Consider the following 51,472-nt stretch of genomic DNA (forward strand, 5'->3'; position numbering starts at 1 on the left):
CAACAAGGCCAACAAGGCCAGGATTCTCAGGCCAAGCAAGCATCAGGTAAAGCGCCCGGTTCAGAAAACAGCCAAAACGCTGCCGGACAGCCATCTGCTGAAGAGGAAAACGGCCAGCAACAAGGATCGCAATCTGCCCGTTCTGCGCAGCAGCAGGGTTCACCGAATCAAGGGGATGATCCTCAGCAAGCATCGCAGCCGAATTCGTCACCGTCCGCAACGGAGCAGCAGTCCAATATCGGGGCTAAACCTATCAGTTCTAAACCTGACACATCGCCTGAGTCTGAGTCTGAACAGCAAGCAAGCACAGTTCAGACTGGCAATGAAGCAAAGGGCGAAAGTGATCAAAATCCAGATGACCAGTTTACTATCGACGATCAAAACAATGCCAAGGGTGATGAAGCCGGCGGCCTGACAGCCAGCAACCCAACCTTAAAAAAATTAGAGCAAATACCAGACAGCACCAGCGAATTAATCCAGGCGCAGATCATGCTACAGGCCAGAGAAAAAGAGACGCCTGATGCACCGGAGAACCGCTGGTAATGCGTCAACAGCAGCAAGGACACACTATGAACGCCAAGCATTTCACCTTTATTTCTCAACTCGTCCAGAACCGGGTCTGGGCAGGCGTAATCCTACTCATCGCAAGCTTGCTCTCCTACTCAGCCAACGCTGCGCAGGTTGTGGCGACCGTTTCATCCAATCAGGTAGGTCTCAATGAAATCTTTGAACTGAAAGTCAGTATCGATGACAGTGTCAGTAATAATGCGTTAGACCTGTCCCCATTACAGCAAGACTTCACTGTCGGCACACCCAGTACCAGCTCTTTCAGTCGCTTTGTGAATGGCTCAGTGACTCGACGGACCGAATGGCGTGTGGCGCTGGCCGCAAAATCTACCGGAAAACTGACGATTCCGGCTTTTCGGATCGGCGCAACCCGCTCTGAACCAATCATCATCACCGTCAGTGATCAGCCAGGTCAAAACAACCCTGCGACCGATCTTGCAATTGAAGTGACCGGACGCATGGACAAGGACACTTTGTACGTCGGTGAGAGCCAGATTTATCAGGTTCAGATCAAAATTGGTGATCAACTTGAGCAGGCCAGTCTCGCTGCCCCCCAAGGCGATGGTATTGATGTCGTCCAGGTGGGCAAAGATCATCAGGCGGACACGGTCATTAATGGACGGCAATATACAATCATCAACCGCAAATACCGAATCACTGCCACCAAATCCGGCACCATGACGCTGCAAGGGGCTAAACTGACAGGAACCGCCTTCAAAAGTGGCAGAGGCCGCGGCTTCGGACTGCGCATTCCCGTCAATATTCAGGCTGAACCAAAACCTTTAACCGTGACAGGAAAACCAGACAGCTATCAGGGGCTCTGGTTGCCTACCGCGGATCTGCAACTGACACAGCAATGGCAGAACGACAGTGCAGAACTGAAAGTCGGCGAGCCCATTACCCGTGTCCTCACATTAAAAATGAAAGGGACACCTCAAAGCCAGTTGCCTGATCTTTCTCTGACTTATCCGGATGCCGTTCGTGTTTACAGCGAAAAGCCGGTCTACAGTCAGGAAAGTGACTATAGCGTCATGACCTTGAAGCAAGTGATCATTCCGCGCCAGAGTGGTGCCATCACCCTGCCCGCACTGAAAGTAAACTGGTGGAATACAAAAGATGGGAAACAGCAGCAAAGTCTGGCCGACGGCAAAACGCTTCAGGTTCAACCAGACAGCCCAGCCAGCTCCCAAACACCGGCAGCCGGCAGCCATGACAATGAGCAATCCCTGCAAAATCGCTCCCAGCCTCCTCTGGATAAGCTTTCAGGCAGTGCCGTTCAACAGCAGAGCGCTTCCCCTTTCTGGCCATGGGCAACCTTGATTGTCACTTTACTCTGGCTCATCACGCTCGTCCTCTGGCTTCGCGCACGCAGATTACTCGCCAAAGCACCTAGGGTGATAACGCCAACTGGCACCTCAGACCAATCAGCGAAAAACCAACTGATTGCTGCGGTACAGTCACAGGACCCGATACAAATCCAGACTTGTTATCAACGCTGGGATAAATCTCATCTGACGCAAAGCTACCAACAGGATTTGGAGACTGAAATTACCAAGATGATGCATGCTTATTACAGTAAATCTCCAACAGCCTGGGATCACAAACCGCTCCTGGCTTTGTTGAAGCAGGAGATCAGAGCCAAGCACAATACCGGGCAGCCAGAAGCGCTGGCACCACTCGTCCCAGATTTACCGCCAGTGAGAAGTAAAGGATGATACGCTGTTCATAGTCCGATTTATTTGATCTCTAAAGGATTATGCAGCTTGTTTGTTACATCAATTGCATTCTTATCCTGCCTTCATGGCAGGATTTTTTTTAACATTTAACATTCGGCGTTTTGCGAAGCATTCCACACACCATACTGTCAAAGGCCGGAAAACAGGCGGATTGCTCTAAAAGCAGCAATTTATTATTGATAAGTCGCTCACAAAACCAAGTCTCGGGCAAGGTTAATGATGTGTAATCTAAAAGTTTATAAAAAGAAGTGTGGAAATCCATCGATTATCCTGTTACAAAACCACCCGCAAACAACATAAAACGCTTCCGAACCAACTCAAAACATTCAGGATGTAGTATGAGTCAACCACAACCATTCCTCGCAAAAATTGCTAATGGCAGTCTGGTTATCCAGATTCTTATTGGTATCGTGGCCGGTATCGCCCTTGCTGGTGTGCATACAGAAACCGCATTAAAAGTCGGTTTCCTGGGCGGCCTGTTCGTCAGTGCCCTAAAAGCTGTTGCCCCTGTGCTAGTATTCATTCTGGTTGCATCTTCAATTGCAAATCAGAAGAAAGGTGCAAACACGAATATGAAACCCATCATCATGCTGTACCTGTTCGGTACACTGATGGCCGCGCTCACTGCAGTAACCCTGAGTTTCCTTTTCCCGACAACTCTGACTCTGGATGCAGGCACAGCGAATCAGGCAGCACCGGAAGGGATCGCTGAAGTTCTGAACACACTGCTGTTCAAAGTGGTCGATAACCCGATCAATGCCCTGATGACTGGCAATTACATCGGCATCCTGGCCTGGGCTGCTGGTTTAGGTTTCGCCCTGCATTCAGCTTCAGATGCAACAAAGCAAGTTTTCCATGACATGTCTAACGGCGTTACGCTGATCGTCCGTTTTGTCATTCGTCTGGCACCAATTGGTATCTTCGGTCTGGTGGCAGATACTTTTGCAAAAACCGGCTTTAGCGAGCTTGGTAACTACGCTCAGCTACTGGGTATACTACTGGGTTCCATGGCAATCATCGCCTTCGTTGTCAACCCAGCGATTGTTCTCTTCAAAACCAAGCAAAACCCATACCCTCTGGTTCTGAAGTGTGTGCGTGAAAGTGGTATCACCGCTTTCTTCACGCGGAGTTCAGCTGCGAACATCCCAGTGAACATGCAACTGTGTAAAGAGCTGGATCTGCATGAAGACACTTATTCTGTCTCAATCCCACTGGGTGCAACCATCAACATGGCGGGTGCAGCAATCACGATTACCGTACTGACGCTGGCTGCCGTCAATACACTGGGTATTCAGGTTGATCTGTTCACTGCCCTGCTGCTGAGCGTTGTGGCTGCTGTTTCAGCTTGTGGTGCTTCCGGCGTTGCAGGTGGTTCTCTGCTGCTGATTCCACTGGCATGCAGCCTGTTCGGTATTTCGAACGAAGTTGCGATGCAGGTTGTTGCTGTTGGCTTTATCATCGGTGTGATTCAAGACTCTGCTGAAACTGCACTCAACAGCTCAACCGACGTTATCTTCACAGCGGCAGCATGCCGTGCTGCTGAAGCTCAGGGTGCCGCGCAAACCGCGAAAGCCTAACCCTTCAGCTTACTATCTGAGACAGCAGATAGCTTAAACAAACGGCGACCCAAGGGTCGCCGTTTTGACATCTGTACCTGCCCATCAATGAGCAATGCGATTAATTTTGCAGAGATTCCAACTGCTTGTTCAGCGCATCTGTCGCATCGGCTGCCTGATCACCCATATCTTCCAGCAAATCATGTGCTTCTTCCATCGGACGCGAGTCAAGCATATCTTCGATCTGATCTTTATACGCCACACCGATATAAATCCCCAGACCCACCAGAGCAATCGCAATATATTTCAACATGTTTTATCTCGCTGTAATAAAGGGCCTACAACCCCTGAAAATGTTCAGAAACATTATAACGATATCACAAATAAGAAACGTGGAAGCTTGCTTCCAGAATCGAGTTCCCACAGAGGAGCCTGACCACCTGAATCCACAGTTTCTGCCCAGATCTCAATTCACGGAACAGGCCTGCCACCATGATCGCTACAGGCAATTATTGGGACAGGCACCCTTTCCGAGCTAGCAACACAGGGGAAGTTAACGGGACAGACACCTCTTCCGAGCCTGTAACACAGGGGAAATTCACGGGACAGGCACCCTTTCCGAGCCTGCAACGCAGGGAAAAATCACGGGACAGACACCCTTCCCAAGCTAGCAACACAGGCGAAGTTGACGGGACAGACACGCTTTAGAAATGAGACCCAAAGGCTACCTGAACGTTTGGCAAGAATGACTGCATCACCTGAGAAACAACGACAAAGCCCACGCGAACGTGGGCTTTGATAGAAATGGCTTGAATAGAAGCCTGTGACAGATTGTTCAGCAATACGCTGTAATAATTATTTTGTTTTTAAAAATGGAGACAACGCATCAAACAGCTGGTCGATTTCTTCTTGGGTGTTGTAATGCATAAAACCAATACGAATCACACCACCGCTTTCAAGGATACCCAACTGCCGACAAAGGCCTAATGCATAAAAATGACCGTTCCAAACGCACATGTTCTGCTGACCGAGGCGGGATGCTATATCCGATGGAGGAACATCTTCAACCCGAATCGCGAAAGTCGGGGTACGTTCTGCGAGTCGCGTCTCATCCTCTATCCCATACATTGTGATATTGCTGAATTTTTTGACCCAATTCAGAAAATGCTCACTCAAGGCTTCTTCATGCCTTTGATACTGCGCATAGCTGGATTCCAGTCGCTGACGCAGACTCTGTTCAGGTGCACCCCACTGGGCAAGGTAGTCGATGGCTGCAATCACACCGGCCAACCCTTCAAAGTTCTGTGTACCGGTTTCAAAACGTCCGGGACCAATATCGGTCGCGGGTTCCACTTTGTAGGGTTTCAGCGTTTGCAGCCACTGAGGGGCCACATAAGCAATCCCGACATGGGGGCCAAAAAATTTATAGGCCGAGCATGCCAGGAAGTCACAACCTAACGCCTGAACATCCACCAGTTTATGTGGCGCATAATGAACCGCATCCACATACACCTTCGCCCCGACACGATGCGCGGCTTCAACAATCCGCGCAACATCCACCAGCGAACCGGTTGTATTCGAGGCATAAGTCACGGCAACCAGGCGCGTTTTCTCACTCAGTAACGACTCAAAATGTGCATAATCCAGCGTACAGTCATCTTCATGGACACGAACCTGATGCACCAGCACGCCTTTGTCGTCCGCAGCCTGCTGCCAGCTAGACACATTGGAATAGTGATCCAAAGAAGTCACAATCACTTCATCTCCCTGCTGCCAGTCACGCGAGATCGCACGGCTGAGCTGGAAGGTCAGCGAAGTCATGTTTGCGCCAAAGATAATATTGTCTGGCGATGACGCATTTAACAGCGCCTGCGCCGCCTGACGGGCAGACGCCATCAGTGACACCGTCACTTCACTGGAGAAAAAAGCGCCGCCCAGATTTGAGTTGTAACGGCCCAGATAATCTGTCATCGCCTGAAGCACCGTGGAAGGCACCTGCGATCCCCCCGGACCATCAAAGAAATATACAGGCTCGCCATTCACCTGCTGATTCAATGCCGGAAACTGCTGGCGTACCTTCGCCACCTCAAAGTGCATAGTTTGTCTCCCGAGCCGTCAGGACAAACAGGTCCATGTAACCTTGCTGATCTTGCTTCACCGCTTTGATCGGACGCGCGTTATGCCAGAGCTGATTATCCGCCAGAATGGCCACCTCACCCTGCTCCAGTTCCATACTCAGAATCGGCAAATCATCTTTCGTCTTGTACACCATGAACTCACCCCCTTCGATGTTTTCACGGCCAAAACCAATCACGGCAATATGATCGAAGCCATCCTGATGGACCCCTTCCGGCGCAACCTGAGTTTCTCCGTCCAGTGCAGCAATGCGAATCTGATGAATTTCAATTTCCTGATCGTCAGACAAGGCATTGGCACGCTTGAACACTTCACACATCTCACGCATACCTGCACTGTAAATGATGCTGTCTTCCAGTGGTTCAAACGTACGGGCCACATTGCCCTGAAAGTGATTGATATCGTCCGACTGCATAAATGATCTTTGCGGCAGATGCTCAATACCATTCGTGGTCGTTCTCACAATCGAATAACGACGCAGACGATACTCACCGTCAGCATGGCCTGTTTTTGGTAGGTGATTAAACGAAGGGGAAAGGTCGCTAATGGCCTGTCCACTGAGTTGGGTAAGTTGAAGGGTACGATCCACTGAAACACTCATTGCATCTGCTCCTCTTAGCAAGCGCCACATCCTTAGCACACCCTGAATCTTTCAGAGCGTCCGTCTCAGCCTGCACGACAATGCAAACATCGATTAACAATTTCTTTACACGAGAGGATAAAGAAAAATTCGATTTTGCCAACCTCTTGCAGATGTAAACTTCATCAATTTGATTAAATTTAGTTAATAAGTCTAACCAAGTGAAAAACACTGGCCTAAAAAACCAGATACCTCAATCACACCCTTGAAAAACCAGAGTTCTTTGCTATACAGGAAATTAAGTTATTGATATTTAATGACTTCCGAAATTGATTCACCTCATGAAAGCTATCTCAGATCACATCAAATACCAGTTCATTATGCTGAATGTGATAAAAATCCCATTCAAAATATTGTTATGACGTTGAATCCTGATGTGATATTCGAATGAAGAAAGCCCCTGCCGTGAACCCGGATGGCTCACGGCGGAAGGCAAACATTGGAGGACTTCAAGGAGAATGGAGGATTGTGTTATGGACGTTGCGAGCTGTAAACGTACTTGTCACCGGATTGCTTGTAAAAAGCATTGTCGATAATGGCGTAGGTTATTCCGGATATCACTGCAAAAGTCACCAGTTCAGGCAAGTTCGATCTGTGATATTCTCGGCGCGGACGTTCATGAACCACAACAACATCGTGATGGTGATAATGGTGATGACGTCTCGGCTTATGATAGTAATGTTTATGTCTGTGTTTATGTCTGTGCTTATCGTACTTTCGATGTTCATAACCATGCCCATGATCTCTGCCACCATGAGCCCAACTGATTGCTGGCATGACCAAAGACAGGCACAGCGCACCAATCCATAGATTTTTCATTGAATGCCACCTGTTTTATTGTCTATTGCATTTATGTACAGCGTACATATCGCTTGGTAAACCAGTGTCAATATCAGGTAAAGCTTAAGTAAAATCACGCAACATTCGTTCAACACTCTGCATATCACATAGAATCGACACAGATGCCTGAAAATAACGACAAGATCACCGAAGAACCTGTATTAGTTCGCCATCACCAGATTGGATTGGGTTGCCCCGACTTCACTTTCGCAGCCTATATCGAAAACCGTCCGGATATGCCAGGCATGGCAACACTCGATCAATTGCAACCCGCGATACCGGGAGAAATTCACAGTATTGGTCAGGCCTGCGGCAACGGCTGGCGAAAAGTGTTTAATGTGTATGCAAAACTCATGTTCGCACTGGATAACCGGCAATTTTCCTACACGGCACACATGCCAAGCTGGCAGCACTACCGAGACCACTTTTTACTTCAATCCTCCAGCCAGACGGCACTGCTTTTCAGCCCGCCCAATCTGATAGCAGTGCCTGACGAGGCTTGCAGCCCCAAATATCACATCATCATGGGACGGACGTACGCCAAAAAGTTGATCAGCACTGGCCAACTGACCGCTCCCCTGATCTGGCTGGACCACGAATTTGCCATCAATCGCGAGCATCGGCTGGTGGTCTGTCCATATTTCGATTACCGGCAACTTTCCAACATCAAGATCGAACGCTTAGCAGCAATACTCGCAGAGTTTGGGAACTGAGAAAAAAGCGAAACAACCCAAAAATTAAAAACATCTATGCTTTTAAATCTATGCTTTTAAAGTGTCTGTCCTGATTCTGGCGGTCTGGGGGCTGTATGCTGAACGAGCTGCAAACCATGATTTTCGAACTCGGGATCATTGTGGTCAGTTCAGCTTTATTGGGCACTCTGTTCTTATACGCCCGCCAGCCGATCATTCTCGCGTATATTGCTGCGGGCATCCTTCTTGGGCCAAGTGGTTTCGGACTGCTGAACGATAATGACCGAATCATCCAGTTTGGACAGTTCGGTGTGATTCTGCTGCTGTTCCTGCTGGGGCTCAATCTGCAACCCTTTAAACTTATCAGCCTGTTTCAGGAATCTGCCTTAATCACACTGGGTACCTGCTGTTTGTTTTTTCTGGTGACATTAGGGTTTGGCTGGACGATCGGGTTGTCTCTCGGTGATGCACTGGTCGCTGCCGCTGCACTGATGTTTTCCAGCACAGTCATCGGGCTGAAGCTGATTCCAACCACAACCCTGCACCATCAGCGTCTGGGGGAAGTGATGACAAGCGTCTTACTGATTCAGGATATGCTGGCAATTATTGTGATTCTGTTTCTGAACGTCCGCACTCCGGATGCAATGGTCAGCGCTTTCGTGCTCATTCTGCTGAAACTGGCTCTGCTATGTTTGCTGGCTTATCTGGGCGTACGCTATTTGGTCCTGCCTTTGTTCCGGCGCTTTGATGTCATTCAGGAGTATACATTCGTCGCTGCGCTGGCCTGGTGCCTGCTCTGGGCAGAAACCGCACATCTGGCTGGCCTGTCTTATGAGATCGGCGCATTTGTCGCTGGGCTTTCCATTGCTATCAGCCGCGTGTCTCAAGCCATCTCTCTGCACCTGAAACCTTTAAGAGAGTTTTTCCTGATTCTGTTTTTCTTCGCCGTTGGGGCAAAAATGGAATTCACACGCGGAGATGTTGTTCTGCTGTGGGGATGCTTGTTCGGCGTGATTCTGATTTTGGTGAAAGCACTCGGTTTCGCATTTGCCTTGAAACTCGCTCAAGAAAAGGCCACCTGGGAGTTATCGGCCCGCCTGAGTCAGGCCAGCGAGTTTTCACTCTTACTGGCCTATACCGCTTTAACGGCCGGACTGGTTTCCGATCAGGGTATGCTGTTTATTCAGGCGGCCACGCTGACCACCTTCATTTTATCGACATACTGGGTTGTGAGCCGATTCCCTACCCCGATCTCCAGTGCGAAGAACCTGCGTAGAGATTAAGCCGTACGACGCTGGCATTGCATAGAGAAATGATCCGCTGGGGTGATGTGATACCACATTTCAAACTTCGCGGTGTTTTTCCCTTTCATCACAGGCTGCAGGAAAATACGGTAGCCCATTAAATCACGCTGGGCATCATAGCCGAACGGGTCTGCCTTATACGGATCCACCAGAATTTCCCGTTTCATTGAGACAGGTTTCAGTCGGTATTGACCTTCATGCGCTTCCAGCAGATAGTCGACAAAGAGATTAAATTCCAGCTCAGTTTTTCCCTGCTCCTGATAACGAATCCACTCTTTTGAAACCACTTTACCATCGCGGTGAATCTCGTAATTCACCCAGCTCTCTTCCTTTTCTGATGCTTTCTTATCGGGCAAACATTGCCATTTTCCGACCAGCTCTGACATTGAAGCGAAATGTGTCACCTCCGGTTTCGCTGCCAATGCAGGTGTGGCCAGCAACATCATTGCCAGGCATCCGCCCTGCGTCCATGACCTCATCCATTTACCCTCTTTATATTGATTGCAAAACCTAAGATAGCCGACTTCACCACATGGCTCCACCCGGTTTTCCCAAAAATCAGACATAAAAAAAGGAGCCAAGGCTCCTTCTTTTCAGTTCATTCAGAACAGGTTCAATTCAGGACGGTTTCACCTGAAGCTGTCCAAGACCATCATCAGTCGTCTGCGAAGAAGCGGATGCCGTCTTGTCACTCCGCTTCTCAGCCAGATAAGCCAGTAAAGTGCTTACCGACACGATCGGCCCCATCATGTTGACCCGCATTGGCGAGCCGACAGCACCCAGGTGCAGCTCCGATACATCCGATGCGGAGTAATTGTATTTGTAGTTGAACTTGTCCGTTGCCAGATGGAGCAAATCAAACTCCTTCCGGTGGCAAGAGATATACGCACGCCAGTACATCGCATCCAGCACTTCTTCAGGACGATAGGCCCGAAGAATAAAGCGCCAGCTGCCATCCTCACCGTAAAAATCCAGCGGGAATATCTGTTTTATTTTTCTTTTGCTTAACAAGGTAAATCTATCCACTTAGTCAGCGAGACCCTCGAATTATCCAAGGATTGGGACAGATTGGAAGAAAAAAAAGCAAAAAAATGACAATTTTGACAATTCGTTTCAGAATTCTCAGGAGGAATAATTGGGATGCAATCTTCGGGAGGATACCACAAAAAAAATGCACATTTCAGTCTTGTGGAAAAATTTTCTCCACCTATAATGCTGAAAACCGGAGCGTCTGCCAACGCTCCGGTTTTTTTGTGCCTGCTCTTCAGCCCATGACACTATCTGCCAATAGTTCATACACTGAGAGCAATATCCGATAGCAACACTGAAGACAGATAAGGAAACTTCAATGCGTATCGAACAAGACCTGAAATTGGGATTCAAAGATGTTCTGTTTCGTCCGAAACGATCAACGCTGAAAAGCCGTTCTCAAGTTGAATTAACCCGCGATTTTACATTCAAGCATAGTGGTCGTCAATGGTCTGGTGTCCCGATTATTGCCGCAAACATGGATTCTGTCGGCAGCTTCGACATGGCTGCTGCACTGGCGAAACACCATGTGATGACCGCCATTCACAAGCATTACTCTGTCGATGACTGGGCTGGCTTTGTGCACAACCACAGTGCAGAGGTGCTGAAGCATGTCATGGTTTCGACTGGAACTTCAGAAGCCGATTTCCAGAAAACCAAAGACATCATGGCCCTGTCTGACGATCTGCTGTTTATCTGCATCGACATCGCGAACGGTTATTCTGAACATCTGGTTGAGTACGTCGAAAAAGTCCGCACAGCTTTCCCGGATAAAGTCATCAGCGCCGGTAACGTAGTCACGGGCGACATGGTCGAAGAACTGATTCTGGCCGGTGCCGATATTGTCAAAGTCGGGATTGGCCCTGGCTCTGTATGCACCACCCGCGTGAAAACCGGTGTCGGCTACCCGCAACTGTCTGCCATCATCGAATGTGCCGACGCTGCACACGGTCTGGGCGGTCAGATCATCGGCGACGGCGGCTGTACCTGTGCCGGTGACGTCTCGAAAGCCTTCGGTGGCGGCGCCGATTTCGTCATGCTCGGCGGCATGCTGGCCGGCCATGAAGAAAGCAACGGTGAAATCGTTGAAAAAGACGGCAAAACTTACATGAAGTTCTATGGGATGTCATCCCAGAGCGCGATGGACAAGCATTCCGGCGGTGTTGCCAACTATCGTGCCGCTGAAGGAAAAACCGTACTATTGCCATACCGTGGCCCGGTGGAAAACACCATTCAAGATATCATGGGCGGCGTGCGCTCAACCTGCACCTACGTTGGCGCGGCGAAGCTCAAAGAGCTGACCAAACGCACCACCTTCATCCGTGTACAAGAGCAAGAAAACAACGTGTACGGAAGAGAATAACTCGGTTTTTCCGAGGTATTTGAGGCCGCTTTTAGCGGCCTTTTTTGTGCCCCAAAACGCCAAGTGTCTACAAAGTGTCTACACCTGAGAAATTTTTCTCACAGAAACCATGATTTCTTCAGCTCCTTTTCTCCCCCTAAGCGACTCAATATCTGATGAAAGATTTTGAAATCTAAGGTTCAACAAAACCATTATAACTATATGTTTTAAAAGGAATAATTTAGCCCATGAAAATTCCCCTTTGATCCTTAGATCAATCTAACTCCTGACGGAAATCATCGAAACCCATAAATTTCAATAGCTTACGATAGACCGAAGATCAAATCTCGATCATATCTTTTTCAATTTACTGAAAGTTTTTTCAATTTTTGAAATTCCTATTTTTCTACAGACCCCAGCAAACTAGCACCTTCGGGGTACAATTTTCATTAATCCAAAACTGAAAAAAATCTACCTCGAAAACCTCGCAGGCGGGGAGGAGGAGTGCGGATTTCGTCACGCGATCACTCCATTCCATGACCGTTAGAGTGAGATTGCCAGCAGACAACAAAAAAGCGCCCATGCTGGGCGCTTATTGGTTTGGGGCTATCTCTGTCGCATCAGTTTAATTTTGTCGCATAAGTTCTAACGCTAATATTTTTCCACCCATTGTCCTTTATCAGTTTCTCAGCCAGTTCATTGGCTGCATCTTGTGTCTCACCTTTTACCGAGATTACAAAAAAGTTTTCGATTCCATCTCTTCGAACAGTATTCGCCCATTCGTTATAGTTTTTCCCAACCTCACCCCCCTCATCAATTTTTTGAAAAATGGCTCTACGAATTGATTCAGGGCTTGTGCTCATACTGCCTAATAATTTTAGGTAGCCTTGATTGCCCGTTGGGTAAGCTTCCCAAGTGTTTAAATTAAGGCAAATGACTTTTTGGAACGTTGTTTCGACCATATGATAATCCTTTAGAAATAACTAAGTCAGTCAATACCAATCAACTTGCACATACTAAGTTATAGAATATAGCCCTTTTGAGATTCCGCTACTGACGTTTACCTTGGCATTCTGCGTGATTTCCTCCACCACAGCTGCCGCGATCGCTTCGGCCATATCCCCAGCGGCAGCATGCTCCCCTTCAGTCACAAAGCCCTTGGCTTTCAGGTTGGTGATGATCTTCTGCTTCAATGAGTCTTTGTTGAGTGCCATGGTTACTTCCCTGCGAATACGGTGGCTGAGACATCCACATGCGGCTTGCCTGTGAACGGGCAGATGGTCGCGCCGGTGCAGACGCCTTTGCCGCCGTTGAGTTTGATGGTGTCGGCATCCTCGGTGATGTTCTTTGCCTGAATGATGAGGTCTTTGCTGACGGTTAGCTTTGCCTGGCCTTCGATGGTTTCGATTCGGTCTTTGAGCACGGTGATTTCCTCATTCTGCTTGATGAGGACTTTCCGCAGCTGCTCAATGACTGCCATGTAGTTGGTCGCGTTCACATTGCGGTCGATACAGTTCAGGGTGGCATTTTGGTCGGTGGTGCTCTCAAAGTTACCCGCCTGATCAACCAGATGGTAAACCCCTTGGCGCTGCTGGTAACGGGATTCCCCTTCTAAAATACCCGGCAGCCGAAATCCCAGCGGCAACACGCAGCGGATAAACGGCTTATCCGCCTGGCCGAACATCCAGCCGATTTCAACAATGCTCCCTTTCGCGGGCGGCTCCAGTCGTCCGGCCATCTCGCCCACGCCGGGCACCGGCAGCGGGACCGCCTGTAATGGTGGTCGGTCTTTCAGGTCATTCCCCTGCTCATCCAGCAACTGCACATCAACCGCATAACGGGGATAAAAACGCTCGGACAGGTCGCCTTCCTTTGGGAGTTCAGGCAAGGCAACCACTTTTCCCCAGCGGGGCAAATGTGCTTTTGCGGTCAACTCCGGGAAGAGGCGGTATATCATCCGTCGGAGGGTGTTTAAGTCCATGTCAGTTTCACCTCTGTGCCCGTGAATTCCACCGCCTTGAGGCGAATGCCATTGACCAGGGCACCGGGCTTGAGTTTGGGGATACAGGGGATCATGGCGCTTTTGTTGGCCGTGTGGCCCGTCATCAGTTCATTGGGTATTGTGACGGGTTTATCCGCCCAGTAACTGTCTTGCCAGCTACCGACAAAAATCTGGCCATTGCCTTGCTGCTGCCAGAAGAAATCCGGCACGCTGAAGGTGGCGGCCAGCTCATCAATAACGCGGTAACCATTGCCGTCACTGTAAAAACAGGGCGCTGCTGTTTTGCTGTAGGCCCGCTCAGGCACCACGAACTGCAGCCCGGTTTTGTCACTGACATGGCTGAGCAACTGCATCATGGTCGGGTGACGCATGATGACCGGCAGCGGCCGATAGAGCACTGCAGCCAGCTCCCGGCAAAAAATATTCGACCAGCCTTTCTGGGTAGGCTGAACCCGTTCCACATACCCCAGAAACACCCGGCTGAGGTTCTCCCCCCATCCCAGATCAACGGCGACAATGCTGTTCACCTCCGGTGTGCCTTCAATGACCAGTTGAGCCCGGCCCGGCGCCGTATCATCAAAGGTCAGCCGGTGTGAGCTGACCTTGGTTTTCTGGCAGCCAATATAGACCTGCGCGGTAAAGTGTGGATTGTTCATGCCAGCTGGTTATCCAAATATTTCAGGAATCGCATGAAACCAGACATTTCAACTTCTGTCCCCGGTGGTACTTCAGCAGAAGCAATGACTTCAATTGCTGCCGTGGTAACACCCTGCGCTTTTTGTTGCACTGCTGATTTTTCTCCCTGGCGTTGTTCAGCCCGCTCAGGCACCGACATGTGTTCAACCAGCTCAAAACTCACCGCCCACTGACGCAGGGATTCCTGCTCATCCGCCCGGATGTTGCCCTGAAACTTCACTTCACGGATTTTCAAGGCTTGTGCCGTCTGGTTGCTGATGCGGTATACCTGGCGGGCATTGTTGTCTTTGGCCCCGGCCAGTTCGAACAGCTTGCTGAGATGTTGCTGGCGTTCAAAGGGAATGGTGCCACTCACAGACAGCACCTTGGCTTTGTCCCCGGTTTCTGCCTGGTCGGTGGCGGCTGTCTGGCCGGACATATCCTGTCCGGCAAGTTGCTGGCGTGCACTGACGCGCAGGGATTTAAGGGGGAGCTGGGTGCCGGAGAGGGTCAGCATCAGAGCACCACCAAATCCAGCGCCTGGATTTCGTTGTCGCTCAGCGTCTGAATCACATCATCACAATAGTGCCGGACATCAAACGAGAGCCGGTTCCCTTTCGCCAGATTGACCGTGGTGTTCTGGCTCATCGTGCCCCCGAGCCCTGTGCCCATCATGGTGATGGGTCCCACTGCATGGCGGGATTGATTCGCTGCAGTATTATTCAGCAACACCATGCCAGTACCGTTTGGAGCGCTTTGATTTGCTACCCAAATACAATAGAGATTCAGGGACAACTGAATATTTTTCTTCGCTTCAATGTAGTAATCACTGTGTACTTTAAAAAAGTCATTCTCGTAGTCTGGCAACAGCAGTTTAGTATCAACCCCCTGATTAGGCAGGGTTTGCGCAGGCAGTTTCAGCTTGACCCGGCGGGTTTTCAGCTCAAAGTTATCTGCACGGGATCGGCCCAGTTCACTGCCATCCCGGCCGACTTTCAAGCGGGGCTTTTCAACCACAACTTCAGCATTCTCCGGCAAACGCAGATAAGGCCGGATTTCTGCGGCCTCTGCCGGGATCAACGCATTAGTTGCATACCGGCGTTCTTTTCCGGAGTCGATAAGCATCTCGCCTGTTTCAACACTTTTTCCGGGGATCAATGTGCCGTTCAAATCATAGAAATGCACCCCCAGTTTAATGGATACATCACTGGCAGTAATTTTTGCTGAGAAGGTTACGGGCTGGTTTTCAATCAGGTAATCCTGCTCCGGCAATATCCGCCAAATGACCGAATCCACCGCTGTCGTACTGATTGCAATCGTCTCCGGGTCTGACTGACTGACGGTCGTGTTGTTCCCGTTGGAGGCCATCCAGCCATTCACACCGGATTCGATGACATCGCCAATTTGCATAAACTGCTGATTCGAGGTGCCAACCACCATCCTGACCTGCTGCGCCGTGGTCATCACTGAAAGCTGGCCGGCATCAACCTGTGCGCGGCAATACGCCAGCATGTCATTCAGCTTTGCCGGTGTCAGCTCATGAATATCCGTCACCTTGTGCCCGTAAATACACACATGCTCTTTATTTTTAATCACCCGGTCGATCAGGGCTTTAAAATCATTGAGCGCAATCTTATCAATATTGAACCGGCTTAATTTCATCGGGTCCGTACGAACATCAATGCGCCCGTTCAAAGGACCATATTGAGTACAGGCATAGGCATGTCGCTCAGAGAGCAGATACTGGTAATCCCCATGTGCGACGGAATACGGCGTCACCCAGCCAAATACCGGTATCCCCAATGCATTGAGAGTATCGCAGCAGGTATCCACCTCTGCCCGGACGACCGTTGGCTCATGCACAAATTGACTAATGTCTTTATGGGTTGCACCATGGTTAATAATTTCATGCCCGCTGTCATACAGCTTTTTCAGCTGATATCGCGATAATCGCCCGGTCCGTTCAATAAATTGCGGGGCGTTCACTGCAAAACCGGCCCTGAAGCCATGAGCTTCAAACTGGCTGGCAACATTGAGATGATCAGACGTACCGTCATCAAATATAAATGAAATCGACGGCGTATCGACCAGACGACTGGTCACGAAGTCATTCACGGCCTGGCGGGGGCGGCAGTCTTCCACTGACCCATCGGCCAGAACCCTGGCAATTTTACAGACATTGTGATTCGTTTCCGGTGTCGTAGCCGGATCTTTCCAGTCATCCAGTTCAGCGGCATCCACCACAAAGTTGAACTTTGTTTCCCATGCCCCGGTCGGCGTCCCTTCCCGCCATGTATCCAGATAAATGAATGCGGGCTTATCCGTGACCTGCAGGTTACGATCAAACGCCATCTCAACCCGGTTCCCGGAAACATAGCCGCATCCCGCTTTGATGTTGTATGCCGACGATTGCGGCGTGACCAGAAAACCGTCGTCGATAAACCAGTCCTTGCCGTTCATGTCCATAATTGCCAGGGCGCGGTCTTCATCCATGCGTTTCAGCCGTTTGGCTGAATCATATTGCCAGGTCGAGGCATCAACGGTGATGTTGGTCATTTCCGCTATGTCTTTGTATTCCAGTACCACAGAGCGCACCAGGGTGTTACCTGCAACCCCGGGTTCGTCTGCCGTTTTCGGAGTCAGTTTGTGGTGATCTATGGTCACCAGCACCCCATATTCAGTGCTGTATGCCCCGGTCCAGTTGAATTCAAACGGCCCTTCATCGCTTTTCAGGGTCGTCGAGTAGATCACCGCATCTGCGCTGAGTCGCCCCCGCTGCTCCACGGCCTTTTCAAACACCACATACTCAGCCGGAACATCATCTTCCGGCTGTGGAAATCCGGACAGATTCGGGATATTTGCAAAAATCAGTTTGTCTATCGTTAACGGGGTTTCTTCTGCATTCACCTGTGCCAGCAGCGCTTTACCGGCAGCGGTGAGAATTTTTGTTTCCGTGTTATTTGTCATTCGGCTCAGCCTTTTATCGTTGCTGTGTAATATTCACATTCCATGCTCAGCACCTTGGGGGACATAGGAATATTGATTCGTGATTTGATGTGGGCTGCCTCTAAACTGGCGTCAACAGACAGGCTTTTTACGACCACGGGCAGCTGGATATAACTGGTGTACTGGTATCGCCGACAGGTGCGGCCATACTGACGAATGACGGTGTCGAGCAACCGGGGGACTTCGGTTAAATCACCGTCTCTGATTTCCAGACTGACCACATCCCAATCAACGTTTTGCAGCCGTTCATCCTGGGTGATGTGGGGATAGCCCAACTTGTCGAACATCTCTTCCCAGCCTGCCTTGCTGCCGCCTTCGCTGGCAAAGCTGTAGGCATGGGCGACCCGGATGCGATAGATGTCTTCCGGCTCTTCACCCAGCCGGGTGACGTCCCGCTGCCATGCCATCAAATCGACAATGCCCAGCGGGGCCGTCAGCGGGTCGTGTTGTTGAAGCGGCATTTTCAGAGCGGCTTCTACATGACCCCAGTACTTGTGCAGCGCGCGGGCGAACTTCGCCAGCTCGCCTCGGCCCATCCAGTACTTGAACTTAATCTCAGGCAACTTCAAGGGTCACCTCCAGCGAGTTCAGGCGCGGAATCGTCAGGTCGTTGATGATATCCGCCTGTCCAAACTCCAGTGATGCGATGCCGGGGAACTGAGCGTGCAGCTCCTGCCCCAATTTTGAGAAACTGAACCGGGCAACCGGATTGGTGCGGGTTGGCCTGTAATCCAGATTTTCGCGGAACGCCGCACGGATAAAGTGCTCCACATTCGCTTTCAGCTGCGTCCGCTCTTCCTGCGTCAGCGACAGCTGTGGCCATAGCTTCATGGTCACGTCGTGGTCAACATCCGGCATCGCCATCACCAGCAGGTCATCACCGTGGCCGTGCTGGCCGTTGTCGCGGATGTGAGCATTCAGCATGTCGATCATTTCAACCGAAGGCTCACCAGTATCGAGCAGGATCAGGGCGTTCGCGGTGCCCGGCCCACGCGGGGCGTTATGCTGGAAATAGATGTTGTCATCCTGAATGCCGGCTTTCTGCATCAGCAGGCTGCGGTAGGCTGCATCGATATGCCATTTCGCCACCGCACTCCACTGGTTCCGCACCCGAAGTCGCAGCTCGTCGTCACTTTCTTCATTGGCCCCGGCTTCATCCAGCCAGTCATCAGCGTTGATGGCCGCCGCAATGCCGGAAATGGCCTGCGGCAGAATATGGTAGTAACCCCCGCCCAGGTTGAAGGCAGCTCCGGCTTCTTCCGCTTCAACCGGTGCCTGAACCGTGGTTTCATTCTCCGGCATGGTGGTGTCTTCGGTGACACGCACTCGATAAATCTTGCCGTTGACGGGTTCGGTCTGAATCCAGGTGCCTTTCGGGATGATCAGCGCCGGGCCTTGTACGGCAGCGCGCTGGAAAGCAATTTTTCCTTTTGCCTCAGAGGCGGGCTTCGGGGTGATGCGAACCGCCCAGGCCATCAGGCGCAGCCATTCACCGCCGGCTGTCGCCAGAAACATGTTCGGTAGGATGTAACCGACTAACAAAGTGGTGACCATCCAAATGGTGCAGGTGATCACCGCTGACTCCACCATGCGCCAGAAGGGCGAAAACAGGCTGTCGTTGTTAATCACGGAGCCTTCTTTTGCCATCTCCGCTTTCAGTACCTTGCGCCAGCTTTCCTTGTCCGTCGGGATCCCGGCATCTTTCACAATCTGCTCATAGTCAGGTTTTGGGATGTCAGCCACGGTTCTTCTCCACATCGACGGTCAGGTTCAGTTCGCCAAAATCAATGGTTTTGGCGAACACGTAAATCACGCCTTCTTTGGGCTCTTCGAGCCGGACGGTCCCCGGAACCAGGCGCATATCTTCTTCAACCAGCAATTCAATCTGGGTGCTGATATCACGGCGCTTGCTGCGGCTGCGCTCTGCAATCAGGGCAACGGCCAGACCGGATTCAATAATCGCGTGCTTGATGTCCTGCGCAATCACGGCCCTGTCCTGAATCAGCACCGGGTTTCGCCCGGCATCGAGCACGACATCGCCGTTCTCGATCAAAATGTCCTGATAGGTCATCCGGCATACATCTCCATTTCGTTCGCGAAGTCCTGCGGGTTGTTCATCTGCTGGGCATAGATACTGACGCCACCGAAATGGGTCGAGCTGCTCTGATAGCTCGCCAGCGCTTTGGCTGCACCCCCTTGCGGCACCTGTGCCACGGGCCTTGCGGCCTGAACTGCCTGAATGCTGGCGGTCTCATCATCACCGCCAAAGCCGGGCAGCCAGTCGAGCATGCCTTTCATGGCAGTACCAATCTGATCCCACATGCTTTTCAGCCACTCAAACACCCCGCCGAAGATGTTGTAGATTTCCCCGGCCATCTGGCCGATGAATTCAAATCCACTGGTATCAGAAAAGCCGGACAGTACCCATTGCCAACCGGCACGAACCAGTGCAAAGGCAGCACGGAATGGCAAAGTGAACAGTGAGATGGCGTTTTCGAGGATTTGGAACCAGGTGGTATCACCAAAACGGGCTTTCAAATCGTCCCAGTAGTAAATCAAAGCTCCTACCGCAGCGACTGCCGCAACTACAGCACCAACAACTAACACAATGGGGTTTGCCGCCATCACTAGGTTTGCTGCGAAAACGGCACCACGCAGGAAAGTCATTCCACGCCCTAGAAGAAAAGTGACCCCAGCAAACAATTTCATGGTCAGCATATACGTCGCCATCGCCTGTTTACCTATACCAGCCATCAGAGTCAGCACACCGCCTGCGGCAGCGAGTCCAAGAACAGCGATCACCCCATAACCAACGACCCGAGTCAGGTTTGGAAATAGCTGCGTCCAGGTAACAACTTCCTGTGCACCATCAGATAAGTACTGAACCACAGGCAATAGAGAAGGAAGCAATGCAGATCCAAACGCAGCCCGAATCGCAAAAATACCTTGCTCCAAACGTTGCCATTGATCAGCCATGGTGGATGCCATTTCCGTTGCGGGGCCTAATCCCTGAACTCGACCGATTGCCTCGTAACCGGATTTAAATGACTCCATGTTTTTGACCATATTGATCAACATGAGCGAGCCATCACCCAAACCCGCATCATCCAGCAGCTTTCTGGCATTCGCGCCGGATAAGTCATCTATCAGAGGCTTCACATTCTTCAGAATTTGCTGCATGGGCAAGAGTTGCCCATTGGTATCGGTGAAAGCAACATTGAGATTTTTCTGAGCCTCTAACGCGCCTTCAAGGAAATTCGTCAGTTGTGTATTGGCATCTCCTTCAGACATTTGCTGGCTAAGAAAACCAAACGTCGATAGCTGATCCTGAAAGCTCATCCCCATTGTGGATGCCAATGAATGCTGGCCATCAATCATGCCTTCAATCGCATCCATCTCTACACCATACAACCGCTTCACTTCAGCCGTCATACCAGCAATCTGTGCTACCCAGGCATCTTTGCCCATTGCATCAGCCTGCTGCTGGTAATTTCCGTACAAGTTTTTTAGGTACCGTGAAACTGTCTGAGCGTCAGATTTCATTGCCATTGCTAACGTTGCAGAGCTTTGTGTCGCGCTTGCCATCACGGCAGGGGGCATATCCCCAATAGCATTTTTGATGCCTTCAGAATGTCGAATCACTTCAACGGCTGATTGTCCATACTCTGCGGAGAAGTTCAGTGCCGTTTTAGTAATGGCTTTCAGATGATCATCAGTGACACCTAAGGCTTTCACTTCACCAAGTGCCCGGTCCATTTCAATGGCAGGCATCAGCGCTTGCTGCAGGGCAATCCCCGCACCAGCTACACCCGCAGCGCCAGCAACCATGGTATGGGTGCCGTCACGATAAGAACTGGTCATATCGTTAAACTGACGCTGAATATTCCCCAGCGGTTTAGAGATTTGGTCAATCAGTCCAACTGTAAAACGGAGCGGTTCGGGTAATGCCATGGTTTATCCAATTATTCCCTTGCTAACACTTGAGGCCATCACAGCAGCCATGTTTTTCCAATAACTTTTCTCCAGCCATGTGGCCTGAGCAAGGCTGGTTTCATCATCCGGTTCACCCGGCAGCCACTTACGGCGAAATGCCAGCATCTGGGCAAGGTCACTGTTATCCAGAGCAGTGACCTTGCTGTTTATTTTTTTACGGTGATGGCAATTTTCGGCGCGTATTCCTGCATCAGTACCCCAGCCAGTTGCATGGCCGCACCTGGGTTTTTGTCGGTCAGTCCACGCAGGCTCTCTTTGCTGTCATCGCTGGCTGACTGCATGATGAAGTTATGGGCGCCATCAGCAATATTGCCCTGTGCCACCTGGCCCATGTATTCGGCATACAGGTCCGGGGTGGGTTGAAAGATGACGTCCGTACCTGCAACGGTCAGGGTGATTGTTTTGCTCATGCGATTTCCCGCTCCTTGTCTAGTTTCGATTCCAGACGGTCGAACCGTCCATTGATTGAGTCTTTTAAATCGTCCACGGCTTCCCGTAGCTCATGCTTCGTGGCGTACTTTTCCGCGACATCACCGCGTAACCGCTCGGTTGCCAGCTCATTTGCATGGATACGGCGGTCATGGTCGCGGGCCGTCGCCTGGCCTTTGTCTGTTCGTCCGAATATCAAGGCAATCAGGCTGAACACCACGGCCAGCAAAGCCACACCTGCCGATACCCAAGCTGGTTCCATCTAGCCCCCTGAGGTTTTCAGGTGTTTGGTTTTATCAACACTGCCTTTGCTGCTCCCCAGCCAGTAGGCAATAGCCGTTGAAAATGCGGTCAGCACAGAACCCACAATGATCATCAGCACGCTGTCATAGCGTTCCGGCATCGGCGGGCCGAACATCATCGCGGTAAACATCAGGGCCACCATGCCGACCATGGCAATTGCCAGAGCGCTCGGCATCCAGTGGTCTCTATGCTGCTCGCGGGCGTGCTGGGTATCTGCCATTGCAATTCGGGCGGATTCCATCGCCAGCCGCCCTTCTTCCAGCGAGAGGCGTTTCAGCTCCTGTGCGTGTTCCATCTCAAGCTGTTTGAGTTTAAGGAATGCCTCAGGGTCGTTTTTAATCGCGTGTTCAATGGCTTCCGGGGTGTTATCAACACCCAGCGCACTGGCGACCAGTCCGCCAACTGCGCCACCTGCCGGGCCACCAATCAAAGTGCCGACCATTGGCGCTGCGGTGCCGATTAGCTGTTTCACTTTATCCCACATGCCGTTCAATCCTTTTGAATGGTCAGAACAGCAGGCGCTCCGGCCAACTCATCCATCAGATTGCGAAACGCTGCCGTTGAGTTCAAAACCGCCCACTCATTGCCGACAAATCCAAAATCAACACCGGGAGCCAGGCAGCCTTGCAACTGCGAGGGAGAGTTAGCCTTGTGGATCAGAATATGAGTCCGCTGGCTCGGCCCGTACCGGGTCACTCCCAGGCTTTCGGCTTCCAGTGCGTAGCAGTTGCCGAACTTCGGGCTTTGATGCGGATAAAGGGTATAGGTGCCTTCCGGCACACAGGATTCCCCTTTTTTGTTGTTCAGAAACGGGCGCTCAACCATGCAGCAAACTTTGCTGCCATCCTCACGATGAAGCGTTCCATAGGTGCCGTGTTCAAAGTAACGGCGTTTCAGAATGAAATTCGTCACAACTTCCCCCTGTCGGCGAGTTCCTGGCATGGGGTGCAGTACTGGCACCCCGGTATGTGTTGGCGGCGTTTTTCCGGGATTGGGTCACCGCATTCCGTGCACTCTGTCGCGCTGGTCTGGTTGCCCGCCTGACGGGACGCGGCATCCAGCTGTCGGGCCAGCGCCATTTGGTTGAATTTGGCTTCAATCGCACTGGCATGATCTAATACGTCCGGCATTCGCTATCCTCAGGAAACCAGGTCATCTGTTTCATCAGCACGCAAGTAAGGAACGCCGTTGATGTGAATAAAATCCGGGCTGGTAATATCGAACGGTATTTTGTGCACCAGGGCGCTGCCGCCGTTACTGTCGACATCGAGCAGGTCTGAAATCTTGATGCGAACGCCGAACATCTCCACCTTCAGCTCGTCCTTATCAATCTTGCCGTACCCCATAGCATCGAATGACGGCAGTGCGCGCCAGGCACCGGCATTGGCTGCGGCCTTGTTCAGCAGGTTGAACTGCGAGGTGGTCAGCTCCATTTCTCCCGACGCTTCTACATCGCCGTCCACGTAGCCATCGGGCACGCCATTGGTTTTGGACACCGCGCTGTTATCGGTAATCGACAGGGTGAACTTCTGTGCGCTCAATCGGATATCCCCCAGATTGAAGCGCATGTTTTTTCCGGAAATTCTCATCAGGCCTCCGTGTCTGCTGGGTTAGTCAGATCCAGTGCGATATTCACTGCGATATGTTTCGGGCAGTTATGCGGGCGAACCATCAGACCAATGATCACCTTGGTTTTGGTCTGCCACTGAATCGTCACATCCGTGTCTCGCGGCTTCATAATTTCACCGGGGAAAGTTAGGCCGCCAATCTCGGTGGTCTTCGACATCTGCCGCATATCAACACTGAAATACTGGCGATTCAGCTCAATGGAAACCGGGGTAGAATTCAGGATTTTGTCACCTATCCGGCGGATCGCTTTCACCCGAATCCGGCGGTTCAGCTTGTGCACCGGGCGCACGTATTCCAGCACCTGATAATCGCCGCCAGCGGCTTCCAGTGTGGTGGCATCGCCCCAGTAAATCCCCTGATAGTCCGGATACCACTGGGGCACGGAATAACGGGCAGTCGCCAGTGCGATGATGGTTGCCATATCCAGTTCTTTACCATTGCTATCAGTCGGGTGTTCACCCAATCCCAATACATTGCCGGTTGCCACCCGCATGGGCGTATCGGCGACGGTGACACTGCGGTCACACAGTCGGCCCGCCAGCACCCCGATGTTGTTGCCATGCAGCTGGGGTACTGGCACCACCATGTTGGCTGCTACGTCTTTGGCCAGCGTCACCATTGCGGCGGTATAGTCCGACCATGTTTGCGCCGCTTTATCAATGCCCGACACAGCAGCCAGAAAGAACACCCAGCGCCCCAGCTTGCTCACCAGTTCAGTGTGCTTGGCCTGCATGTCGTTAAACCCGGCTTTGTCTGTGGTTTCATCCACAATCACAACGCCTTCGAAAGAGCCGGTCAGGTTCGCCTCATCGACTGCTTCTTCCCAGGTCTGGCCCTCTGCCAGCGCATAGATGGCTGCGGTCCAGTTCTGTTTGCCGTTGAGCTGTGCAGCGATCACATTGCGGCCCAGGGCATCATCTGCCACCACATCATCTAAGTTGGTTGCTGCAGACACATGGGTCAGCTTGCCCTTCAGCTCAGTTTTTGACGTACTGCCGATAAAGAGCAAATGACGCTCGATTTCCGGCACGTCGCCTTGCCCTAAGTTGAGGTTGTTGACATCAACGGTTCCGATTGCCATTTACTCTATCCTTTGCTTGTCGTTATCTGCGCTGCCTGGCTTTTTCAATGTTCTGTACCAGTCGCGCACGCACACGTTCTTTTGATGTTCCTAAAAACTCACGTTGTGGGTTTTCTATCGTCCAGCTCTGCTTACCTTTTCTAGACCCCGTCCGCATCATGCGAATAATTACGCCCGCCTGGCCTATCGTCATTCGCCTGGCAATATTTCTCTTGCTCAGCCGGTTATAACCGCCACCTTTGCGTTTCAGCTTGTAGCCCAACCGCCTTAAGGCAATTGCCTGCTCATCTGTGGCAGGGGCGTCGTAATCTGGTTCACCGCGCTTATTCATTTTTTTGATATGCCCGGCAGCAGTCATGTGTTCTATATGTCCAAGGTGGTTTGCTGCGGCTTTTTGGCCTTTTGCTTTACTTTTCCAGGTCAGGTTCAGCATTAACCGGTCTTGAACATAGGGCTCCATGCCGTGAGTGAAGCTGGGTAAAACTGGCTCTTCGCCTCGCTTACGCTTTTCAAATGGCTTGCCGTTCACATCCTTTTGCCTGCGAATCCGGCTTTTGGTCTGGCGAATCTCCCAGCGGCCCAAATCTTTCAGTAGCCAAAATCGCTTCTTCGGAGAGAGCGCTAACGCTTCTAGCGCCTTCCTTGCCGAAACCGCATCGCTGGCATTAAGCGTGATTACCGGCTTCATTCGTTAACTCACTTTCTTCAGCCACCCAGATATCAACCGGATTGACTTTGTAGCGGTTCTGGTTCCATACAATCAGGCCGTTTTCGTCCGGGACAATTTCAATCGGTTCAGCAAACGCAATCCGAATCAATACATCAGCCGTCGCTTCGTTGTTTTCTTCAACTTCAATTTCAGGATCACGCAGGTCGTCCAGTACATCCCGATCACTGTCGTATTCATCCAACCAGCAGGCCAGCAGCGCAAACAGGTTTTTGGGGTCAAGCTTCAGGTGCGGGAACCCTTCAATGAGCAACCCCGCATCGTACTGCCAGTAGGCAACTCTAAAGCCGTCGTTCCCTCGGTCTTCACCGTCAACGATGACCTGGCCGCCTGCCTGTGTTGCGTGTATCTTGCCCTCGTGCACCAGCCCATTGAGGCTGTCAACCAGATAACCGTGTAAGTGCTGCAGTTTGGTTTCCATCAAATCAGCTCCACACCATTGGGGCTGCGTCCCAGCAACAAACAGATGTCTCTCGTTGATTGGGCACGAAAGCGGGCGTCCTGTTCGGGCGCATCTTCCGCCGCATTTTCAGCCACTTCCCGACGGTCCTGAGTCGCGAACTCCGGTAACAAATCGGCATGTGCTCTACTGTAAACGGCACGCCTGTACACCGATGGCGCTGAAAGCTCGGGCGGCTCACCACCTTCCAGCAAATCACTCAACTGCCCCTGCACATAAAGCGCGGCTGCTTCCAGCGCCATCACAATTGAGAGTTCATCGAATACAGATGGAATACGACGAACTTTGCGAAACTCTTCGGTACTTAAGTCCGGCCAGCCATTCCCAGATACCGGTGTATTGATGTCTGTATTCTGTCGTCCGCCAAAGCTCATCACATTCCCTATCAATTAGTGCGCCTCTAGCCACTGAGTCGACGGTTTCGGGTTAGCCTGTTGGCTGCCCTATCCTCGTCAGCCGAGGCGCGGCGGCTTGGGAGTCTTACAAATTCTTCCCGGTCTTCAGCGCACTGATACGCTGGTCAATTTTGGTCAGCATGGTGCCGACGCCGATTTTGTCGTATTGCTTGTTCGCTTCGACGAGCAATGCTTTGGCTGTTTCAAGTGTTTCAATATCACCGACAGCGGCCGCACGTGGCTGGCCTTCGCCGTCTCGCAGCAACAACAAGCCTGCGAACTTGAACCACTTGGCATTCACTTGTTCGTTCAAACGCCACTCATGCCGAACCTTTTCAAATACCTGGCTGAAATAAGGCTCAATCGAGTGTCCGCGTTCGGACTCACGCTCGGCCCATTCCAGCACCTGATCTGCGCAGAACGTCGGCCAGTCACGCTTGATGTAATCCGGTGTAGGCAACTCACGTTCAATCGCTTTGAAGCACCAATCCAATGCTGTTTCCATGGCTTCCACATCGAATAGCCAAAGCACCAGGCTGGTGAATACTGGGTTTTGATACCGCTCCCCGCTTTCCAGGTAGCGCTCAGCCAGAGCGCGGTATTTCGGAATCAAAACATCTCGTTTATGTGCAATCCGATCGGCACGAGCATTAAAACGGCGACGCATATCCTGGCGGTCTTCTTCCAACTCAATCAGCTTGATATGCAGGCTATCCGTCGTGGCCTCACTCACTTCTGAAGCCACTTTCTGCGAACTGCTTTTTGCTAACAGCGCATTGCGTTGTTTTTGTAATGGGCTAGCCATGGTCAGTCCTTACACCTATGCCGGTTCAATGACGTCCACGGCTTCAATGGCCGCGAACTTGTTGAAGTCGCCCACCGCATACCCTTCCATTCGCAGGTATGAGTTTTCGAACTGCTTGCGGTCTTCTTCATTACGCGCTTTTCGCCATTGCGTACCTTTCTGCGTCAGGATCTGAAGGTTTTTCAGAGACGTGACCCAAACCTGTTTTGCTGGGAAAAATGGCGGTGTGAAGGCTTTCTTACCTGCAATAGTTTTTGCCAGGCTTTGTGCCGCTTTGTGTTCTGTCGGCACAGTGGCAGATTCCAGCAAGCGATGCTGTTCGGCAGACACCAGATCACGTCCAACCAACACCACCAAATCCGGGCTTTCGCGATAGACTTCGTGAATCGTGGTGTTGATCAAATCATTCACCAGAGAGTCCAGATTTTTGTATGCATCGGCTGTCGCGCCAGTTGCATCCAGCTTGGCTGAAGCCAGCACCTGTTCGGCTTTCTTTTCTTTGACGATGGTCAGCCAGCCTTTGTTAACGTCCTGGCCCAGCGGGTAAGTCGTCGGGTTCGTTGTTTCAGCAATGTGAGTACCGTGGAAACCAACGCGAATCATATCCAGCGCAAAGTTGCGGGTACTGGCCTGATTCATCAGTTTGATGAACTCACCCGGCCCGCCGGAGTTCGCCCAGATCGTCATGGTTTCCCAAGCAATACATGCACAGGAATCTGTTTCAACCAGTTGATAAGTGTTGCCATCAAAACCCAGCTTGGCGCGGAACCGACCATCTTTAACGCGGCCAGTCAGTAAACCGCCAGAGCCGACATCAACAACCTGGCCCGCAATCTGATCAACCGGGTTGTGCGTAATCATGTTCAGAAAAGCATCAGATTCTAAAATGGCCTGACGCAACTTGGTTTCAATCACCGGCGTAATAGCGAACTGCTTCGACGGATCAGTCGTGCCATACGTTTTTGAAACTGAATCGCTGTACTTCGCCAGATATTCAGATGAAAGTGCGTTCAGCATTAAATCGCCTCCACCGTTTCGCCAGCACCTTCACCCGCAGGACGCTGCCCCGGTGTTTCCTGCGCTAACGCGTTAAACTTATTTTCCAGGCCATCCAGCTTGTCTGTCATCGGCTTTAGCTGCTTTTGCAACTCGGCGGAAAACAGTTCGCTGAAATTCGGCGCCGCAGGTTGATTGCTTTCAGTTTTAGATGGCAATCCTTCACTACCCTCGGCTTCAGGCTGCTCTCTTTCTGGCGGCTGCCCCGTATCAGCAAACTTCTGCTCCAGAGCATCCAGTTTGTTACTGAAAGGCTGAAGCTGCTCTGCCAGCAAGGCTTTCAATTGTTCTTCATTCACGTCGTATTCCTCGTCGTGTGTGTCCGTTGAGAGTTCTGGCAAAGTGCCACCTTTAGAGAACCAATTGCCGATGGTCTTAAAGGCCTGAGCAATGGAACTACGGGAATCATCAGTCGAGATAAAATCGGTTGGATTGAGTTCTTCCAGTTGGCTGTATTCATGTTCATGCGTCTGTTCGCCAATCGAGAACTTCAAGCGAGTAGTGCCAGAGCTGGCCGGTGAATCAGTCACAGCCAGCCCCATCAGATAACAGCGGCCCTCCCCCTTGTAATCCGGGTTCGCTTCAATGGAAGTAAACAGCTTTTGGCCTTGCTTGTTGGATTCAAGCAGGAAGTCATTCGCGGTCAGCTTCGCGAACAGTCGCAACTTGTTTTTGAACTTGGCAGCTTTTACCTCATCTACCGTGCCCCAGTTTCGACCATCAAATGGTGCCCAGGATGAACGGAAGTGCTCGGGCCAAATCAATGCCGTGTACTCTTCTGTCGAATACTGTTCAGCCATGTCTTTTATCCAGTTGGCTGTAATGGTGCGCCCGTCTACGGTTGCCCCTTCAGTTGCCACAATTACCCAACCAGTCTGCTTGCTCATGAATCCCGATTCCGTCAGTGAAAATGTCATTTTGCGTATCAGTCACAGCAAAGCGTACGCCTTTGAGTAACCAGATTCATGCAATTGATTTCTAAGGAATTCGGATAGAAGTTGGTTCCGAAGCCAGCAGAATTTAAGTGCCTCAATTGAGTCATTCCGCCGCGTATGATTGCGGCATGGCATATTCTCCTGAACTACGACAAGCCGCCCGAGCCCTCTACCTGAAGGCATGGACGCCAAAAGATATCGCTGCCGAACTTGGCCTCAGTAATGAACGCATCATTTACTACTGGGCTGATAAATATGGCTGGCGGGATATGTTGCGCGAGCACACGGTTGATGAAGCCATTGCATCCCGCATCCAGGCATTACTGGAAATCCCTGATCCCACCCGTAACCAACTGGACATGCTCGACCGGCTGATTAACCACCACACCAAGCTGAAAAAGATGCGTGTGGCAGACAAACAGCAAGCGCAACAATCGGATTCCGGCAGCACTAAAGCGGATACACCGCGCATTCAACGCTCAGCCAACGCCACCGAAAAAAGTAATAAGAAGAAAGGCAAACAGGCCAAAAACAATGTCGACGACGTGAGCGAAGCCAACTTTGCAGACTGGCATCAATCGTTATTCAAATACCAGCTGACGATGCGTGACAACCTTCATCAGCGTATTCGAAATATTCTGAAATCGCGTCAGATTGGGGCAACCTACTATTTCAGTGGTGAGGCGCTGGAAAACGCCATTTTGACAGGCGACAATCAGATTTTCCTTTCTGCTTCCCGCGCACAGGCCGAAGTTTTTCGCAGCTACATCATAGCCATTGCCAAAGAGTTTCTGGATATTGAGCTGAGCGGTAACCCAATCGTGCTGTCGAATGGCGCAGAATTGCGGTTTTTATCGACCAATAGCAAAACCGCGCAGAGTTATCACGGCCACGTGTATGTGGACGAATATTTCTGGATCCCTAAGTTCGATGAGCTGAACAAGCTTGCGTCAGCCATGGCGACTCACAAGAAGTGGCGGAAAACTTACTTTTCGACCCCATCCGCCAAAACTCATCAGGCTTATCCCTTCTGGACCGGTGACAGCTGGAAAAGCGGCAAAGCGAGTCGCGAAAAGCTGGATTTCCCCACGTTCGAGGAATACCGCGACGGTGGCCGGTTATGTCCGGACAGGCAATGGCGTTACGTCGTCACAATTGAAGATGCTGCAAACGGCGGTTGTGGCCTGTTCGATATCGACGAGCTCCGCGACGAATACAGCGAAGATGATTTCAATAACCTCTTCATGTGTATCTTTGTTGATGGTTCTCAAAGCGTATTCAAGTTTAACCACCTTGAACGCTGCATGGTCGACAGTGCGCACTGGCAAGACTTTAAACGTGATAACCCAAGGCCATTCGACAACCGTGAAGTCTGGCTGGGCTACGACCCCAGCCGAACCCGTGACAATGCTTGCCTCGTCGTTATCGCGCCGCCTATCGTCGCGCCAGAGAATTTCCGAGTGCTGGAAAAGTATTACTGGCGCGGCTTGAACTTCCAGCACCATGTCGCAGAAATTGAGAAAGTGTTTGAGCGATTCAATGTCACTTACATCGGCGTCGATACCACCGGGATCGGCGGCGGTGTATGGGACCTGATCAGCCAGAAACACCCGCGTGAAGCGGTTGCAATTCACTACAGCACCGAGAATAAAACCCGCCTGGTCATGAAGATGATTGATGTCATTGAGTCCAATCGTCTGCAGTTTGATGCCGAGCATAAAGACATCGCCATGGCATTCATGGCTATTAAACGCGTGACCACAAGCAGCGGTAATGCCATGACATTCAAAGCTGAACGAAGCGAAATCACCGGACATGCTGACGCTTTCTGGGCCATTGCGCATGCGCTGATCAATGAACCGCTGAACCATTCCAATAAACGTAAATCAACCTGGGCGACCGCAGCATGACACAGGCACTCACCACCAAAACAACAACCCCAAATTCTGCATACCATATCGACAGCTCACCTGAGCCGGTCGACTCAAGCCGATGGCTCACTGAATACAATGAACTTTTCTATAACGATACAGACAATTTCTGGGAGCCGCCTGTTTCGCGTCAAGGTCTGGCCCAAATTGCCAATGCAAATGCCTATCACGGTAGCCTACTCATTGCCCGCGCCAACTATGTGGCTGGCCGCTTTAAAAGCGGTGGCAGCCTTCGCCGGCGTTTTGTTCAGGCGTTCTGCCGTGACTACTTCATGTTTGGGGATGCGGCATTGCTGAAACTACGCAATGCATTCGGCCAAGTCGTCGGTTTACACCCACTACCTTCCATGTACTTGCGACGCCGCAAAAACGGCGATTTCGTCATCCTTGAACGTGACGAGAAACAGCGCGTTTACAAAGAGAAAGACGTGATTTTTCTGCCCCAGTACGAACCCCAACAGCAAATCTATGGCTTACCGGATTACCTGGGCAGTATTCAAAGCAGCCTGCTCAACAAAGACGCCACACTCTTCCGCCGGCGCTATTACATGAACGGTGCCCACATGGGATTCATCTTCTACGCGACTGACCCGAACCTGAGTGCTGAAGACGAAGAAATGCTCAAAGAGAAGATCGCCAGCAGCAAAGGCGTGGGTAACTTCCGCAGTATGTTTGTGAACATCCCGAACGGGAAAGAAAAAGGCATTCAACTGATTCCGGTTGGCGATATCGCTACTAAAGACGAGTTTGAGCGGATCAAAAACATCACCGCGCAAGACATTCTGGTCGGCCACCGATTCCCCAGCGCGAAAGGTGGCTTAGTGCCTCAACCCGGTTCAAACCTGGGCGACCCGGTCAAGGTCGGTACCGAGTACGCAAAAGATGAAGTGATTCCCGTGTGTGAACTGATTATGGATGAAGTGAACTCTGATCCTGAGATAGGCAAAAGTTTACAGCTCCAGTTCAACATACAAGTTGAATCATCGTCTTCCTAATCAACACACCAAAATATGTGCATTGCGTAACTATATAGGTAAATAATTAACTAATGCACATCTTCCCAAAGCTAATCAAGACTTCAGTGTCGACTTCTCTCTTGTAATATTGAGCCAATGCAAGATCATCAGATAAAATGATGGATAAAAAACCACAACAGACATCCCCATCATCAAGCTTTTCCAATCATACGAGGCAACTTGTGCAATCAAAGTGACAATGAAAGAGTTATAAATAATCATGAACGCCAGAACCAATCTATTCACAAACCTTGGTTTACGATAGACATATGCTTGGGTACCCAATACTGCAAAGAAAGCCCCCAAATAACCAAGCAGCATGTTCCATGCTGAACATATCATCTATTCCGTAATCAACAATTAAAGGGGGTAAAAAAATAAAGAAATAATATAAAACCACAAAATACAAAACTCTGAGATATAATTTTGATTTCACATGCGAGCTTGTTTTTTCCACTTTCATTCATCACCAGCCAATAAGTATTACTTTCTATGCTGCCTTCGAAATGCGACCGACCTTCCCTATTCATTGAATAAAATGAAGTAAGTGTAGAAACACAAACAACCACTGTACAAAAACACAGTCATTTCTTACTATGACTCTATCAGTCAGCCAGTTAGGAAAACCATGCGTATCTATTGCCAATGCGGTGAGCGCGCGATTATCAGCAGGAGTAAAGCGGTTGATGATGGTGCAGAGCTTTCCTGTTCCTGCAGGGATCCCTATTGCGGGCATACATTTGTTAGCATTGCGAGTTACAAACACACGTTGAAGCAATCAAAAGTAACAACGACTACCCCATTTATCCGAGGTAGCCGCATTTTTTGTGGGTGTGGTGAACGGGCCATTATAAAAAAAACCAACCGCCTCACAATTGATTGTGCCGATATGTACTGCCAGTGCAAAAATCCAGAGTGTGGGCACAGCTTTGTCATGTCGCAGGGCTTTTCACATACCCTAAGCCCATCGTCTAAATCGACGGGCCAGTTAGTCCATGCCATTGTGCGCTCACTTTCTCCAGAGCAAACCCAACAAGTTTACCAGCAACTTTCACTTATTTAGGCCCGGAACGGGCCGTTTAGCATTCGTTCCGAATATCCGAAGCCTCCGCCAATAACCTTTTCACCATCTCTGCCTGCTCTGGTTCCATTGGCTTTTTTCTATCCTTCATCACCAATCCAACCAAATAAATGCCTACCTTGGTTCGATCGTCACCATATGTGTTGGCCGCCAGTGCCTCGACAATGAAGTCGATCGCCTGCCAGCTTATAGAACGTGTCATGTAAACAGTACTCCTAGCCCTAAAGCACTGTATAAAAATACAGTGGTTTTACTTGGTATGCAGCTGTTTAAACAAAAAACTTCTACAAGCAACTGATTTTTATGAGTCAGATGCGCACTTTGCCACCGTTTTTTCTGATAGCGTTTTCAATGCCAGGGCATTAAAACACATTCCCTATCCTCGCTCAGGCAGCTTTACGCACACACAACAAGTCATCCTGGTGTTGCAGGCTCAACATCAAATCCCGGTCTTCTGGCGGCTCACTGAGCTCATAGCGGTTCAAAAATGACGACCAATAATCCAAACTCGTGCGCTTGGCAGGCAAGGTATCGGCGAAATTACGCCAATAGCTTCGTTGCTGACGTAAAGTATTCGCCATCTGAAGCCGCATCATGCGCTTATAGTCGATATCCTGATTCACTTCCCTCAACGCAAAATGCAGAACGCGCAGCCGCTCAATCTGGTTATCATCCAGATTTAGATCATCCTGAAGCTCGGCATACTCCTTTTGCATGCTGGCAATCAAAGCTGCTTTCTCTTGCTCTAATTCCTCTTTCAACTGTTCATTTCGTGCATTCGCTTGCCATTGCCGGTTATTTACCGCCCAGCCGAGAAAGCGGTCGAATTTCTCCGAAGCGTTTTCACCCGTAAAAGTGATCTGATAATGGCCCGAAGCGATTACACCAGTAGCATGTTTATCTGCCTTTGCTGCTGCAATTTCCTGATCTTGCTGCAACATCATGGCTTTTAGTTTCTCCAGCCGAGCGGCTCGCCTTTCTTCACTCAGCTGTTTACTGTTCTTGGTGATTTGATATTGGCGTTTCGATTCCTTGAGCTTAAAGAACGCTCGCTTTTCCCGTTCCTCATGGTGGACTTTACGTCGATACAACTTCTCTTCTAATTCGGCAATAATCGCTGCCATATTATCGGCCTGAAAACTCGCCAACTCATGCCAACCCGGCGCCCTGGCACAAGCGCTAATGCCATAACGATTACCACGAATTAAGCCCTGATTGCCGTCTCGCCCTTTGGCCGCATACCCCACCGCTTTCACTAAATACCCTGCACCAGCTTTGGCATGTTTGATTTTCTCGATCTTTGCAAAACCATTCCCCCACAACCCTTCAAGCCGCCCGGCCCAGGCATGAAAATAGGATTTCGGTACCCGCCAACGGAACAACACATGCACATGCGGGTTTGGTTCACCGTGCTCGTTCGCCGGCATTTCCGCTACCCAGCAATAATCCAGCGGTACCGCGACTTTTTGTAATCCCTTGCCTGGTTTTTCTTTCCACCTTGGGTTCTGACCCAGCTTGTCTTGCTGATCGCCTTTTCGAATGGGTGTGAACGGGCCATCTGCGATCACCTCACCACACTTCACGCCAGCAGGCTGGACGATCGATTTGCCTCGTTTCTTCCTCGCCGGCCGAAATGCGGGAATCCAACCGCGTTGATACATTTTCTGCGCACCATCAAGAAAACGACTGACCTCATTACCGATCGAAGAATCCGGTGCGTACTCACGAATCTTTGTCCACGGACCTGATGCACGAACACTCGGCGTTCCGATGTCTTTGATTTCATGGCCATGCACATCGAGCCGGCCAGTGCCCTTGATGGGTGCCATGTTGATCACCGCCAGTTCGCCAGCTTTGCCCATATCGTCCAGCCAGGTGAATGCGCCTTCTGCTTTCACGCGATACGGTTCTCGGCCATGTGGACTCATCACGACAATGGAACCATATTGCCCCGGCTTTGTGCGGTTCTTAGACTGCGGCCGACGGGTAAGCACACGCTCGCGCTGCTCTGGCGTGAATGTCAGTGTGATGAAGGTTGAATACCCATCGCGAGTTGATTGAACAAACGCGCCAGATTCAAAAATTTTACGCACTGCACCGCTCGTAACCTCCTCGGTAAACCGATCACCACCTTGAGCAGGCGGTGCTTCCGATGGCCGTGCCTGCGATTCCAACCGAATGCGGTACTCACCCGACCAATCGCGATGCAGAAATCTCGCCATTACAGGCGCATTCTCAACAAAGCCAAAATGCTTCAGGTGCTCCAGCGGGCGATCTTTCCAATCCAATTCGATTGGCTTCACCCGAGATGGCACGAACGGCGTGACATACTGAACGTTCCCATCTCGGAATAAATCTTTCCATTTTACAAGACGTTGCTTGCTCTTTTTCAGCTCCTTCTGCGCGCTTTCTTTCGCCAAGTCCTCCCTTGTCGGACTTTTGCGCCGCTGGACTAGCCTACTATTCCCCGCCCGTTCCGGGCGGCCCTGCGGGGCCAGTTCAGGTGGAAGTTTCGGACCGCGATAACTGAGAAATCGTTTCAACGCCTCATCATCTGAATGGCCTTCCAAGAAAAAACTGGCTTTTGAAATTTGTTCAGGTATCACGCCCGTAAATAGTCGAACTTCTTTAGGCGTAAAAAAACCGAGATTATTCTCGGTACAATTCATTATCTGATAACTCACGTTGAAACCTCCCAGCCGAATACCACGCAAATTGAAAAACTTTTTGCACTATTTTTCTAATCAATAGAAATTCGCCTGAACCCTAAATATTGCTCAATAATGTTCAATGTTGTTCAGGAAAGGCCAACTCTATATTTATTGAATTAGTTCCCCGTATCGTGGGGATGACGGCCCATTGTCGTCGCTGGCACACGTCGCTAAGCTTCTGTTCGACCAAAACAAATTTTCTTAGCGAGGAGACAGAACATGTCAGAAATCAGAGCTTATTTATTTCACAACGATTCAGACAAATTCCATCACAGACGTGAATCACTACCACCACCCAAACCAGATGGAGATAATTTGAATTAATATGAACGACACCAATACAGAATTTGATATTCGTTATTCCATTCGCATAGAACAATTGAATGCGATGTTCTTTAACCGGGTTGATACCTTGATGGCCATCACTCAAATATTCTTGGGTTCCGCCATTTTTGCCGGAGTTGGTTTTTCCGGAATGGCTGGCGCACTGGTTTCTTTGTTGTCCGTGATTACTTTCACGGTAAAACCAACGCTGAAGGCTGTGCAGTCGGATAACCAGGCAAAACGCTACATTGCATTGCTGACTCCGGATCTCGATGTAAAAGAACGACGCGATCAATACTTTCGGATTCAAGAATTGGATAACCACGTACTGCTTTCTTTCAGCAACATCGCCTTCATTCGGGCCGGCATGGAAATGGGGTTGGATGTATCCAACAAAACTCTTTCCCGCTTCGAAGTCTTCATGGCTCGATTTGTTGGCGAACGATTGAAACGAACCGGAAACGAGTGAATGAACCCACGCCCCTTTTGGGGCGTTGTTTTTATAGCTAGCCGGATACACTCCACGACTCATATCGTCACCAACTCCTGTGCATCCACCACTAACAAACCGCCGGCGTTGCTGTTACGACGCAACACACCATTCCTCACATGACGGCATTCGAACATGTGGCAAGCCTGATCAATCGCCTCGTTTCGGCTGCTGCACTCGCCCACTTCCATGTTCATGACTTCACCGGTTTGCTCATTTCGAACAATGCCGCCATCGGCACAAATCACCACTGCAAAGAAACGCATCATGATTACACCTCGTTCAAACTTGGGTTATGGTGAATGTCGGCCGTTTGTTCCCACCAGGTTTGAATTGCTGCCGGCAGCGTAACCTGACGGTACTGGCCCGCCATGAAGAACAAACCACGAATCGCACCCATGGCCTGAAACTCTTCCATGCTACCGTGTTCCGCGCTGTTGAAAACGCACATCCAGAACGCGAACCAGCCCGTGAAAACATCATCAAGCGTCAGCAATGCCATATCGTGTGCCAAGTGGAACGACTGCGCTTTTACCGCATCCAATGCAAACCACTCGCCTGTGGCATCTTCCACGTATTCGAAAATCGTAACGAAGGCATCAACCGCCGAACCGGGAAAGCCCACATCAACAAAGGCTTCCTTCAACTCATCGGCAGCAACCATCATGTGGCCCTTGTTCATGCTGGCACCTCTTTTTTGCTGGCAGCCAGAAAAACATCAGCCTCACTCACGAAATAACGCGCATTTTCAATCATTCGAATCATGTCGGCAGCACAAAGCCCATTACGGCGGATATTCTCAATATCGGCAGACATACAATCAGCCGACTCTTTCAACCGATCGCGAAGTAACTCAATCAGTTCAATGGCTGTAAACTGGCTCATGCTGCCACCTCTTGCTTGTCTTTTGCTTCTGCAATGAGTTCCAACAACTTGTCTTCAATAGCCAGTAACGCCTTCAGCGCACTGTCACTCTTCCCATTGCAATCAACTAATTTGACCGAGTTTTCATAAAGCTTATGTTGTGAGGCACTAGCGTACGATTCAGTTTTCGGAAGCACCGTAATGTCAAAGTCATTCACATGCGGGTAATAAGACGGAAAGATATGAATGACTTCTCGGTTTAACATCGCCAATCGCAAGATCTCTAAAACAACTTCTTCACAGTCACTCAAAGGCTTAAGCGACTTCGCGAAAGCTTCGCATTTGTTTGCCAGTTCTTCTGCTCTGATAACCAGTTCGCTTTTTCGTTGCGTTGTTTTCATGTTGCCCTCCCAAGCTGGCCTTGTGGCCTACTGAAAATCTCGGAACGCCTTGTGCGCGAACGGCTTAAGCGCATCGGCAAGTGTATTGATCGACCGGTGCAGCTCTACCCGCTCCAGGTCTGTCATTTCGTGTAACTTCATGTCAACGTGGCGTTGCTTCAACCCGGCGGAAAAGCACAAGGTGCGTTTTACGTCTTCAGCCAAATTGTCGTAACTCAGCCCCAGCGAACTCTTGCAGCCGAACAACTCGTGGCAATAGGCAATTGAATCTTTGGCTGGGCGCGAGTGATTGAGTTTCTCTGCGGTGTTTCCCATCACGGCCTCCTTAACTGAGCCCAGGCATTGGCATCGAACCCAGTGCATCGACAGCACAGGAAAGCACGGGGACGGCGTGAAACTTGACCTCGACTTCGTTCATCAGCATCACCAATTCGCGAACAGCCTGCTGCGCGCGTTTGACCACTTGGTCTTTGGTGCGTTGGTTGATGCGTTGTGTGGCATTCATTGCCAGCGTATGCGAACAAATTTCACCGGTGGCCGCGGAAATGGTGAGCAAGCGCTCGTTCATCGACTTCTTCGGCGCGTTGCTTTCCTCGGCCGGGAGTGGCGCGACGGTTAAATCGATTTCCTTCAGCAAGGCTTCAATCATGCGGGTATCCATTTCACCAGTAACCGGATTACGCGTGGCTTTGGTGAGCAGCATCATTTCAGTGGCGTACAAATGATGTTTCGGTTTTTTCACATCCAGCTTGTTGCATTGCTGCTGCGAGTTCAGCCCGACACGCGCCGCCAGTTCTTTAATGACATGCGCATCGCTGAATGCCACGCAGGCACTGTAAAAAGCCGAGTGTTTTGACTGTGCATTTGCAAACATGGTGGCGTCCTGCCCTTGGCGATATATTCAAATGACTTAATTAGAAAATCGCGTCAGCGCCTTCATTCGATAAAGCCACCATGTTGATGAGTGGCTTTTCCTTTGGCTTGCCTGGGGTTTTCGGACGGATGGGCAGCCGGCCTTCGTGAATCATTTTGTTCACCTGGCCGATGGTAATGCCTGAGATTTCAGAGAATTTCTGAACTGTGACAAAGGGACAAAGTGGTGCATTGAACACTATTGAAGAATTGTTCATGGTGGTATCCTTACAAGTTATTGTCGTTCAACTGTGTTCAGCTTGCTGCTATACAAACCCGAACACATATACCGATGTATGAATGGTAGATCTACATATGAGTTTCAGTCAAGAAAAAATAAACCCTCCGATGTATGACGGTGGGAAAACTGTGACCTCAAGATTAGTGAAGGCGCTACGTCTGAAGGAATTTAAAGAACTAACTGAAGTACTTGGGGTAGGCAAAGGTACGATCTCAACTTGGCATCAGCGTGAGCAAACCCCTTTTGAAGTGGTTGTACGTGTACATTTGAAAACTGGGGTATCACTCAAGTGGCTATTACTTGGCGAAGGCGAAATGTACGAAAACGGCCCTTCAAGACAGCTAACAGCAAGTAAAGACACAGATGAAACACCAACAAAAAAGATCCCTTATTTCATTCTCAAGGGCGGCGAATTACACAAGCAGGAACCACTGACACTAGATTTACGCTTCATCGCCCAGTTGCCTGAACATGAAGATCTGGCCGTTGTCCTGGATTCAGGTAAACAAATCTATGTGGATAAAGCGGACACCAAAGTGATTGCTGGCAAATTCTTAGTCTCTTATGCCGGTATCACAACTGTAAGTGAACTTCATAAGCTACCAAATGGTTCAGTGTTCATGGTACTGAATGGTAGGGATGTAGAAGTCGATCCTGAACATATAAAACCTCAAGGTAGAGTAATATTTCAAGTAAAAATGGACAATGCCAAATGAGTTATTACTTAGACAGGTTAAACAGTGAAGAATTTGAAGATTTAGCTGCTGATATAGTATCCAAACTTTTTAATTGCCATGTTGAAGTATTTAAAAGTGGTAAAGACAAAGGTGTAGATGGAAAATTCCACTGTTTCAATATTGAGCAAGGAATAATTCAGGCAAAGCATTGGATCAAAAGCCCATTCAGAAATCTTATAAGTGAGATTGAAAAAAAAGAAGTCCACAAAGCTAGAAAACTAAATGCAGATAGATATATTTTTGTTACATCTCAAGAATTATCAAATGAAAACAAAAAAAAGATACTTACAGCATTTTCTGGTTGCATTAAAGAGACTTCAGACATCATCGGTGGTACAGAAATAATAAAATTTATAAAAAGCAATCCAGAAATTGAAAGGAAGCATTATAAGCTATGGCTGTGTAGTTTTAATACAATTTCTATAATTCAAAACAATGATATATACGGAGATAGTGATTTTACACTACAAGAAATTTATGATGAGTCAATTAAATACGTAGAAACTAAGTCTCATCAAGATGCATTAAGTATATTAGAAAATAAAAATACGTTAATTATTAATGGCGAACCCGGGATCGGCAAAACAACTTTAGCAAAAAATATATGCTTCAACTATGTACTCGATGGATATGAATTATGTGACGTTGGAACAGACATTAGAAATGCAAAAAAAATATACAATGAAGAACAAAAACAAATATTTTATTTTGATGATTTTTTAGGTCAAAACTATTTAGATTTGGAGAATGAAAGAGAAGACACAGAAATAATAAAATTCATTAAAAGAATTAAAAACAAAACCAACAAAAAGTTTGTTTTAACATCAAGAAGTATTATTCTCAACAAAAAAAAATTACATTCAGAAAAATTTCAACACGCTTCTAAAATCATACAGAACTATGAACTATCAATAAATAAACTATCCAAAATTGATAAGTCAAGAATGCTATTCAACCACCTTTATCATTCAGATTTAGACAAAAATAAAGTTACATCTCTTGTTGAGAGAAAGCTTTACCATACAATCATAAACCATAATAATTATAACCCTCGAATAATTGAATTCATCACAGACAACTCTAGGTTCGAAGTCCATAAAAATTCTGAGGAAGATTATCTAGATTACATATTAAGAAGTCTTACAAACCCCGAAGACATTTGGCATAACAGTTTTATTTCACAACCACATTCTTTAAAAATATTAACTTGTATTGTTGCATTCTCTCATTCAAGACTGGAAGAAAATCAACTAAAGGATTCGTTCAATAAAATAAAAACACTTGATGAGAAATTGAAGCTTGAAAGTTCATTTAACACCTATGAAGATTCTATTAAATATCTCCTTGGTTCATTTTTAAACAGAGTTGTATCTAATAAACATTTTTACGAATCAGTTAACATTACTGTTTTCAACCCATCTTTAAGTGACTACATAATAAACAAACACATTAATAATAACGAGTTACTGTCAAATATTTTTTCTTGTTATCCAAACAAAACTTATATAAAAAGATTATCTAATTTATTGGAGAATAAACTCGACCAAGTGCATGCAAAACAAAAATACATTTCAGTGTTAGATGGTATACTTAGAAACATAATAGAAAAAGATTTTCATGTAAGTGACTCATATTTTAACTTTTTATTATCAGAACTGATAACAAACTCTGGATACAATGCTAAAAACTTAGAGTTGGCTTTAAACATCATTAAAAGAAGAGACTTTTCAACCTATTATCCAACCGACGTCAAATATTTCTTCAAAATAATTTTAAATTGCAGTGAAAACTTGATTCCAAAAGAAGATGAAATAACCTTTCTTTTAAACTGTTCTAAAACTTCAATCACTATGGATGATTTATCATATACTTCAAAACTTATAGTCCATTTCGATAAAGAAGATAACAATGAAATTCTACGTGAACTTTCCTTTAGTATTGAAGAATCTATATACGATGAATTTGAATCATTCGTTGAAGATAGCTGCATGTTAGATAACATGTTCCCAGATGATTCTGAATATTCAGCAAAGTTGGAATTAGAGGATCTATTTGAAGAATTTACTTCTAATATAGCTATTGATTTAAAAGAATTAGGGGTTGATAGATACACTGTTATCAATAGCTATGATATTGATTATAAACTAAAATCAAACTTAGATTATGCGGATGAGCTGACAAATGGGATGAATGAAGAAGTTTCAGATGATATTGATGAAACAGAAATAGATGATATATTCAACAAATTAATTGGATAGCAGATTTTCGCAATTAATTTTAATCATTATTAAAATGATTAACGCTACTTTATTAGTATTCAAGGTTTTTTGATGTTCACAGTAGGAAAAGAGTACCACCGCCAGTCAGAAATCCATGGCGTGTACAAAGGCCAGGCCCAAGGCGGAATCTCGACCCCTTCGGGCCTGGATGCAATCTTCATTTTTACCGGTGATGGCGGTGAGAAGCACGGCTATGCCGACGACTTCGGCGACGATGGCATTTTCTACTACACCGGCGAAGGCCAGGAAGGCGACATGGAAATGGTGCGCGGGAACAAGGCCATTTTGAACAACATGAAAGATGGCCGCACCATTCATATCTTCGAGTATGTGCGCAAAGCTTACGTGCGTTACAACGGTTCGGCCGATTGCATTGGCTACCACGAAGAACAACGGCCCGACACGCACGGCACCATGCGCAACGCGTTCATCTTCCATTTAATGATGCACAGCCAAGATGAAGTGGAAGCGAACACCGATCACTTACCTGAAGTGGCCGACGTTTCAAAAGCGCAAAAACCCATCGAGAAAGAACTGAAAAAACTCAAAACCCTAGCCGAGTTACGCAAGGCAGCGTTGAGCATATCGTCTGCAAGTGCCGATACCAAAACCCGCCAGGTCGCCACCTACTACCGCTCTGAAGCATTGAAGAAATACGTGAAGGCCAGAGCAAAAGGCAACTGCGAAGGCTGCGACACCCCCGCCCCATTTGAAACAAAAAAAGGCCCCTACCTGGAGCCCCACCACGTCCACCGCCTCGCCGACGGCGGCCCCGATCATCCCAAATTCGTCATCGCCCTCTGCCCCACCTGCCACCGCCGCGCCCACTACGCCGTGGACGCAGCCGCATTCAACCAAACCTTGATTGAGAAACTGGTGGGGATTGAGGGGTGAGAAGCTTTTGCAATCGTTGTGAACCTAACTTGTCATAACTATCCCTACAAATTGTAGGACTTTGCTACATATTGCACAGTTCAAGCATTGACCATTGCAACAAATCCAAGTAATACTCAGTGCATACACATTGCCTTGAGATCACCATGCTAGAAGTTGAATTTACGCATGATGGTAGCCGGTGTACCCCCGAGCTATTCATCGCTGACCCCGAGAAGTATGAAGGTCTCATCGTCTGTATTGAATGCCGAAAAAGAGCCTGGTTTACCAAGGGGTTTACCACGGTTAAAGGGGTTGAACGAACAGCATGCTTCGGTTCCCACCATGAAGATGGTTGTAATAGAGCCTCTTCGATTTTAGAAGCCGAAGACATGGAGGGCATTGAAACAGACGAAAACGGTGATAACAAATCAGCCGATATTTTCATTAACCTCGATAAAACTAAGCACGGGCAAATTGAAAAATCTGTCGACAATGATAAAACGGATGCCCCACCACATAACTGGGAACCATCACCAAAACCAATAGAAATTGGTGGGAAGTCAGGTTACCCGATGGAGAAATCGCTTCGGCAAATTCTCAGCTACTTAGTTCGTAATGAACTTTATGGCGAAGGAAAATCAGTAAAAATTGTTGCTGATTCTGGACGTGTGTTAATTGAAGGGATGCTAAGAGATCAATTAGTTCAGGTGCCTTACATTGAAGAAAGACACTACCAGAAAGAGAAAATCTTCTGGGGTGAGATTAACAACTACAAAGAATTAGATGACGGGACTGTTTGGCTAAACTACGGAACAAAAAGAGAACCAAGTATTTATGTTCCATCAGACCTCAAGCAAGACCTGATGGACAAATATCACATGAAAGATTTATCACGCTTTCATGGCTCACATTTCATTGTAGTTGGTGTGGTAGGACGTTCACCACATGGAAAGCCAATCATTCGCTCGGCCTTCCCTAAGTACATGAATTTCATCAACTATAGAGAAAAAGAATTTTCCTAAGAGGTTACATTAACTCTGCGGTTTGGGAATGAAGCGCGTAGGGCTACAGATTGCATTGTCTCTGCGCATTACATACCACAACGTGACAAAGGTTAATTATGAACGAACATCGTTATTACCCCATTCTTAAGTGGAAACAGGGCGAGCATCATGCTCTTAGAGAACTGCCAAAAGAAATTCAGGCCGCTATCAGCCCAATCATTGACTACCCAGATATGGATTGGGATTTTGAAAATAACTGCTATAAGAAAAACCTCACACAGCATTTAACTAATTTCGGGACAAATCTAAAAAAAGCATGGAAAGTTGAATCCCCTGTATATCTCGATGTAAATAAACTTGATAAACATGCCACAGACGATTCAGTTCATCCACTTGATACATGTATTGAATTAGCGAATTCTGAAGGCAGGAAAATCATACCTGTATACTCTCCACTCTACAGTGAGAAATATTCAGATGCAGTTCAACGAAACACTGAACTAGGTGCTTGCCTTCGCATCAAAGCTCAAGCACTTGTAGATAATGAAGTTGACTTAAATTCACTAGCGGAATCATTCTGGCTAGAACAAGATGAAGTCGATATCTTAATTGACCTTGGCAACATAGACGATGAAACTTGGTCTTATGAGGTTGCTATTTCTGCATTTCGAAATTTAGCCAGTCAGGGAGATGCCTGGAGAACTGTTATTATCGCAGCGTCTTCGTATCCTGAAACCCAAGCGGGCATCCCTAACGATCAGCTATATGAAGTACCTCGGCTTGAATGGAATATCTGGCAGAAGGTCTATTCTGAACATGAATTCCGCATACAACCATCGTTTGGTGATTACTCTATCGGTGTTGAAACTGAAGATGTCAATGGAAGTGACCAACCAGACCCAAGAAAGATGAATGCTGCAGCATCGATACGATACTCAACAGATCATAACTGGTTATTCTCAAAAGGCCGCTCAGCCAGAGACTACGGCTGGGATCAAACCAAAGAGCTGTGTCAACGGCTTGTTGCAGCAACGGGGAAATATAAAGGTAAGGATTTTAGCTGGGGTGACAAATATATCTACTTAAGAGCTGAAGGAGATATCTCAAGTGGAAATGCGACAACATGGAGGAAAGTGGGCAACAACCATCATATTACCCTAGTTGTCGACCAATTAAGTAAGCTAAGCTGACGGAGTTATAAGAGTTAGTTCGTTCTCCATTCTGTTCTTTTCTTCAGTTGGAGACGTACTTCATTCCGAAGCTGCTTTTCTGGAATTGTCTCTGACACAATAGCCCAAAGCTTATGTCGGGGTTTACTCTTATTCCCTTTGAGTGAGCCCCATTTTTCTAACAATGTTAAGCACTCTTCCTTCCACAGAAGCTGAGCGACTCTTAAAGGATCAATGCTTCTGTTTGTCTTCTCTGCACGCTCATGGACAATATGAATACCGCCTCTTGAACCTTGAGTGACGACTTTTATTCCCCACCAGTCAGGAACAATCTTTTTTGCTTCTTCATAGTGGTTGTCTGAAACGACAAGGGTAACTTTGTCCATTACTGCGGAGTAATACTTCACCTGGGCAGGCAAACGCTCCAAAGTATCTTTGGCACTTTTTAACTCATAGCCATGGAGTATTCCATTAACCACTGCAATATCAACCCGACAAGCACCAAGACAGATGCCAAGCTCATCCAAAACTAAGGTATCCGCATCAGAGTGATGCCTCTTCAATAGCTTTTTGTGAACTGCATTACGCACATCTATATCGTTCATTGCCCTAGCCTAATTGTTCTGGTGTGTAGTTTCCGGTCGGCGATCATACACTCGAAGCTCTTTTTATCAACATATTAGAGCAAATTTATAGACTTGCTCTATCACCATCCTAATAACTACAACTCGGTTCACATTGTCACCAAAATTCTATGTGTTTCTATTTACTCGGTAAAACATTGATTTGCTAATTTCTACGTTTATCATGACTGTATAAATAAACAGTACCTGAGTGTTATGACAGTTCGAAAACTTGAAGATGGCGGCTGGATTTGCGATTGCTACCCCAATGGCCGATCTGGGAAACGTGTAAGAAAACGTTTTGCAACAAAAGGGGAAGCCGCAGCCTTTGAACGGCATACCATGCGTGAAGTGGATGAGAAACCGTGGCTTGGTGTTGCCACCGATCGCCGACGTCTGCTCGACCTTCTGAACGTTTGGTATTCAATGTACGGGGTCAGCCTAAGTAATGGCAATGTGATCAAAGACAAAATGGATCATATGGCAAGAGCAATGGGCAACCCGTTGGGAGCCAAGTTTACCAGTAAAATCTATTCCAACTTCCGCCAACTACGCATGTCAGGTGACATCAGTTTTGTAGATAAACGCTGGCAAAAAGGTGCGCCTTCTATCGCCACACTTAATTCTGAGCTTTCACGATTTAAAGCGGTATTCAGTAAGCTGAAAGAACTGGGAGAATGGGTTGGCCCGAACCCGCTGGAAGATATCAAGCCGCTCAAGGATCATGAACGTCAGATGGCGTTTTTGACTTCAGAGCAAATCAAACTTCTGCTTGAGCTTGTCGCACAACATGAGCGAAAGGACATGCTCAAAATCGTAAAGATTTGCCTTGCCACCGGTGCCCGCTGGAATGAAGCAGCCAAGTTATGTGGTAGCCAACTGAGTAAGTATAAAATTACCTACACGAACACGAAGAACAAAAAGAATCGGTCGGTTCCTATCTCGTCGGAACTTTACCAAGAAATATACAAGCCAACCTCTGGTCAGTTGTTTGAAGAGTGCTATACGCCATTTTGCTATCTGCTGAAGACAAAAGTTTTTCACGATATCCCAACTGGCCAGGCTACCCATGTTTTGCGTCATACTTTTGCCAGCCACTTTATGATGAATGGCGGAAACATCCTGGTGTTGAAGGATATCCTCGGCCATGCTGATATTGGCATGACGATGCGCTATGCTCATTTTTCCCCAGAACACCTTTCAGATGCGATCAGCAAAAATCCTCTCGCCCATCTCTGATTTCCCTCCTGAAAAGTGACTACATTTTGTCTACGTTCGTGAAAAAATCGGTAAAAAATAGCATGAAATAGCTGTATAACCATACAGCAAATGCACAACAGAAGTGATTTAAGTTACTGTTTTTAAATGGATTCATAATTTTTTATGAAGTTCTATGGGATGTCATCCCAGAGCGCGATGGACAAGCATTCCGGCGGTGTTGCCAACTATCGTGCCGCTGAAGGAAAAACCGTACTATTGCCATACCGTGGCCCGGTTGAAAACACCATCCAAGATATCATGGGCGGCGTGCGCTCAACCTGCACCTACGTTGGCGCGGCGAAGCTCAAAGAGCTGACCAAACGCACCACCTTCATCCGTGTACAAGAACAAGAAAACAACGTGTACGGAAGAGAATAACTCGGTTTTTTCGAGGTATTTGAGGCCGCTTTTGAGCGGCCTTTTTTGCGCCCCAAATTGGTAAGTGGCGTCAGCCAAAAAGTACTACCCGACTATCCCCACAAACCATGCGACAGTAAAGCACGATTGTTCCGGCTGATTTTCATCGCTTCATCAATAAACGGCTCCAGCAACTCCTGTTGGATCTGTAGCCTTTTCCGAAATGCCAGATACTCTTTTTCATTAACCAGCATCAAACCAGATTGATTACTTCCGGGCTGGCTTTCGCGCGCTCGGCTTCGAGATCGCGCCGTAACACAGAACGGGCCAGTGCGGCGACGAACTCATTTTCGCGGTTCCAGTTCTGAGAGTTGAATACGTGGCTGAAATGAATGCTGACTTGTTCGGTGCTGACGCCCCGGAGCTGGGCAATTTCGTAAATAAGATCGTTGAGTGGGATGTTGTGGTTGGGTTTGAAGCAGAGCTGTTAGTAAGAATACATGACCACTCCCCACTACAGACCAACCTGTATCGAAATGTAAACATATCTAGAACGCTAAGAAGCCTAGACTGAATGAGGAAGTTGGTAGTGAGGTGTGTGAGATGTGGTGGAGAAAACCTAAGTCAAATAGAGCACGTGGATTCTATGTTCGTACACCTTCTATAAAAAAATCACTGATACTACGTTGTCGCGAAAAATTATTAGTCTTTACTGAAATTGCTGCCATTGTTGCGATTGTCGCCTTTTTACTTCAAATTAAAGACTCGAACACAGCTCGCATTAATGCCGCTTGGGAGTTAATCACAACCAAAGCGCCAGGTAACTCAGGAAAACGAGAAGCTTTGGAGTACTTAAACAGCTGGAATTGTTTAGGCATAGAGTGGTTCGCTTCCATAAAAGAAGTAAGTTGGATTACGAATATAATTTGCTTAAAAAAACCTGTATCTCTAATGGGTGTTGATTTATCTCCCCCAAAAGAAATTAAATCTGACAAACAAGCTGAAAATAATAGTGACTCTTTATCAAATTGGGAGGAGACAGTAGATTATGCTAAATTTCTTTTTGATGTAGAATCAAAAAGATATACTGGGGCATATCTTCAAAGGTCAGAACTCCCAAATGTTGATTTAAAAGGTGCAAACTTGAGTTTAGCTAACATCTCAAATTCAAATTTAAAAATGGCAAAATTAGAGCAGTCCATTTTAATTCAAGCCAATTTATCTGAATCAGACTTATCTAATGTGAACTTGGATCAAGCCACTCTATCAAAAGCATTTTTATATAAATCAAACCTAGAAAATAGCAGTCTAGAATTTGTAAATTTATCAGAAGCAAATCTTGCAGAAACAAACTTATCTAACACAGACCTTGGCTTATCCAACTTCACGAGATCTTTGCTTGTAGAATCCAACCTCTCTAATTCTGAAGCGCAAAGAACTAATTTTTCTAAATCTTTCATGATGAGAGCAAACTTCCAAAACTCTAACCTTAATTCAGCAATATTTACAGAGGTTCAAGCTGACTCTTCAAACTTTTCAAATTGCCAGCTTCGTGATACACAATTTACTTCTTCCAATCTAAGAGATTCAAATTTTTCAGAATCTTTTATGAGCTCCGTAAATTTCAACCAAGCTGATCTATCAGGTGCAAATTTAAATAATGCTACTGCCAACTTTGCTGACTTCTCATTTGCAAACCTTAGCGGAGCGGATTTTACTAACACTGACCTAACTCTAGCAGATCTTTCTAACGCTGATTTAACTCATACTACTTTTACTAGAGCAGATTTTAATTCTACCAATCTTATAAATGCAAAATTTTATTACCCAATAGCAGGCTCTGATGAATATTCTGATGAATTTATAGAAATCGTATGCAATCAAATAACAAAGGCTAAAAACTGGGAGAAATCTTATCGAGATGAAAAGTTTGCGTGCGGCATGCCCATTCCAACGCCATGACGCCCTTAAAAATATTTCTGTTGTACTGTTTTTCGAAGGTAACAATAAGGAATGGTATATATACCTAAGCAAAATTGAAATTCTGATCTTTGCGTAAAATCACAACAAACACCAAATTATCAGCAACTTAAGGACAACACTTCAATTCCTTCAAGATCATCACGTGATCATTGAGATCATGACGAAATCTATTAAACTCCTTACAATATCAATAACTTAGCTGTAATTAAATCCATATCTCAGCGTTGGTAAATTTCAGAAAACCTGAAAGAATTTCATTTTTTGAAATTTTTAAAAGCGCGCTGTAATCCATTTAAAGGGACTTTAAACCACTGAATACCCCGCGTCATCTAAGCTTCTGAGCGTTTAGCTCTGTGGTTTTCAGGTTGTCGATTTTCACGATACAGAATTTCGTAAAAACCTACTGCGAAAACCTCGCAGGTGGGGAGGGAGAGTGCGGATTTCGTCACGCACTCGCTCCATTCCGTGGCCGTGGAGCGTGGCTGACAGCAGGCAACAAAAAAGCGCCCATGATGGACGCTCGCTGGTCAGTGAAGTACAACTTTTAAACATAGACAGTGCCAACAAAGAGCACTTTCTTGACTGAGTGCTATCCTTTTGTAAACGCACAGGGTTTTGTTTACCAGGGGGGATAAAACTCCCTGAATTAACTGGATTAAAAACAAATCTGTAAGCAGTGCTATCCTTACTGACACCATTGTTTGGTGGGCAGTTTGAGATAGCTTGAATGTCCACTTTGTATTTCATTGCTCATATCTTCCTTGACTTTTTGCATTAAGTCTATATGAGAATCCATATGAAACTATACACTATGTGCAAAAAATTACCTCACGCAGCACAAAATAGAAATAATTCTGCACTAATTTTTTATATTTCGATTAAATAAATTTAAACCAGTTAATCAAGTACATATAACATGCTGTTTATGTGTGTTTTTTCTTTAAGAGTTATAGATGTTCGAAATAGGAAAAGAATACCACCGCCAGTCAGAAATCCACGGTGTGTACAAAGGCCAGGCCCAGGGCGGTATCTCGACTCCTTCGGGCCTGGATGCGATCTTCATTGTTACCGGTGACGGCGGTGAAAAGCATGGCTATGCCGACGACTTCGGCGACGATGGCATTTTCAACTACACCGGCGAAGGCCAAGAAGGCGACATGGAAATGGTGCGCGGAAACAAGGCCATTTTAAACAAAATGAAAGACGGCCGCACCATTCATATCTTCGAGTATGTGCGCAAAGCTTACGTGCGTTACAACGGTTCTTTAAAAATACTCATTCCTTAGCAAGATCAAACCCAACAGGATGTATAGACGCCCTTACGCTCAAAGGAACCAATGGAATGTGCTTTTCTTCGATACCTGCACTAATCCAATCTAAAAAGATTGCTGTCACATTTTGTAATCTTATTTGATCTTTTGAGTCAGCAACAACCCACTCACTCTCCTTCTTTAAAGGCCACTTGTTATCAGTCTTCCAGAATCTATCATTAAAAGATTGATAAAATTTAATCTTTTTGCATGGAATTTCCACTTCGAAGTAGTCAGAATATGTAACAAGGCCAATTAGCCATGATCCCTTGGCGGTTCCCAATTCATGCTTACCAAACTTGATGCGGTTTTGATGGCTGTTCTCTCCAACCTTCGCATCAATAGCATAATCTAAATTTTCACTAACTTTCTGAATTTCCTGTAAGAAATCCTCAAACAGTTTCTGTGTTACCAAATCCCATTTATTATAATTTTCTTCCACTTCTCTAAGCAGGTAGTTTGTAACCATACAGATTCTCCCTTCTGTTTTTGTTTGATGACTAAATCATAAGCAATCATTTTCGTAATTGAAAATAAATTCATGAAATTGTCCACTTCCCCTTTA

The 51,472-nt window shown here is 47.9% G+C and carries 60 protein-coding genes and 3 pseudogenes; 20 read left to right on the forward strand and 43 right to left on the reverse strand.

The features are described 5' to 3' along the window. The 3 genes and pseudogenes from EA58_RS21830 to sstT all read left to right on the forward strand — a co-directional run. Positions 1–543 (forward strand): annotated as a pseudogene (locus EA58_RS21830) (hypothetical protein); the annotation flags it as partial. Between the two features lie 26 nt (positions 544–569). After that, entirely contained in the window at positions 570–2,282 is a 1,713-nt protein-coding gene (locus tag EA58_RS19925; RefSeq protein ID WP_036757305.1) for a BatD family protein, read from the forward strand. A 359-nt stretch (positions 2,283–2,641) separates the two neighbouring features. Continuing rightward, positions 2,642–3,880, forward strand: coding sequence for a serine/threonine transporter SstT (gene sstT / locus EA58_RS19930; RefSeq protein WP_036757187.1), 1,239 nt, complete (start codon positions 2,642–2,644; stop codon positions 3,878–3,880). A gap of 100 nt (positions 3,881–3,980) precedes the next feature. On the opposite strand, the gene EA58_RS19935 is transcribed toward sstT, so the two are convergent. The 4 genes from EA58_RS19935 to EA58_RS21455 all read right to left on the reverse strand — a co-directional run bounded on the left by EA58_RS19935 (position 3,981) and on the right by EA58_RS21455 (position 7,454). Then, positions 3,981–4,172 carry a hypothetical protein gene (locus EA58_RS19935; protein WP_036757189.1) on the reverse strand — a complete coding sequence of 64 codons (192 nt, stop codon included), beginning with the start codon at positions 4,170–4,172 and terminating at the stop codon, positions 3,981–3,983. 542 nt (positions 4,173–4,714) lie between these two features. Then, the gene (locus EA58_RS19940) at positions 4,715–5,956 is read right to left on the reverse strand and encodes a cysteine desulfurase-like protein (RefSeq protein ID WP_036757192.1); all 1,242 of its coding nucleotides are present in this window, start codon (positions 5,954–5,956) and stop codon (positions 4,715–4,717) included. Next, complete coding sequence (locus EA58_RS19945) at positions 5,946–6,596, reverse strand: 2OG-Fe dioxygenase family protein (RefSeq protein ID WP_036757195.1); 651 nt, start codon at positions 6,594–6,596, stop codon at positions 5,946–5,948. The genes EA58_RS19940 and EA58_RS19945 overlap by 11 nt, the downstream gene beginning before the upstream one ends. Before the next feature lie 510 nt (positions 6,597–7,106). Further along, complete coding sequence (locus EA58_RS21455; protein WP_081819773.1) at positions 7,107–7,454, reverse strand: hypothetical protein; 348 nt, start codon at positions 7,452–7,454, stop codon at positions 7,107–7,109. A gap of 143 nt (positions 7,455–7,597) precedes the next feature. On the opposite strand from EA58_RS21455, the gene EA58_RS19955 reads away from it, so the two are divergent. Further along, positions 7,598–8,188 (forward strand): DUF6942 family protein, encoded by a 591-nt coding sequence (locus EA58_RS19955; RefSeq protein WP_051642284.1) that lies wholly within the window; start codon positions 7,598–7,600, stop codon positions 8,186–8,188. A 95-nt stretch (positions 8,189–8,283) separates the two neighbouring features. Further along, a complete protein-coding gene (locus EA58_RS19960) occupies positions 8,284–9,450 on the forward strand; it encodes a cation:proton antiporter (protein ID WP_036757201.1) in 1,167 nt (388 codons plus the stop codon). Here EA58_RS19960 and EA58_RS19965 read toward each other — a convergent pair. Next, entirely contained in the window at positions 9,447–9,950 is a 504-nt protein-coding gene (locus tag EA58_RS19965; protein WP_036757310.1) for a hypothetical protein, read from the reverse strand. The genes EA58_RS19960 and EA58_RS19965 overlap by 4 nt on opposite strands. Before the next feature lie 139 nt (positions 9,951–10,089). Beyond that, complete coding sequence (locus EA58_RS19970; protein ID WP_235199661.1) at positions 10,090–10,497, reverse strand: hypothetical protein; 408 nt, start codon at positions 10,495–10,497, stop codon at positions 10,090–10,092. A 322-nt stretch (positions 10,498–10,819) separates the two neighbouring features. On the opposite strand from EA58_RS19970, the gene EA58_RS19975 reads away from it, so the two are divergent. Then, complete coding sequence (locus EA58_RS19975) at positions 10,820–11,863, forward strand: GMP reductase (protein ID WP_036757206.1); 1,044 nt, start codon at positions 10,820–10,822, stop codon at positions 11,861–11,863. Between the two features lie 599 nt (positions 11,864–12,462). Here the strand turns inward: EA58_RS19975 and EA58_RS19980 are convergent. From EA58_RS19980 to EA58_RS20090, 24 genes are all read right to left on the reverse strand, one after another. After that, positions 12,463–12,804, reverse strand: a complete 342-nt coding sequence (locus EA58_RS19980) for a hypothetical protein (RefSeq protein WP_036757209.1) — start codon at positions 12,802–12,804, stop codon at positions 12,463–12,465. Between the two features lie 54 nt (positions 12,805–12,858). Beyond that, positions 12,859–13,056: a hypothetical protein gene (locus tag EA58_RS19985; protein WP_036757212.1), complete on the reverse strand. Its 198-nt coding sequence runs from the start codon at positions 13,054–13,056 to the stop codon at positions 12,859–12,861. Between the two features lie 2 nt (positions 13,057–13,058). Continuing rightward, positions 13,059–13,823, reverse strand: a complete 765-nt coding sequence (locus tag EA58_RS19990) for a hypothetical protein (RefSeq protein ID WP_036757214.1) — start codon at positions 13,821–13,823, stop codon at positions 13,059–13,061. Further along, complete coding sequence (locus tag EA58_RS19995) at positions 13,814–14,500, reverse strand: hypothetical protein (protein ID WP_036757217.1); 687 nt, start codon at positions 14,498–14,500, stop codon at positions 13,814–13,816. Before EA58_RS19995 ends, EA58_RS19990 begins: the two co-directional genes overlap by 10 nt. After that, positions 14,497–15,036: a baseplate complex protein gene (locus tag EA58_RS20000; protein WP_036757220.1), complete on the reverse strand. Its 540-nt coding sequence runs from the start codon at positions 15,034–15,036 to the stop codon at positions 14,497–14,499. The genes EA58_RS19995 and EA58_RS20000 overlap by 4 nt, the downstream gene beginning before the upstream one ends. Next, complete coding sequence (locus EA58_RS20005; protein ID WP_036757223.1) at positions 15,036–17,486, reverse strand: phage tail-collar fiber domain-containing protein; 2,451 nt, start codon at positions 17,484–17,486, stop codon at positions 15,036–15,038. The genes EA58_RS20000 and EA58_RS20005 overlap by 1 nt, the downstream gene beginning before the upstream one ends. 5 nt (positions 17,487–17,491) lie before the next feature. Then, positions 17,492–18,061, reverse strand: a complete 570-nt coding sequence (locus EA58_RS20010; protein ID WP_036757313.1) for a hemolysins-related protein — start codon at positions 18,059–18,061, stop codon at positions 17,492–17,494. A gap of 19 nt (positions 18,062–18,080) precedes the next feature. Further along, positions 18,081–19,268, reverse strand: coding sequence for a baseplate J/gp47 family protein (locus EA58_RS20015; protein WP_036757226.1), 1,188 nt, complete (start codon positions 19,266–19,268; stop codon positions 18,081–18,083). After that, complete coding sequence (locus tag EA58_RS20020) at positions 19,261–19,596, reverse strand: DUF2590 family protein (RefSeq protein ID WP_036757229.1); 336 nt, start codon at positions 19,594–19,596, stop codon at positions 19,261–19,263. Before EA58_RS20020 ends, EA58_RS20015 begins: the two co-directional genes overlap by 8 nt. Then, positions 19,593–21,476 (reverse strand): phage tail tape measure protein, encoded by a 1,884-nt coding sequence (locus EA58_RS20025; protein ID WP_036757232.1) that lies wholly within the window; start codon positions 21,474–21,476, stop codon positions 19,593–19,595. The genes EA58_RS20020 and EA58_RS20025 overlap by 4 nt, the downstream gene beginning before the upstream one ends. Before the next feature lie 3 nt (positions 21,477–21,479). Then, positions 21,480–21,623 carry a DUF6890 family protein gene (locus EA58_RS22230; protein ID WP_412177953.1) on the reverse strand — a complete coding sequence of 48 codons (144 nt, stop codon included), beginning with the start codon at positions 21,621–21,623 and terminating at the stop codon, positions 21,480–21,482. Between the two features lie 41 nt (positions 21,624–21,664). After that, positions 21,665–21,928 (reverse strand): putative phage tail assembly chaperone, encoded by a 264-nt coding sequence (locus EA58_RS20030; protein ID WP_036757235.1) that lies wholly within the window; start codon positions 21,926–21,928, stop codon positions 21,665–21,667. After that, positions 21,925–22,209 carry a hypothetical protein gene (locus EA58_RS20035; protein WP_036757237.1) on the reverse strand — a complete coding sequence of 95 codons (285 nt, stop codon included), beginning with the start codon at positions 22,207–22,209 and terminating at the stop codon, positions 21,925–21,927. The genes EA58_RS20030 and EA58_RS20035 overlap by 4 nt, the downstream gene beginning before the upstream one ends. After that, positions 22,210–22,734: a hypothetical protein gene (locus EA58_RS20040; protein ID WP_036757239.1), complete on the reverse strand. Its 525-nt coding sequence runs from the start codon at positions 22,732–22,734 to the stop codon at positions 22,210–22,212. It lies immediately after the preceding gene. Between the two features lie 5 nt (positions 22,735–22,739). Continuing rightward, positions 22,740–23,162 (reverse strand): DUF5675 family protein, encoded by a 423-nt coding sequence (locus tag EA58_RS20045; RefSeq protein ID WP_036757241.1) that lies wholly within the window; start codon positions 23,160–23,162, stop codon positions 22,740–22,742. Further along, on the reverse strand, positions 23,159–23,380 hold the full coding sequence (locus EA58_RS20050) for a TraR/DksA C4-type zinc finger protein (protein ID WP_036757243.1): 222 nt from the start codon (positions 23,378–23,380) through the stop codon (positions 23,159–23,161). The genes EA58_RS20045 and EA58_RS20050 overlap by 4 nt, the downstream gene beginning before the upstream one ends. Positions 23,381–23,389: 9 nt before the next feature. Next, positions 23,390–23,839 (reverse strand): phage protein, encoded by a 450-nt coding sequence (locus tag EA58_RS20055; protein ID WP_036757245.1) that lies wholly within the window; start codon positions 23,837–23,839, stop codon positions 23,390–23,392. Continuing rightward, the gene (locus EA58_RS20060; protein ID WP_036757247.1) at positions 23,839–24,960 is read right to left on the reverse strand and encodes a DUF2586 domain-containing protein; all 1,122 of its coding nucleotides are present in this window, start codon (positions 24,958–24,960) and stop codon (positions 23,839–23,841) included. The genes EA58_RS20055 and EA58_RS20060 overlap by 1 nt, the downstream gene beginning before the upstream one ends. 22 nt (positions 24,961–24,982) lie before the next feature. Beyond that, entirely contained in the window at positions 24,983–25,648 is a 666-nt protein-coding gene (locus EA58_RS20065; RefSeq protein WP_036757249.1) for a hypothetical protein, read from the reverse strand. Next, a complete protein-coding gene (locus EA58_RS20070) occupies positions 25,626–26,108 on the reverse strand; it encodes a phage tail protein (RefSeq protein ID WP_036757251.1) in 483 nt (160 codons plus the stop codon). The genes EA58_RS20065 and EA58_RS20070 overlap by 23 nt, the downstream gene beginning before the upstream one ends. Next, the gene (locus EA58_RS20075) at positions 26,108–26,521 is read right to left on the reverse strand and encodes a head completion/stabilization protein (protein ID WP_036757253.1); all 414 of its coding nucleotides are present in this window, start codon (positions 26,519–26,521) and stop codon (positions 26,108–26,110) included. The genes EA58_RS20070 and EA58_RS20075 overlap by 1 nt, the downstream gene beginning before the upstream one ends. A gap of 106 nt (positions 26,522–26,627) precedes the next feature. Next, on the reverse strand, positions 26,628–27,347 hold the full coding sequence (gene gpM / locus EA58_RS20080; protein ID WP_036757255.1) for a phage terminase small subunit: 720 nt from the start codon (positions 27,345–27,347) through the stop codon (positions 26,628–26,630). A gap of 15 nt (positions 27,348–27,362) precedes the next feature. Next, positions 27,363–28,364: a phage major capsid protein, P2 family gene (locus EA58_RS20085; RefSeq protein WP_036757256.1), complete on the reverse strand. Its 1,002-nt coding sequence runs from the start codon at positions 28,362–28,364 to the stop codon at positions 27,363–27,365. Further along, on the reverse strand, positions 28,364–29,290 hold the full coding sequence (locus EA58_RS20090) for a GPO family capsid scaffolding protein (RefSeq protein WP_036757316.1): 927 nt from the start codon (positions 29,288–29,290) through the stop codon (positions 28,364–28,366). The genes EA58_RS20085 and EA58_RS20090 overlap by 1 nt, the downstream gene beginning before the upstream one ends. A gap of 176 nt (positions 29,291–29,466) precedes the next feature. On the opposite strand from EA58_RS20090, the gene EA58_RS20095 reads away from it, so the two are divergent. Both EA58_RS20095 and EA58_RS20100 read left to right on the forward strand, forming a co-directional pair. Further along, a complete protein-coding gene (locus tag EA58_RS20095) occupies positions 29,467–31,248 on the forward strand; it encodes a terminase large subunit domain-containing protein (RefSeq protein ID WP_036757258.1) in 1,782 nt (593 codons plus the stop codon). Then, the gene (locus EA58_RS20100; RefSeq protein WP_036757260.1) at positions 31,245–32,264 is read left to right on the forward strand and encodes a phage portal protein; all 1,020 of its coding nucleotides are present in this window, start codon (positions 31,245–31,247) and stop codon (positions 32,262–32,264) included. Before EA58_RS20095 ends, EA58_RS20100 begins: the two co-directional genes overlap by 4 nt. A 75-nt stretch (positions 32,265–32,339) precedes the next feature. On the opposite strand, the gene EA58_RS20105 is transcribed toward EA58_RS20100, so the two are convergent. Continuing rightward, positions 32,340–32,606, reverse strand: coding sequence for a hypothetical protein (locus EA58_RS20105; protein WP_036757262.1), 267 nt, complete (start codon positions 32,604–32,606; stop codon positions 32,340–32,342). Between the two features lie 307 nt (positions 32,607–32,913). Here EA58_RS20105 and EA58_RS22235 point away from each other — a divergent pair. Both EA58_RS22235 and EA58_RS22240 read left to right on the forward strand, forming a co-directional pair. Further along, positions 32,914–33,045 (forward strand): annotated as a pseudogene (locus EA58_RS22235) (ogr/Delta-like zinc finger family protein); the annotation flags it as partial. Positions 33,046–33,090: 45 nt separating this feature from the next. After that, a complete protein-coding gene (locus EA58_RS22240) occupies positions 33,091–33,348 on the forward strand; it encodes an Ogr/Delta-like zinc finger protein (RefSeq protein WP_235199662.1) in 258 nt (85 codons plus the stop codon). A gap of 16 nt (positions 33,349–33,364) precedes the next feature. On the opposite strand, the gene EA58_RS20110 is transcribed toward EA58_RS22240, so the two are convergent. Beyond that, a complete protein-coding gene (locus EA58_RS20110) occupies positions 33,365–33,568 on the reverse strand; it encodes a hypothetical protein (protein ID WP_036757264.1) in 204 nt (67 codons plus the stop codon). A 184-nt stretch (positions 33,569–33,752) separates the two neighbouring features. Further along, complete coding sequence (locus tag EA58_RS20115; protein WP_152548133.1) at positions 33,753–36,050, reverse strand: rolling circle replication-associated protein; 2,298 nt, start codon at positions 36,048–36,050, stop codon at positions 33,753–33,755. Between the two features lie 352 nt (positions 36,051–36,402). Here EA58_RS20115 and EA58_RS20120 point away from each other — a divergent pair, with 352 nt between their 5' ends. Then, positions 36,403–36,870, forward strand: coding sequence for a hypothetical protein (locus EA58_RS20120; RefSeq protein ID WP_036757268.1), 468 nt, complete (start codon positions 36,403–36,405; stop codon positions 36,868–36,870). 59 nt (positions 36,871–36,929) lie between these two features. Here EA58_RS20120 and EA58_RS20125 read toward each other — a convergent pair whose 3' ends face one another. Genes EA58_RS20125 through EA58_RS20155 form a run of 7 tightly spaced genes read right to left on the reverse strand, consistent with a single transcriptional unit; the run spans position 36,930 to position 39,286 of the window. After that, complete coding sequence (locus EA58_RS20125; protein WP_051642291.1) at positions 36,930–37,160, reverse strand: hypothetical protein; 231 nt, start codon at positions 37,158–37,160, stop codon at positions 36,930–36,932. Between the two features lie 2 nt (positions 37,161–37,162). After that, a complete protein-coding gene (locus EA58_RS20130; protein WP_036757270.1) occupies positions 37,163–37,573 on the reverse strand; it encodes a hypothetical protein in 411 nt (136 codons plus the stop codon). Continuing rightward, on the reverse strand, positions 37,570–37,776 hold the full coding sequence (locus EA58_RS20135; protein ID WP_051642293.1) for a hypothetical protein: 207 nt from the start codon (positions 37,774–37,776) through the stop codon (positions 37,570–37,572). The genes EA58_RS20130 and EA58_RS20135 overlap by 4 nt, the downstream gene beginning before the upstream one ends. Next, entirely contained in the window at positions 37,773–38,156 is a 384-nt protein-coding gene (locus EA58_RS20140; protein WP_036757274.1) for a hypothetical protein, read from the reverse strand. The genes EA58_RS20135 and EA58_RS20140 overlap by 4 nt, the downstream gene beginning before the upstream one ends. A gap of 27 nt (positions 38,157–38,183) precedes the next feature. Continuing rightward, positions 38,184–38,471, reverse strand: a complete 288-nt coding sequence (locus EA58_RS20145; protein WP_036757277.1) for a hypothetical protein — start codon at positions 38,469–38,471, stop codon at positions 38,184–38,186. 10 nt (positions 38,472–38,481) lie between these two features. Continuing rightward, positions 38,482–39,030, reverse strand: a complete 549-nt coding sequence (locus EA58_RS20150) for a phage regulatory CII family protein (protein WP_036757279.1) — start codon at positions 39,028–39,030, stop codon at positions 38,482–38,484. Between the two features lie 40 nt (positions 39,031–39,070). Further along, positions 39,071–39,286, reverse strand: coding sequence for a hypothetical protein (locus EA58_RS20155; protein ID WP_036757282.1), 216 nt, complete (start codon positions 39,284–39,286; stop codon positions 39,071–39,073). A gap of 97 nt (positions 39,287–39,383) precedes the next feature. Between EA58_RS20155 and EA58_RS21195 the strand changes: the two genes are divergently transcribed. The 5 genes from EA58_RS21195 (at position 39,384) to EA58_RS20180 (ending at position 45,395) form a co-directional block, all read left to right on the forward strand. After that, entirely contained in the window at positions 39,384–40,025 is a 642-nt protein-coding gene (locus tag EA58_RS21195; RefSeq protein ID WP_051642295.1) for a phage repressor protein CI, read from the forward strand. Continuing rightward, entirely contained in the window at positions 40,022–42,304 is a 2,283-nt protein-coding gene (locus EA58_RS20165; RefSeq protein WP_036757283.1) for an nSTAND3 domain-containing NTPase, read from the forward strand. The genes EA58_RS21195 and EA58_RS20165 overlap by 4 nt, the downstream gene beginning before the upstream one ends. 72 nt (positions 42,305–42,376) lie before the next feature. Next, positions 42,377–43,219, forward strand: a complete 843-nt coding sequence (locus tag EA58_RS20170; RefSeq protein WP_036757285.1) for an HNH endonuclease — start codon at positions 42,377–42,379, stop codon at positions 43,217–43,219. A 146-nt stretch (positions 43,220–43,365) separates the two neighbouring features. After that, positions 43,366–44,223, forward strand: coding sequence for a hypothetical protein (locus EA58_RS20175; RefSeq protein ID WP_036757287.1), 858 nt, complete (start codon positions 43,366–43,368; stop codon positions 44,221–44,223). A gap of 98 nt (positions 44,224–44,321) precedes the next feature. Then, the gene (locus EA58_RS20180; protein WP_036757289.1) at positions 44,322–45,395 is read left to right on the forward strand and encodes a beta family protein; all 1,074 of its coding nucleotides are present in this window, start codon (positions 44,322–44,324) and stop codon (positions 45,393–45,395) included. 14 nt (positions 45,396–45,409) lie between these two features. Here the strand turns inward: EA58_RS20180 and EA58_RS20185 are convergent, their stop codons facing one another. Continuing rightward, positions 45,410–45,979: a sce7726 family protein gene (locus EA58_RS20185; RefSeq protein ID WP_036757291.1), complete on the reverse strand. Its 570-nt coding sequence runs from the start codon at positions 45,977–45,979 to the stop codon at positions 45,410–45,412. A 234-nt stretch (positions 45,980–46,213) separates the two neighbouring features. Here EA58_RS20185 and EA58_RS20190 point away from each other — a divergent pair, with 234 nt between their 5' ends. Together EA58_RS20190 and EA58_RS20195 are read left to right on the forward strand one after the other, a co-directional pair. After that, positions 46,214–47,236 carry a phage integrase gene (locus EA58_RS20190; protein ID WP_036757294.1) on the forward strand — a complete coding sequence of 341 codons (1,023 nt, stop codon included), beginning with the start codon at positions 46,214–46,216 and terminating at the stop codon, positions 47,234–47,236. A 141-nt stretch (positions 47,237–47,377) separates the two neighbouring features. Beyond that, positions 47,378–47,635, forward strand: a pseudogene (locus tag EA58_RS20195) (IMP dehydrogenase); the annotation flags it as partial. A 92-nt stretch (positions 47,636–47,727) separates the two neighbouring features. On the opposite strand, the gene EA58_RS21770 reads toward EA58_RS20195, so the two are convergent. Further along, positions 47,728–47,868 carry a hypothetical protein gene (locus EA58_RS21770; RefSeq protein WP_161781086.1) on the reverse strand — a complete coding sequence of 47 codons (141 nt, stop codon included), beginning with the start codon at positions 47,866–47,868 and terminating at the stop codon, positions 47,728–47,730. 349 nt (positions 47,869–48,217) lie between these two features. Here EA58_RS21770 and EA58_RS20205 point away from each other — a divergent pair, with 349 nt between their 5' ends. Together EA58_RS20205 and EA58_RS20210 are read left to right on the forward strand one after the other, a co-directional pair. Next, positions 48,218–49,576: a pentapeptide repeat-containing protein gene (locus EA58_RS20205; RefSeq protein WP_036757300.1), complete on the forward strand. Its 1,359-nt coding sequence runs from the start codon at positions 48,218–48,220 to the stop codon at positions 49,574–49,576. Positions 49,577–50,550: 974 nt separating this feature from the next. Next, positions 50,551–50,883, forward strand: coding sequence for a hypothetical protein (locus tag EA58_RS20210; protein ID WP_051642298.1), 333 nt, complete (start codon positions 50,551–50,553; stop codon positions 50,881–50,883). Here the strand turns inward: EA58_RS20210 and EA58_RS20215 are convergent. Continuing rightward, positions 50,873–51,376 (reverse strand): hypothetical protein, encoded by a 504-nt coding sequence (locus EA58_RS20215; protein WP_036757303.1) that lies wholly within the window; start codon positions 51,374–51,376, stop codon positions 50,873–50,875. The genes EA58_RS20210 and EA58_RS20215 overlap by 11 nt on opposite strands. Positions 51,377–51,472 lie beyond the last annotated feature (96 nt).

It is taken from the genome of Photobacterium galatheae, from assembly GCF_000695255.1.
Lineage (GTDB): Bacteria > Pseudomonadota > Gammaproteobacteria > Enterobacterales > Vibrionaceae > Photobacterium > Photobacterium galatheae.

What these genes read in the sequence shown, in the direction of transcription:
- EA58_RS20215 (WP_036757303.1), bottom strand. Translation starts at nt 51,376, where the DNA reads ATGGTTACAAACTACCTGCTTAGAGAAGTGGAAGAAAATTATAATAAA.
- EA58_RS20165 (WP_036757283.1), top strand. Translation starts at nt 40,022, where the DNA reads ATGAGTTATTACTTAGACAGGTTAAACAGTGAAGAATTTGAAGATTTA.
- EA58_RS19960 (WP_036757201.1), top strand. Translation starts at nt 8,284, where the DNA reads ATGCTGAACGAGCTGCAAACCATGATTTTCGAACTCGGGATCATTGTG.
- EA58_RS20060 (WP_036757247.1), bottom strand. Translation starts at nt 24,960, where the DNA reads ATGGCAATCGGAACCGTTGATGTCAACAACCTCAACTTAGGGCAAGGC.
- EA58_RS20040 (WP_036757239.1), bottom strand. Translation starts at nt 22,734, where the DNA reads ATGTGGGATAAAGTGAAACAGCTAATCGGCACCGCAGCGCCAATGGTC.
- EA58_RS20065 (WP_036757249.1), bottom strand. Translation starts at nt 25,648, where the DNA reads ATGAAGCCGGTAATCACGCTTAATGCCAGCGATGCGGTTTCGGCAAGG.
- EA58_RS21770 (WP_161781086.1), bottom strand. Translation starts at nt 47,868, where the DNA reads ATGCTGGTTAATGAAAAAGAGTATCTGGCATTTCGGAAAAGGCTACAG.
- EA58_RS20105 (WP_036757262.1), bottom strand. Translation starts at nt 32,606, where the DNA reads ATGCTGCTTGGTTATTTGGGGGCTTTCTTTGCAGTATTGGGTACCCAA.
- EA58_RS19985 (WP_036757212.1), bottom strand. Translation starts at nt 13,056, where the DNA reads ATGGCACTCAACAAAGACTCATTGAAGCAGAAGATCATCACCAACCTG.
- EA58_RS19955 (WP_051642284.1), top strand. Translation starts at nt 7,598, where the DNA reads ATGCCTGAAAATAACGACAAGATCACCGAAGAACCTGTATTAGTTCGC.
- EA58_RS20175 (WP_036757287.1), top strand. Translation starts at nt 43,366, where the DNA reads ATGCTAGAAGTTGAATTTACGCATGATGGTAGCCGGTGTACCCCCGAG.
- EA58_RS20030 (WP_036757235.1), bottom strand. Translation starts at nt 21,928, where the DNA reads ATGAGCAAAACAATCACCCTGACCGTTGCAGGTACGGACGTCATCTTT.
- EA58_RS20100 (WP_036757260.1), top strand. Translation starts at nt 31,245, where the DNA reads ATGACACAGGCACTCACCACCAAAACAACAACCCCAAATTCTGCATAC.
- EA58_RS20185 (WP_036757291.1), bottom strand. Translation starts at nt 45,979, where the DNA reads ATGAACGATATAGATGTGCGTAATGCAGTTCACAAAAAGCTATTGAAG.
- EA58_RS21455 (WP_081819773.1), bottom strand. Translation starts at nt 7,454, where the DNA reads ATGAAAAATCTATGGATTGGTGCGCTGTGCCTGTCTTTGGTCATGCCA.
- EA58_RS21195 (WP_051642295.1), top strand. Translation starts at nt 39,384, where the DNA reads ATGAGTTTCAGTCAAGAAAAAATAAACCCTCCGATGTATGACGGTGGG.
- EA58_RS20095 (WP_036757258.1), top strand. Translation starts at nt 29,467, where the DNA reads ATGGCATATTCTCCTGAACTACGACAAGCCGCCCGAGCCCTCTACCTG.
- EA58_RS20140 (WP_036757274.1), bottom strand. Translation starts at nt 38,156, where the DNA reads ATGAAAACAACGCAACGAAAAAGCGAACTGGTTATCAGAGCAGAAGAA.
- EA58_RS20090 (WP_036757316.1), bottom strand. Translation starts at nt 29,290, where the DNA reads ATGAGCAAGCAGACTGGTTGGGTAATTGTGGCAACTGAAGGGGCAACC.
- EA58_RS20210 (WP_051642298.1), top strand. Translation starts at nt 50,551, where the DNA reads ATGTTCGAAATAGGAAAAGAATACCACCGCCAGTCAGAAATCCACGGT.
- EA58_RS19975 (WP_036757206.1), top strand. Translation starts at nt 10,820, where the DNA reads ATGCGTATCGAACAAGACCTGAAATTGGGATTCAAAGATGTTCTGTTT.
- sstT (WP_036757187.1), top strand. Translation starts at nt 2,642, where the DNA reads ATGAGTCAACCACAACCATTCCTCGCAAAAATTGCTAATGGCAGTCTG.
- EA58_RS19980 (WP_036757209.1), bottom strand. Translation starts at nt 12,804, where the DNA reads ATGGTCGAAACAACGTTCCAAAAAGTCATTTGCCTTAATTTAAACACT.
- EA58_RS20005 (WP_036757223.1), bottom strand. Translation starts at nt 17,486, where the DNA reads ATGACAAATAACACGGAAACAAAAATTCTCACCGCTGCCGGTAAAGCG.
- EA58_RS19990 (WP_036757214.1), bottom strand. Translation starts at nt 13,823, where the DNA reads ATGGACTTAAACACCCTCCGACGGATGATATACCGCCTCTTCCCGGAG.
- gpM (WP_036757255.1), bottom strand. Translation starts at nt 27,347, where the DNA reads ATGGCTAGCCCATTACAAAAACAACGCAATGCGCTGTTAGCAAAAAGC.
- EA58_RS20050 (WP_036757243.1), bottom strand. Translation starts at nt 23,380, where the DNA reads ATGCCGGACGTATTAGATCATGCCAGTGCGATTGAAGCCAAATTCAAC.
- EA58_RS20180 (WP_036757289.1), top strand. Translation starts at nt 44,322, where the DNA reads ATGAACGAACATCGTTATTACCCCATTCTTAAGTGGAAACAGGGCGAG.
- EA58_RS20055 (WP_036757245.1), bottom strand. Translation starts at nt 23,839, where the DNA reads ATGAGAATTTCCGGAAAAAACATGCGCTTCAATCTGGGGGATATCCGA.
- EA58_RS20035 (WP_036757237.1), bottom strand. Translation starts at nt 22,209, where the DNA reads ATGGAACCAGCTTGGGTATCGGCAGGTGTGGCTTTGCTGGCCGTGGTG.
- EA58_RS20130 (WP_036757270.1), bottom strand. Translation starts at nt 37,573, where the DNA reads ATGAACAAGGGCCACATGATGGTTGCTGCCGATGAGTTGAAGGAAGCC.
- EA58_RS20205 (WP_036757300.1), top strand. Translation starts at nt 48,218, where the DNA reads ATGTGGTGGAGAAAACCTAAGTCAAATAGAGCACGTGGATTCTATGTT.
- EA58_RS20020 (WP_036757229.1), bottom strand. Translation starts at nt 19,596, where the DNA reads ATGACCTATCAGGACATTTTGATCGAGAACGGCGATGTCGTGCTCGAT.
- EA58_RS20170 (WP_036757285.1), top strand. Translation starts at nt 42,377, where the DNA reads ATGTTCACAGTAGGAAAAGAGTACCACCGCCAGTCAGAAATCCATGGC.
- EA58_RS20155 (WP_036757282.1), bottom strand. Translation starts at nt 39,286, where the DNA reads ATGAACAATTCTTCAATAGTGTTCAATGCACCACTTTGTCCCTTTGTC.
- EA58_RS20190 (WP_036757294.1), top strand. Translation starts at nt 46,214, where the DNA reads ATGACAGTTCGAAAACTTGAAGATGGCGGCTGGATTTGCGATTGCTAC.
- EA58_RS19925 (WP_036757305.1), top strand. Translation starts at nt 570, where the DNA reads ATGAACGCCAAGCATTTCACCTTTATTTCTCAACTCGTCCAGAACCGG.
- EA58_RS22230 (WP_412177953.1), bottom strand. Translation starts at nt 21,623, where the DNA reads ATGCTGGCATTTCGCCGTAAGTGGCTGCCGGGTGAACCGGATGATGAA.
- EA58_RS19995 (WP_036757217.1), bottom strand. Translation starts at nt 14,500, where the DNA reads ATGAACAATCCACACTTTACCGCGCAGGTCTATATTGGCTGCCAGAAA.
- EA58_RS20110 (WP_036757264.1), bottom strand. Translation starts at nt 33,568, where the DNA reads ATGACACGTTCTATAAGCTGGCAGGCGATCGACTTCATTGTCGAGGCA.
- EA58_RS19935 (WP_036757189.1), bottom strand. Translation starts at nt 4,172, where the DNA reads ATGTTGAAATATATTGCGATTGCTCTGGTGGGTCTGGGGATTTATATC.
- EA58_RS20150 (WP_036757279.1), bottom strand. Translation starts at nt 39,030, where the DNA reads ATGTTTGCAAATGCACAGTCAAAACACTCGGCTTTTTACAGTGCCTGC.
- EA58_RS20120 (WP_036757268.1), top strand. Translation starts at nt 36,403, where the DNA reads ATGAACGACACCAATACAGAATTTGATATTCGTTATTCCATTCGCATA.
- EA58_RS19940 (WP_036757192.1), bottom strand. Translation starts at nt 5,956, where the DNA reads ATGCACTTTGAGGTGGCGAAGGTACGCCAGCAGTTTCCGGCATTGAAT.
- EA58_RS20075 (WP_036757253.1), bottom strand. Translation starts at nt 26,521, where the DNA reads ATGAGCTTTGGCGGACGACAGAATACAGACATCAATACACCGGTATCT.
- EA58_RS19965 (WP_036757310.1), bottom strand. Translation starts at nt 9,950, where the DNA reads ATGAGGTCATGGACGCAGGGCGGATGCCTGGCAATGATGTTGCTGGCC.
- EA58_RS20000 (WP_036757220.1), bottom strand. Translation starts at nt 15,036, where the DNA reads ATGCTGACCCTCTCCGGCACCCAGCTCCCCCTTAAATCCCTGCGCGTC.
- EA58_RS20070 (WP_036757251.1), bottom strand. Translation starts at nt 26,108, where the DNA reads ATGGAAACCAAACTGCAGCACTTACACGGTTATCTGGTTGACAGCCTC.
- EA58_RS19945 (WP_036757195.1), bottom strand. Translation starts at nt 6,596, where the DNA reads ATGAGTGTTTCAGTGGATCGTACCCTTCAACTTACCCAACTCAGTGGA.
- EA58_RS20085 (WP_036757256.1), bottom strand. Translation starts at nt 28,364, where the DNA reads ATGCTGAACGCACTTTCATCTGAATATCTGGCGAAGTACAGCGATTCA.
- EA58_RS20145 (WP_036757277.1), bottom strand. Translation starts at nt 38,471, where the DNA reads ATGGGAAACACCGCAGAGAAACTCAATCACTCGCGCCCAGCCAAAGAT.
- EA58_RS20025 (WP_036757232.1), bottom strand. Translation starts at nt 21,476, where the DNA reads ATGGCATTACCCGAACCGCTCCGTTTTACAGTTGGACTGATTGACCAA.
- EA58_RS20010 (WP_036757313.1), bottom strand. Translation starts at nt 18,061, where the DNA reads ATGGGCCGAGGCGAGCTGGCGAAGTTCGCCCGCGCGCTGCACAAGTAC.
- EA58_RS20135 (WP_051642293.1), bottom strand. Translation starts at nt 37,776, where the DNA reads ATGAGCCAGTTTACAGCCATTGAACTGATTGAGTTACTTCGCGATCGG.
- EA58_RS20125 (WP_051642291.1), bottom strand. Translation starts at nt 37,160, where the DNA reads ATGATGCGTTTCTTTGCAGTGGTGATTTGTGCCGATGGCGGCATTGTT.